At 40.3% G+C, this 56,158-nt stretch carries 62 protein-coding genes, 1 tRNA gene and 2 pseudogenes (1 of these 65 cut by a window edge); 56 read left to right on the plus strand and 9 right to left on the minus strand.

Going from position 1 to position 56,158, the window contains the following annotated elements; all coding sequences use genetic code 11:
* The coding region (locus K4Z77_RS05730; RefSeq protein ID WP_224218742.1) for a helix-turn-helix domain-containing protein at positions 1–785 on the minus strand (785 nt) is incomplete at its 3' end.
* 294 nt (positions 786–1,079) lie between these two features.
* Here K4Z77_RS05730 and rpsB point away from each other — a divergent pair.
* The 4 genes from rpsB (at position 1,080) to K4Z77_RS05750 (ending at position 5,489) form a co-directional block, all read left to right on the plus strand.
* Positions 1,080–1,859 carry a 30S ribosomal protein S2 gene (gene rpsB / locus K4Z77_RS05735; protein WP_000268470.1) on the plus strand — a complete coding sequence of 260 codons (780 nt, stop codon included), beginning with the start codon at positions 1,080–1,082 and terminating at the stop codon, positions 1,857–1,859.
* 78 nt (positions 1,860–1,937) lie between these two features.
* Entirely contained in the window at positions 1,938–2,978 is a 1,041-nt protein-coding gene (tsf, locus tag K4Z77_RS05740; protein WP_064276829.1) for a translation elongation factor Ts, read from the plus strand.
* A 273-nt stretch (positions 2,979–3,251) separates the two neighbouring features.
* A complete protein-coding gene (rpmH, locus tag K4Z77_RS05745) occupies positions 3,252–3,386 on the plus strand; it encodes a 50S ribosomal protein L34 (RefSeq protein WP_000831905.1) in 135 nt (44 codons plus the stop codon).
* A 138-nt stretch (positions 3,387–3,524) separates the two neighbouring features.
* Positions 3,525–5,489, plus strand: coding sequence for a peptide ABC transporter substrate-binding protein (locus K4Z77_RS05750; RefSeq protein WP_224218743.1), 1,965 nt, complete (start codon positions 3,525–3,527; stop codon positions 5,487–5,489).
* A 91-nt stretch (positions 5,490–5,580) separates the two neighbouring features.
* Here K4Z77_RS05750 and K4Z77_RS05755 read toward each other — a convergent pair whose 3' ends face one another.
* Together K4Z77_RS05755 and K4Z77_RS05760 are read right to left on the minus strand one after the other, a co-directional pair.
* Positions 5,581–7,425 (minus strand): APC family permease, encoded by a 1,845-nt coding sequence (locus K4Z77_RS05755; protein ID WP_224218744.1) that lies wholly within the window; start codon positions 7,423–7,425, stop codon positions 5,581–5,583.
* A gap of 299 nt (positions 7,426–7,724) precedes the next feature.
* The gene (locus tag K4Z77_RS05760; RefSeq protein ID WP_101786139.1) at positions 7,725–8,057 is read right to left on the minus strand and encodes a helix-turn-helix domain-containing protein; all 333 of its coding nucleotides are present in this window, start codon (positions 8,055–8,057) and stop codon (positions 7,725–7,727) included.
* A gap of 144 nt (positions 8,058–8,201) precedes the next feature.
* Here K4Z77_RS05760 and K4Z77_RS05765 point away from each other — a divergent pair, with 144 nt between their 5' ends.
* The 19 genes from K4Z77_RS05765 (at position 8,202) to pflA (ending at position 24,022) form a co-directional block, all read left to right on the plus strand.
* Positions 8,202–8,648, plus strand: a complete 447-nt coding sequence (locus K4Z77_RS05765; RefSeq protein ID WP_101786137.1) for a hypothetical protein — start codon at positions 8,202–8,204, stop codon at positions 8,646–8,648.
* A 58-nt stretch (positions 8,649–8,706) separates the two neighbouring features.
* On the plus strand, positions 8,707–9,660 hold the full coding sequence (locus tag K4Z77_RS05770; RefSeq protein WP_101786134.1) for a hypothetical protein: 954 nt from the start codon (positions 8,707–8,709) through the stop codon (positions 9,658–9,660).
* A 192-nt stretch (positions 9,661–9,852) separates the two neighbouring features.
* Positions 9,853–10,266, plus strand: a complete 414-nt coding sequence (locus K4Z77_RS05775; protein ID WP_101786132.1) for a LuxR C-terminal-related transcriptional regulator — start codon at positions 9,853–9,855, stop codon at positions 10,264–10,266.
* A 147-nt stretch (positions 10,267–10,413) separates the two neighbouring features.
* Positions 10,414–10,779, plus strand: a complete 366-nt coding sequence (locus K4Z77_RS05780) for a hypothetical protein (RefSeq protein WP_101786130.1) — start codon at positions 10,414–10,416, stop codon at positions 10,777–10,779.
* A gap of 19 nt (positions 10,780–10,798) precedes the next feature.
* Complete coding sequence (locus tag K4Z77_RS05785) at positions 10,799–11,365, plus strand: hypothetical protein (RefSeq protein WP_101786128.1); 567 nt, start codon at positions 10,799–10,801, stop codon at positions 11,363–11,365.
* A 236-nt stretch (positions 11,366–11,601) separates the two neighbouring features.
* Complete coding sequence (locus K4Z77_RS05790) at positions 11,602–12,453, plus strand: rolling circle replication-associated protein (protein ID WP_101786126.1); 852 nt, start codon at positions 11,602–11,604, stop codon at positions 12,451–12,453.
* 50 nt (positions 12,454–12,503) lie between these two features.
* The gene (locus K4Z77_RS05795) at positions 12,504–12,713 is read left to right on the plus strand and encodes a DNA-binding protein (RefSeq protein ID WP_084917505.1); all 210 of its coding nucleotides are present in this window, start codon (positions 12,504–12,506) and stop codon (positions 12,711–12,713) included.
* A 63-nt stretch (positions 12,714–12,776) separates the two neighbouring features.
* A complete protein-coding gene (locus tag K4Z77_RS05800) occupies positions 12,777–13,916 on the plus strand; it encodes a tyrosine-type recombinase/integrase (protein ID WP_224218745.1) in 1,140 nt (379 codons plus the stop codon).
* 139 nt (positions 13,917–14,055) lie between these two features.
* Complete coding sequence (locus K4Z77_RS05805; RefSeq protein WP_224218775.1) at positions 14,056–14,826, plus strand: TatD family hydrolase; 771 nt, start codon at positions 14,056–14,058, stop codon at positions 14,824–14,826.
* Entirely contained in the window at positions 14,826–15,392 is a 567-nt protein-coding gene (gene rnmV, locus K4Z77_RS05810) for a ribonuclease M5 (protein ID WP_049541055.1), read from the plus strand. Before K4Z77_RS05805 ends, rnmV begins: the two co-directional genes overlap by 1 nt.
* 65 nt (positions 15,393–15,457) lie before the next feature.
* A complete protein-coding gene (gene rsmA / locus K4Z77_RS05815; RefSeq protein ID WP_004255823.1) occupies positions 15,458–16,330 on the plus strand; it encodes a 16S rRNA (adenine(1518)-N(6)/adenine(1519)-N(6))-dimethyltransferase RsmA in 873 nt (290 codons plus the stop codon).
* Position 16,331: 1 nt separating this feature from the next.
* Positions 16,332–17,210 carry a ribosome small subunit-dependent GTPase A gene (rsgA, locus tag K4Z77_RS05820; RefSeq protein ID WP_224218746.1) on the plus strand — a complete coding sequence of 293 codons (879 nt, stop codon included), beginning with the start codon at positions 16,332–16,334 and terminating at the stop codon, positions 17,208–17,210.
* Positions 17,211–17,220: 10 nt separating this feature from the next.
* Positions 17,221–17,877, plus strand: coding sequence for a ribulose-phosphate 3-epimerase (rpe, locus tag K4Z77_RS05825; RefSeq protein WP_224218747.1), 657 nt, complete (start codon positions 17,221–17,223; stop codon positions 17,875–17,877).
* Positions 17,840–18,502, plus strand: a complete 663-nt coding sequence (locus tag K4Z77_RS05830) for a thiamine diphosphokinase (RefSeq protein WP_224218748.1) — start codon at positions 17,840–17,842, stop codon at positions 18,500–18,502. The genes rpe and K4Z77_RS05830 overlap by 38 nt, the downstream gene beginning before the upstream one ends.
* Before the next feature lies 1 nt (position 18,503).
* Positions 18,504–19,760, plus strand: coding sequence for a DNA recombination protein RmuC (locus tag K4Z77_RS05835; protein ID WP_224218749.1), 1,257 nt, complete (start codon positions 18,504–18,506; stop codon positions 19,758–19,760).
* Positions 19,750–20,691: a 3'-5' exoribonuclease YhaM family protein gene (locus tag K4Z77_RS05840; protein ID WP_000703197.1), complete on the plus strand. Its 942-nt coding sequence runs from the start codon at positions 19,750–19,752 to the stop codon at positions 20,689–20,691. Before K4Z77_RS05835 ends, K4Z77_RS05840 begins: the two co-directional genes overlap by 11 nt.
* 266 nt (positions 20,692–20,957) lie before the next feature.
* Entirely contained in the window at positions 20,958–21,785 is an 828-nt protein-coding gene (purR, locus tag K4Z77_RS05845) for a pur operon repressor (protein ID WP_004238844.1), read from the plus strand.
* Between the two features lie 66 nt (positions 21,786–21,851).
* Positions 21,852–23,102 carry a diaminopimelate decarboxylase gene (locus tag K4Z77_RS05850; RefSeq protein ID WP_224218750.1) on the plus strand — a complete coding sequence of 417 codons (1,251 nt, stop codon included), beginning with the start codon at positions 21,852–21,854 and terminating at the stop codon, positions 23,100–23,102.
* Between the two features lie 125 nt (positions 23,103–23,227).
* Complete coding sequence (gene pflA / locus K4Z77_RS05855) at positions 23,228–24,022, plus strand: pyruvate formate-lyase-activating protein (RefSeq protein WP_033683045.1); 795 nt, start codon at positions 23,228–23,230, stop codon at positions 24,020–24,022.
* 180 nt (positions 24,023–24,202) lie between these two features.
* On the opposite strand, the gene yidC is transcribed toward pflA, so the two are convergent.
* Together yidC and K4Z77_RS05865 are read right to left on the minus strand one after the other, a co-directional pair.
* Entirely contained in the window at positions 24,203–25,129 is a 927-nt protein-coding gene (yidC, locus tag K4Z77_RS05860) for a membrane protein insertase YidC (protein ID WP_224218751.1), read from the minus strand.
* 77 nt (positions 25,130–25,206) lie between these two features.
* The gene (locus tag K4Z77_RS05865) at positions 25,207–25,485 is read right to left on the minus strand and encodes an acylphosphatase (protein ID WP_020903085.1); all 279 of its coding nucleotides are present in this window, start codon (positions 25,483–25,485) and stop codon (positions 25,207–25,209) included.
* Between the two features lie 33 nt (positions 25,486–25,518).
* Between K4Z77_RS05865 and K4Z77_RS05870 the strand changes: the two genes are divergently transcribed.
* The 12 genes from K4Z77_RS05870 to K4Z77_RS05925 all read left to right on the plus strand — a co-directional run bounded on the left by K4Z77_RS05870 (position 25,519) and on the right by K4Z77_RS05925 (position 35,423).
* On the plus strand, positions 25,519–26,259 hold the full coding sequence (locus tag K4Z77_RS05870) for a TrmH family RNA methyltransferase (protein WP_224218752.1): 741 nt from the start codon (positions 25,519–25,521) through the stop codon (positions 26,257–26,259).
* A 55-nt stretch (positions 26,260–26,314) separates the two neighbouring features.
* The gene (locus tag K4Z77_RS05875; protein ID WP_224218753.1) at positions 26,315–26,998 is read left to right on the plus strand and encodes a Bax inhibitor-1/YccA family protein; all 684 of its coding nucleotides are present in this window, start codon (positions 26,315–26,317) and stop codon (positions 26,996–26,998) included.
* Between the two features lie 110 nt (positions 26,999–27,108).
* A complete protein-coding gene (asnA, locus tag K4Z77_RS05880) occupies positions 27,109–28,101 on the plus strand; it encodes an aspartate--ammonia ligase (RefSeq protein WP_000748005.1) in 993 nt (330 codons plus the stop codon).
* A gap of 64 nt (positions 28,102–28,165) precedes the next feature.
* A complete protein-coding gene (gene rsmD, locus K4Z77_RS05885) occupies positions 28,166–28,705 on the plus strand; it encodes a 16S rRNA (guanine(966)-N(2))-methyltransferase RsmD (protein ID WP_224218754.1) in 540 nt (179 codons plus the stop codon).
* Positions 28,695–29,183 carry a pantetheine-phosphate adenylyltransferase gene (gene coaD, locus K4Z77_RS05890; RefSeq protein ID WP_224218755.1) on the plus strand — a complete coding sequence of 163 codons (489 nt, stop codon included), beginning with the start codon at positions 28,695–28,697 and terminating at the stop codon, positions 29,181–29,183. Before rsmD ends, coaD begins: the two co-directional genes overlap by 11 nt.
* Positions 29,167–30,204 (plus strand): SepM family pheromone-processing serine protease, encoded by a 1,038-nt coding sequence (locus K4Z77_RS05895; RefSeq protein ID WP_224218756.1) that lies wholly within the window; start codon positions 29,167–29,169, stop codon positions 30,202–30,204. Before coaD ends, K4Z77_RS05895 begins: the two co-directional genes overlap by 17 nt.
* Positions 30,205–30,261: 57 nt before the next feature.
* A complete protein-coding gene (locus K4Z77_RS05900) occupies positions 30,262–30,492 on the plus strand; it encodes a DUF1146 family protein (RefSeq protein ID WP_101782486.1) in 231 nt (76 codons plus the stop codon).
* Between the two features lie 61 nt (positions 30,493–30,553).
* Positions 30,554–31,597, plus strand: coding sequence for an acyltransferase family protein (locus K4Z77_RS05905; protein WP_224218757.1), 1,044 nt, complete (start codon positions 30,554–30,556; stop codon positions 31,595–31,597).
* Between the two features lie 11 nt (positions 31,598–31,608).
* Complete coding sequence (murA, locus tag K4Z77_RS05910) at positions 31,609–32,892, plus strand: UDP-N-acetylglucosamine 1-carboxyvinyltransferase (RefSeq protein WP_224218758.1); 1,284 nt, start codon at positions 31,609–31,611, stop codon at positions 32,890–32,892.
* Positions 32,885–33,073 carry a DNA-directed RNA polymerase subunit beta gene (locus K4Z77_RS05915; RefSeq protein ID WP_049535612.1) on the plus strand — a complete coding sequence of 63 codons (189 nt, stop codon included), beginning with the start codon at positions 32,885–32,887 and terminating at the stop codon, positions 33,071–33,073. The genes murA and K4Z77_RS05915 overlap by 8 nt, the downstream gene beginning before the upstream one ends.
* A 39-nt stretch (positions 33,074–33,112) precedes the next feature.
* On the plus strand, positions 33,113–33,937 hold the full coding sequence (gene endA, locus K4Z77_RS05920) for a DNA-entry nuclease EndA (protein WP_224218759.1): 825 nt from the start codon (positions 33,113–33,115) through the stop codon (positions 33,935–33,937).
* A 154-nt stretch (positions 33,938–34,091) separates the two neighbouring features.
* Positions 34,092–35,423: a hemolysin family protein gene (locus tag K4Z77_RS05925; protein ID WP_224218760.1), complete on the plus strand. Its 1,332-nt coding sequence runs from the start codon at positions 34,092–34,094 to the stop codon at positions 35,421–35,423.
* 195 nt (positions 35,424–35,618) lie between these two features.
* On the opposite strand, the gene K4Z77_RS05930 is transcribed toward K4Z77_RS05925, so the two are convergent.
* Positions 35,619–35,689 (minus strand) — tRNA-Cys (locus tag K4Z77_RS05930).
* Positions 35,690–35,856: 167 nt separating this feature from the next.
* On the opposite strand from K4Z77_RS05930, the gene K4Z77_RS05935 reads away from it, so the two are divergent.
* From K4Z77_RS05935 to K4Z77_RS05955, 5 genes are all read left to right on the plus strand, one after another.
* Positions 35,857–37,845: a peptide ABC transporter substrate-binding protein gene (locus K4Z77_RS05935; protein ID WP_224218761.1), complete on the plus strand. Its 1,989-nt coding sequence runs from the start codon at positions 35,857–35,859 to the stop codon at positions 37,843–37,845.
* Between the two features lie 66 nt (positions 37,846–37,911).
* On the plus strand, positions 37,912–39,408 hold the full coding sequence (locus K4Z77_RS05940; RefSeq protein ID WP_224218762.1) for an ABC transporter permease: 1,497 nt from the start codon (positions 37,912–37,914) through the stop codon (positions 39,406–39,408).
* Complete coding sequence (gene oppC, locus K4Z77_RS05945) at positions 39,408–40,334, plus strand: oligopeptide ABC transporter permease OppC (protein WP_000103691.1); 927 nt, start codon at positions 39,408–39,410, stop codon at positions 40,332–40,334. The genes K4Z77_RS05940 and oppC overlap by 1 nt, the downstream gene beginning before the upstream one ends.
* Before the next feature lie 8 nt (positions 40,335–40,342).
* Positions 40,343–41,410, plus strand: coding sequence for an ABC transporter ATP-binding protein (locus K4Z77_RS05950; protein ID WP_045605536.1), 1,068 nt, complete (start codon positions 40,343–40,345; stop codon positions 41,408–41,410).
* Positions 41,411–41,420: 10 nt separating this feature from the next.
* The gene (locus tag K4Z77_RS05955) at positions 41,421–42,347 is read left to right on the plus strand and encodes an ATP-binding cassette domain-containing protein (protein WP_050971445.1); all 927 of its coding nucleotides are present in this window, start codon (positions 41,421–41,423) and stop codon (positions 42,345–42,347) included.
* A gap of 415 nt (positions 42,348–42,762) precedes the next feature.
* Here K4Z77_RS05955 and K4Z77_RS05960 read toward each other — a convergent pair whose 3' ends face one another.
* Together K4Z77_RS05960 and K4Z77_RS05965 are read right to left on the minus strand one after the other, a co-directional pair.
* A complete protein-coding gene (locus K4Z77_RS05960) occupies positions 42,763–43,641 on the minus strand; it encodes a LysR family transcriptional regulator (RefSeq protein WP_061759325.1) in 879 nt (292 codons plus the stop codon).
* A 127-nt stretch (positions 43,642–43,768) separates the two neighbouring features.
* On the minus strand, positions 43,769–44,119 hold the full coding sequence (locus tag K4Z77_RS05965) for a helix-turn-helix domain-containing protein (RefSeq protein WP_000208712.1): 351 nt from the start codon (positions 44,117–44,119) through the stop codon (positions 43,769–43,771).
* Positions 44,120–44,389: 270 nt separating this feature from the next.
* Here K4Z77_RS05965 and K4Z77_RS05970 point away from each other — a divergent pair, with 270 nt between their 5' ends.
* The 16 genes and pseudogenes from K4Z77_RS05970 to yidD all read left to right on the plus strand — a co-directional run bounded on the left by K4Z77_RS05970 (position 44,390) and on the right by yidD (position 55,903).
* The gene (locus K4Z77_RS05970) at positions 44,390–46,015 is read left to right on the plus strand and encodes a malolactic enzyme (protein ID WP_061759324.1); all 1,626 of its coding nucleotides are present in this window, start codon (positions 44,390–44,392) and stop codon (positions 46,013–46,015) included.
* A 202-nt stretch (positions 46,016–46,217) separates the two neighbouring features.
* Positions 46,218–46,337, plus strand: a pseudogene (locus K4Z77_RS05975) (IS630 family transposase); the annotation flags it as partial.
* A 391-nt stretch (positions 46,338–46,728) separates the two neighbouring features.
* Positions 46,729–47,706 (plus strand): ABC transporter substrate-binding protein, encoded by a 978-nt coding sequence (locus K4Z77_RS05980; protein WP_061759323.1) that lies wholly within the window; start codon positions 46,729–46,731, stop codon positions 47,704–47,706.
* An 11-nt stretch (positions 47,707–47,717) separates the two neighbouring features.
* The gene (locus tag K4Z77_RS05985) at positions 47,718–48,611 is read left to right on the plus strand and encodes an ABC transporter permease (protein ID WP_061759322.1); all 894 of its coding nucleotides are present in this window, start codon (positions 47,718–47,720) and stop codon (positions 48,609–48,611) included.
* Between the two features lie 12 nt (positions 48,612–48,623).
* Positions 48,624–49,427: an ABC transporter ATP-binding protein gene (locus K4Z77_RS05990; protein WP_000157661.1), complete on the plus strand. Its 804-nt coding sequence runs from the start codon at positions 48,624–48,626 to the stop codon at positions 49,425–49,427.
* Between the two features lie 20 nt (positions 49,428–49,447).
* Positions 49,448–49,597, plus strand: a pseudogene (locus K4Z77_RS05995) (alpha-glucosidase C-terminal domain-containing protein); the annotation flags it as partial.
* Between the two features lie 141 nt (positions 49,598–49,738).
* Positions 49,739–49,987: a YneF family protein gene (locus K4Z77_RS06000; RefSeq protein WP_000364990.1), complete on the plus strand. Its 249-nt coding sequence runs from the start codon at positions 49,739–49,741 to the stop codon at positions 49,985–49,987.
* Between the two features lie 200 nt (positions 49,988–50,187).
* Entirely contained in the window at positions 50,188–50,982 is a 795-nt protein-coding gene (gene racE / locus K4Z77_RS06005; protein WP_000370377.1) for a glutamate racemase, read from the plus strand.
* Complete coding sequence (locus K4Z77_RS06010; protein ID WP_070481807.1) at positions 50,979–51,950, plus strand: nucleoside-triphosphate diphosphatase; 972 nt, start codon at positions 50,979–50,981, stop codon at positions 51,948–51,950. The genes racE and K4Z77_RS06010 overlap by 4 nt, the downstream gene beginning before the upstream one ends.
* Positions 51,926–52,447: a metallophosphoesterase gene (locus tag K4Z77_RS06015; protein WP_125852224.1), complete on the plus strand. Its 522-nt coding sequence runs from the start codon at positions 51,926–51,928 to the stop codon at positions 52,445–52,447. Before K4Z77_RS06010 ends, K4Z77_RS06015 begins: the two co-directional genes overlap by 25 nt.
* Complete coding sequence (cbpB, locus tag K4Z77_RS06020; protein ID WP_224218763.1) at positions 52,444–52,905, plus strand: cyclic-di-AMP-binding protein CbpB; 462 nt, start codon at positions 52,444–52,446, stop codon at positions 52,903–52,905. Before K4Z77_RS06015 ends, cbpB begins: the two co-directional genes overlap by 4 nt.
* Entirely contained in the window at positions 52,902–53,636 is a 735-nt protein-coding gene (gene xerD, locus K4Z77_RS06025; RefSeq protein ID WP_281461374.1) for a site-specific tyrosine recombinase XerD, read from the plus strand. Before cbpB ends, xerD begins: the two co-directional genes overlap by 4 nt.
* A complete protein-coding gene (locus K4Z77_RS06030; protein WP_224218765.1) occupies positions 53,636–54,364 on the plus strand; it encodes a segregation/condensation protein A in 729 nt (242 codons plus the stop codon). The genes xerD and K4Z77_RS06030 overlap by 1 nt, the downstream gene beginning before the upstream one ends.
* An 18-nt stretch (positions 54,365–54,382) precedes the next feature.
* Positions 54,383–54,952, plus strand: coding sequence for an SMC-Scp complex subunit ScpB (scpB, locus tag K4Z77_RS06035; RefSeq protein WP_224218766.1), 570 nt, complete (start codon positions 54,383–54,385; stop codon positions 54,950–54,952).
* On the plus strand, positions 54,939–55,661 hold the full coding sequence (locus tag K4Z77_RS06040) for a pseudouridine synthase (RefSeq protein ID WP_001222228.1): 723 nt from the start codon (positions 54,939–54,941) through the stop codon (positions 55,659–55,661). Before scpB ends, K4Z77_RS06040 begins: the two co-directional genes overlap by 14 nt.
* A complete protein-coding gene (yidD, locus tag K4Z77_RS06045; protein ID WP_224218767.1) occupies positions 55,661–55,903 on the plus strand; it encodes a membrane protein insertion efficiency factor YidD in 243 nt (80 codons plus the stop codon). The genes K4Z77_RS06040 and yidD overlap by 1 nt, the downstream gene beginning before the upstream one ends.
* A gap of 103 nt (positions 55,904–56,006) precedes the next feature.
* Here the strand turns inward: yidD and K4Z77_RS06050 are convergent, their stop codons facing one another.
* On the minus strand, positions 56,007–56,158 hold the 3' portion of the coding sequence (locus tag K4Z77_RS06050; RefSeq protein WP_224218768.1) for a siderophore ABC transporter substrate-binding protein. The gene runs 814 nt beyond the window's last position; the window shows 152 of its 966 coding nt (coding positions 815–966); the start codon falls outside the window, past its right edge — the gene reads right to left on this strand; it ends in the stop codon at positions 56,007–56,009.

Raw genomic sequence — 56,158 nt, forward strand, 5'->3', positions numbered from 1 at the left:
AAGAAATCTTTATCCGCTTGGTGAAGAGTGTTCTTGATATCATAGAGATGTTTGGTAACCTCAAGGGCGGTTTTATTATCCAGTAGTCTAGCGAAGATAAAGTTACAGAAAGAGAGATTGAAGGTGAGTAGGACTTTACCTCCCATCCTGCCCATAACGGTGTCCATTTCCAGCCAAGAATTCAGTTGCTTAAGAGCCAAATAATTTAGGAAATCCTCGTAGGAACGGCCTTTTTTGGCTTCTTTAGGGATGGAGGGTAGCTTACTTTTTCTTCTTTCTTTAAATTTAACGGCTCTGGCTAGGTCAATAGGAGCGATAGATAGGTATCCTTTTCGGATGTGTCGATAGACAGTTGAGGAGCTGACATCAAGGTTGTGAGTTTTGAGGATATGATAGATGTGTTGTCCCTTTTTAACACCATCAGAAATGATTTTATCCATGTCCCAGAAGGTCTTGGAATTGAGAGGAGTTCCTTCACGAGCTTCTACAAGAGTTTGTTCGTATTGTTTTTGAGCTTGTTTAGCGAGGTATAAGATTTTCTGATAGCCACAATTCTGTCTTCTTTTAGGGCATCCATTACAGACAAAGGGAGCCTTATCGAGTAAAGGGCAAGGAAGGTTATGGCATGTAGACTCTCGGACTTGTCTGTTTCGTTTGACTTCTTTGGAAACAGTAGTCGGGTCTTTTAGAATGGATTGTCCAATAGCTTTGAAGGTTTCACCGCGCTCTAAGCCTAATTGGATATCATTACGGTCTGAGAGGGTAAGGTGTTTATGTTTTGTCATAGTAGATCTCATTTCTAACTCAAACGTCTCACACTTAATTCCACCATAAAAATCCGTTTTAGACTAATTTCCACTTTGGTCAGGTGAGTGGAAGTTACTTTGAGAAGTTACCCCGTGATAATCTCTATTAAAAATTATATCAAAATAGCTTGAAAATATTGAAAAAGTATGGTAAAATGAAACTTGTCGTGTGAACGATAATACTCATTCTTGATGAATTGTGAAGCAGTTGCCCTTGGGTCGTTTTGCGAGTTGAAGTCAAGAAGAGGAAAAAAACAAAAAGGAGAAATACTCATGGCAGTAATTTCAATGAAACAACTTCTTGAGGCTGGTGTACACTTTGGTCACCAAACTCGTCGCTGGAACCCTAAGATGGCTAAATACATCTTTACAGAGCGTAACGGAATCCACGTTATCGACTTGCAACAAACTGTAAAATACGCTGATCAAGCATACGACTTCATGCGTGATGCAGCAGCTAACGATGCAGTTGTATTGTTTGTTGGTACTAAGAAACAAGCGGCTGATGCAGTTGCTGAAGAAGCAGTACGCTCAGGTCAATACTTCATCAACCACCGTTGGTTGGGTGGAACTCTTACAAATTGGGGAACAATCCAAAAACGTATCGCTCGTTTGAAAGAAATTAAACGTATGGAAGAAGATGGAACTTTCGAAGTTCTTCCTAAGAAAGAAGTTGCACTTCTTAATAAACAACGTGCACGTCTTGAAAAATTCTTGGGTGGTATCGAAGACATGCCTCGTATCCCAGATGTTATGTACGTAGTTGACCCACATAAAGAGCAAATCGCTGTTAAAGAAGCTAAGAAATTGGGAATCCCAGTTGTAGCGATGGTTGACACAAATACTGATCCAGATGATATCGATGTAATCATCCCAGCTAACGATGACGCTATCCGCGCTGTTAAATTGATTACAGCTAAATTGGCTGACGCTATTATCGAAGGACGTCAAGGTGAAGATGCAGTAGCAGTTGAAGCAGAATTTGTAGCTTCAGAAACTCAAGCAGATTCAATTGAAGAAATCGTTGAAGTTGTAGAAGGCGACAACGCTTAATTCATATAAATAGTAATTACCTAGGAGGGCGGGGCTTAGCCCGGCTCTCCTATTTTTAAAAAATATAGGAGAATCAAAATGGCAGAAATTACAGCTAAACTTGTAAAAGAGTTGCGTGAAAAATCTGGTGCTGGTGTTATGGACGCTAAAAAAGCGCTTGTAGAAACAGACGGTGACATCGAAAAAGCGATTGAATTGCTTCGTGAAAAAGGTATGGCTAAGGCAGCTAAGAAAGCTGACCGTGTTGCTGCAGAAGGTTTGACTGGTGTTTATGTTAACGGTAATGTTGCAGCAGTTATTGAAGTAAATGCTGAAACTGACTTCGTTGCGAAAAATGCTCAATTCGTTGAATTGGTAAATACTACAGCTAAAGTCATTGCTGAAGGAAAACCTGCTAATAATGAAGAAGCACTTGCTTTGACAATGCCTTCAGGTGAAACTCTTGAAGCTGCATACGTATCTGCAACAGCAACTATCGGAGAAAAGATCTCATTCCGTCGCTTTGCATTGATTGAAAAAACAGACGCACAACACTTTGGAGCATACCAACATAATGGTGGCCGTATCGGTGTTATTTCTGTAATCGAAGGTGGAGACGAAGCACTTGCTAAACAAATTTCAATGCACATCGCTGCTATGAAACCAACAGTTCTTTCATACAAAGAATTGGATGAGCAATTTGTTAAAGATGAGTTGGCTCAATTGAACCACGTAATCGACCAAGACAACGAAAGCCGTGCAATGGTTAACAAACCAGCTCTTCCACACTTGAAGTATGGATCAAAAGCACAATTGACTGATGAAGTAATCGCTCAAGCTGAAGCTGATATCAAAGCTGAGTTAGCTGCAGAAGGAAAACCAGAAAAAATCTGGGACAAAATTATCCCAGGTAAAATGGATCGCTTCATGCTTGACAACACTAAAGTTGACCAAGCTTACACACTTCTTGCACAAGTTTACATCATGGATGATAGCAAGACAGTTGAAGCATACCTTGAATCAGTTAACGCTTCAGTAGTTGAGTTCGCTCGCTTTGAAGTTGGTGAAGGTATCGAAAAAGCTGCAAACGACTTTGAAGCTGAAGTTGCAGCTACAATGGCAGCAGCCTTGAATAACTAATTATAGAAAGGAAGTAAATTTGCCAATGTCATTAAGTTAGTGATCTAACTACTTGAATAGGAGGTGTGATTGAGATCATCAAAGTGATTCTCTATCCTATCTTCTATTTTTTTGCATAACAAATAAAGGTTTTTNCATTCGAAAAAGCTGGAAACATTTGCCTAGAGCTATTGACAAAAGTGAAAGAATCAGATAGAATAGTAAAGTATGTTTAGTAACTGATCACTTTATAGCCGGCTAAACGAATACAAAATCTATGAGGAGGTATTCATCGTGAAACGTACTTATCAACCAAGTAAACTTCGTCGTGCGCGCAAACACGGATTCCGTAACCGTATGTCAACTAAAAACGGTCGTCGCGTATTGGCAGCTCGTCGTCGTAAAGGACGCAAAGTTTTGGCTGCATAATCCAAACGAACCATAACAAAAATCAGTAGGAACTCGAGTCTACTGATTTTTATTTTTGTAAAAAAGTTCAAAAAGACTTTATATTTTTGCTCAAATGGTGTATAATATTTCACATACTGTAAAAAATGGAGAATAATCATGAAGAAATCAAAAGTTATGCTTTTTGGAGCTATGGCTTTGACAGCAGGTCTAGCTCTAGCGGCATGTGGGTCATCCCAATCAAGCAATGCAGATAAGACATACTCTTATATCTTTGTCAGTAACCCTGATACCTTGGATTACATTACCTCTACACGAGACTCTACATCTAGTATCACAACCAACTTGATTGATGGTTTGTTGGAAAATGACCAGTATGGCAATCTCATTCCCTCTATGGCTGAGTCATGGACAGTGTCAAAAGATGGCTTGACTTACACTTATAAGATCCGTCAGGGAGCTAAATGGTACACTTCTGAAGGAGAAGAGTATGCAGATGTAACGGCTCATGACTTTGTGACAGGTCTCAAGTATGCGGCTGATAAAAAGGCTGAAAACTTGTACTTGGTACAAGACTCTATCAAGGGTCTGGCAGACTATGTTGAAGGACAATCATCCGATTTTGGAACTGTTGGTGTTAAGGCAGTGGATGATTACACTCTACAATACACTCTCAACCAACCTGAGACTTATTGGAACTCTAAAACAACAGCAAGTATCCTTAATCCTGTAAATGAAGCCTTCTTGAAGTCTAAGGGAGATGACTTTGGAAGTGTGACACCATCAAGTATCTTGTCAAATGGTCCGTACTTGTTTAAATCTTTCTCATCAAAATCTTTGATTGAGTTTGATAAAAACCCTAATTACTGGGATAAGGATAATGTTAAAATTGAGAAAGTGAAACTCTCTTTCTTTGACGGTTCTGACCAAGACAGCATTGCTAGAGGTTTCTTGGATGGTAACTATACAGATGGCCGTATCTTCCCAACAAGTTCAGTCTTTGCTGAACTCAAGAAGGGCAATGAGGACAAGATTACCTACACACCACAAAACTCAGTTACTTTCTATTATCTTTTCAACGTCAATCGTCAAAGCTACAAGCAGACTATGAAACAGTCTGATAAGGAAAAGACAGATTCACGCGCAGCTATGCAGAATAAAGATTTCCGTCAGGCTATCAACTTTGCCTTTGACCGTCATGCTTATGCAGCACAGACAAATGGTGAAGATGGAGCAGACCGTATCTTGCGTAACACGGTTACACCAAGTAACTTTGTCCAAGTTGGCGATAAGAACTTTGGTGACATTGTCAATGAGAAAATTGTCAACTACGGTAAAGATTGGGCAAATATCAACCTAAACGATGGTAAGCAAGCCTTCTTGAACCCTGACAAGGCCAAAGAGAAGTTTGCTAAGGCCAAAGAAAGTCTGCAAGCACAGGGAGTAACCTTCCCAATTCATTTGGATATGCCAGTTGACCAGACTGCTAAATTAGATGTGCAACAGGCTGGTTCCTTCAAGCAAACAGTAGAAACCACTCTTGGTAAGGAGAATGTAGTCATCGATGTTATCCAACTTTCTCCAGATGAAAAAGACCAAGCAACCTACTTTGCAGATACAGCAGAACAAAAAGACTACGATATCGACATTTCAGGATGGGGTGGAGACTACTCAGATCCGAAGACTTATCTAGCTATCCTTGATCCAGAGACAGGTTCTCAGTTGAAAAACATGGGCTTGTCTGAAGGAAAAGACAAGGAAGTCAAGGATAAGATTGGTCTTTCTGACTATAAGAAACTCTTGGATCAGGCAGATGCGGAAATCACAGATACTCAAGCTCGCTATGAAAAATACGCTGAAGCCCAAGCTTGGTTGACAGATAGTGCCCTCTTCCTACCAGTTCAAAGTGGCGGAGCCAACCCAATCTTCCGTAAGACTGTACCGTTTACAGGCCCATTCTCATTTGTTGGTCATAAAGGAAATGCGGACAACTACAAATATGTTGAATTGCAAAAAGAGCCAGTAACTGCTAAACAGTACCAAGAACTCTACGAAAAATGGCTGAAAGAAAAAGCTGAGTCAAATAAAAAAGCTCAGGAAGATTTAGCTAACCACATTCAATAATATTCCTAGTCATGCTTTTCAGTTAAGCATAGTGGCTGGATTCAGAAAAAGGCTCTACCAGACGCTTCTTGGTTCTGGTAGGGCCTTTTATTTATTCTTTTAAGTGATAGGAGTAGCTAGCGACAACGACATCTTGGTGCCAACGGAGGGCGTATTTGAGTTTGAGGCTCATTTGATTGTGTAGGATATTTTGCCAAGGTTTATTAGGGATAAACTGGGGTACCAGGACAGTGACTGTATAGTTCTTTTTCTGGGCATCCTCAGAGATCCGTTTGACATACTTAACAGTAGGGGTGATGATGTCGCGGTAGCTGGTTTTGATATTTTTCAGAGTAATGGTTGGGAAGTAATCGGCAAATTCTTGGAGAATTTCTTGATCTTTTTCTGCTGTTTCCTTAGTAGAAATGTGCATGGCTAAGACTTCATCACCAATACTTTGAGCGTAGTTAATGGCTCCAACACTTACACGGGTGACATTCCCTACTAGGACGAGAACTAGATTTCCATCGTAGGTACGTTTTTCGATGCCTTCATATAGTCGTAGTTGTTGGGCCACTTTTTGGTAATGACTGTGAATCGCCAAGAAGAGTAGGGTGAGTACGAGAATAATCGGGAAGAAAGGCCAGATATCACTGAGACGGAAAAAGAGCAGGATCAACACGATAGCGTAGCAAATGATAGCTCCAAGGATATTGGCAAGGGCAGGTTTTAAGAAATTTGCCCCTTTTTCTTTTTTCCAATGGCGAATCATCCCAGTCTGAGAAAGGGCAAAGGGAACGAAGACCCCGATAGTATAAAGAGGAATCAAACGTTCGGTATTGCCATTAAAAATGAGAAGAAGAATCATAGCACCAAAAGCCAGAGTTAAAATTCCATTAGAGTAGCCTAGGCGATCTCCTTTTTCCATAAAGAGATGGGGCATGTATTTGTTTTTAGCCATATTGTAAGCCAGCATAGGAAAGGCTGAGAAGCCGGTATTTGCAGCTACGGCCAAAATCAAGGCTGTGGAGAATTGGAAGATATAATAGCCAAGGTGGCCTAAGAAGGAAGTACCAAGGATACCTTGAGCCATCTGTGAAAGAATAGTTTCTCCGTGTTGAGGCATGATCCCCATCCAGTAGTTTAGGAAGGTGATACCAGCAAAAAGAAAACCTAAAATCAGTGACATAATGGTCAAGGTCTGAGCTGCATTCTTTTCTTTTGGAGCCTTGAAAAAGGGAACGGCATTTGAAATAGCTTCAACCCCTGTTAGAGAGGCAGAGCCGCTGGTGAAGGCTCTTAGAATGAGAACGATAGACAGACTCGGTACAGCATGCCCAATAGGAGAAGTCGCCTGATAGCTGAGAGTACCTGTCATTAGTTGAAAGATTCCATAGAGTAAGAGAAAGACAGTACTGATGATAAAGAGATAGACAGGAATCATCAGTGAACTGGCAGATTCTTTCAACCCCCGTAAGTTCAAGAGCATGAGCAAGCAAACTAGAAAAATGGAGATATGGAGGTTGTAAGGGTGAAGGGCAGGGAGGGCTGCTGTGATAGCGTCAGCTCCAGATGATACAGATACCGCCACAGTCAGCATGTAGTCAACCAGCAGACTACCTCCAGCAATCAAGCCTAGCTCGGGCGATAGATTTTCTCGAGTAACCATATAGGCCCCTCCCCCTTGAGGGTAGGCGTGGATGATTTGACGGTAGGAAACAGTCAGACTGGCTAGGAGTAGGAGGACAAAAAGGCCGATAGGAAGGCTCCACCATATAGCAAGTGGAGAGAGACTAGCCAAGACGAGGACTACTTGCTCAGGCCCATAGGCAATGGAAGATAGAGCGTCGCTTGATAACATGGCTAAGGCCTGCATTTTTCCCAGCAGACCTCCCTCGCCTTCTGTTAAGGACTTAAGAGGACGGCCTATAAAGGTCTGTTTTAATTTTGTAAACATGGTATTTTCCTTTTCTGAAAATTTCAATAAGTGCTATTATACTGCTTTGGGAAAATAGCGTCAAGAGACGACGATGGATTTTAGAATATTTTGTACAGATGAGGAGAGAGGGCAGTTTTTTGGTATAATAGAAGATAGAAAACGAGGTTAGAAGAGATGATTTTTGATACACATACTTAGAGTGTTTGGAGTACAGTTTAAGGACACATGACATTATAGAGACACAAATTAACCATAAAACTAACCAAAGGAAAGATAAAGTAGCATACAAAAAGAGGAATTCATTGAGAGTTCCTCTTTTAATCTATATTTTTGACAATTTCATTGAACAAAGAAATGATTTTTAATTTTTTTGTGTGTGATAAATCTGAGATGTTGTCAATCAATGTAGTGATGGGGACGGAATTATTTGAAAGTGGGAAATTAAAGAAGTCTTCTACGGTCATGCCTAAAGCTGTAAGAACCTTTTCAAGTGTGTGTATTTTAAAATCGTATTTCATATTCTCTATGTTTTGTATTGCCTTAACACCTAGTCCGGCTTGATTAGATAATTGTTCTTGGCTAAGATTCTGTTCTTTTCGACATTCTCTTATACGCTCTGCTATGTATTTTTGTAATTGATTAGCTTCCATCCGTAATTTCCTCTTTTGTACTATTCTACTATCCTTTATATGATTTTTTAAGTACAATTAACTATCTAAAAAAACAATATAGTATAGCGTAATGTACCTTTTTGTGTTAAAATAGATAAAAAACAATACAATTGGAGTAGTAATATGACAGAAGAAATAGCTGTGTATAAATTACAAGAATGGGATATGGGAAATGGTGAGAAGAAATATTCTCAGCTAGGTAACTTAGAAGCTCACTATCATTTTGCAAAAAATAATGGTGGAAAAGTTTTATTTACGACAAAATCGAAGTTGTACCAGAGAAATGTTGATTATGTGTTACTAATATTACCAAATGGAGAATACGGATTTCTTTCTAAAATTATTGAAAAAGGGACATATCCTAAACTGCCAGAAGATTCCTCGTATATGGTTCCAACAGAGTGGAGAAATATAAATGAAAAAGTAGAAAAACAGTCCAATTTTAATTGGATTGCCTTGGAAGTTGTTTCAAATATCATTGAAGATATTGAGAATATACCTGAGATGCCTAGTCCACAGTACATGAAAAAAGAGGAATTTCAAAAATATCTAAATAGCATAGATTATTAAGAAATAAACTCAGGTTTTGCTAATAGAATGGATACTAAAATCAAGGAGGATAAGATATATGAGAAAGAAGAAAAACGAAGAAGGTAAAAAGGATAATAAGAATGGCAAGAAAACTAAAAAATTTAGTTTAGTGAAAGTCATATTACTTACGATTGTTATATTGGGAATCTTTGCTGCTGCAGGTATAAGTATATCTAATTATTTTTCCGAAAATTCATCAAGTGATAATTTATTTGATAAGAAGTGGGGTTCAGTAGGGCTTAAAACTAGTGTTTGGGAATTTTCAGGTTCAGAAAAATTAAAAATTGATTATATGCTAAAAAATAATGAAGTATTTAATTATGATGTAACTATTCATGATTCATATTCTGATTTTAAAAATATCACAAAAACTAAACTTTCGGAAGAAGATATCGTCAAATCATTTAAGAAAAATTTCGAGATATTAAAAAATAGTGATATCAAAAAAGAAGATTTGAAGTTTATTTCATTACTTGATAATAAAGACCAAGAACGTTACGGAAGAATCCTGTATAAGATAGATCAACATAAGATGGTATATCTTGATATAATTGGTGAGAATACATCTGTACCATATGAGTTAGTACCATTAGTAAACACAAAAATTAGCGGAACTTATCGTGTTACGAAGGTTTATGGAACTAAAGGCTCTGTGGAAGAAGATCAAAAAAATATAGATAGATTACCTAATATTAAATTTTCAAGTGATAGAATTATTGTAGGAGATAAGGTGATTTATTTAACTTCATATGAGTCATTTACTAATACTGTTAAGGATTTGAAAACAAAAGAACAAATTATCGCAATCATGGAAAGTAGAGGATATAAGATAAAGGATACAGAAAAAATATATGTTGATTTAGATAGAGTGCAATTCTATATCCCGGTTGAAAATGGTAAGAAAGTATTCATAGGATTTTTGAAGAATGATACCTCAAATAAAGAAAATAACGCAGTAATGGAACTAGAAAAAGTAGAACTAAAAGAATAATTGAATAAAAAAGACAAATAGCATATAGATTTGGCTCTAAAAAATAGCAGTTATACGATTTTGTATAACTGCTATTTTTTTTATACATCTGACTGTTTCTATCTAAAATGACTACTAAGTTTTTTCCACTGGCGATAGCGTGAAGAGACAAACTCTGTATAGTTGGTAAACCCTAGCAGGAGGTACCAACATATGGTAGATTTAAAAAAAGTAGAACAACGTAGAGAAGAAGCGATTCAAAGAGCTATACTTACTGACGATTGGAAAAAGGTAGATAACTTATTAAACCAGTCTTATGAGAATTTATGTAGAAAAGATAGATCGTACGGTCTGTGTAGTTTAGACAGTAGTTCAATTGCTAAAGGTTCTTTATTAGATACGATAGCAGATTATAATGATCCATTGTCGCTCTTAATTAAAAAAGAAGAAATTGCTATTATAAAGGATGCTATTGAGAAGATATTGAGTGAAAGAGATAGAGAAATTCTACATGGAGTGGTTGAAGGTAGATCGTACTCAAGTCTTGCAAAAGAAGTTGGACTTAGTGACAAAACTGTCAAAAAACACTATGAGCGCATTATAGATACTCTACGAAAAGAATTATAAATTTAAAATTTCATCCGAATTCTGGTGAAATTTCTCCTTATAGATAAGGAGGTGTAATTTTAAATGTTGTTATCTGTAATCGTCACAGTGTTTATTTAATTAAAAGTAGATGATTTACTTTTAAATTTAGAAAATAGGTTTTAAGTTATGGCACTTAAAAATTTATCACATTTCACAGAGTTCAATGCTCAGTTGTTTCTTTCTCACAAAGAGTTACGCTTTATTTCCGCTACAAGGTGGATAGAAAGAAGTGAGACTGGTCCAGAAATTGAAAAAGGAATAAAGGTTTCACTTCTCATTTACAAAGATAATAGTGAATACCAGAACGAAAAAACTAATCTCGGAGAGCAACTTACTGTAAAAGTTCCACATGCATCGTTGAAGGATTATGACTCGTTTCAACCAATGCTCACAGCAGTAGAAATTGTAGGCATTGAGAAGGCAGTTGTGTACGGAGAGTATCGTAATCAGCTTAGTTTGACTGCAAAAGTCAATGAAGTCGTCGAACTATAAGACTATAAAGGAGATCAATATGCCATCGTTTATCGAGGAAATACCTACGAAGGTTTTTGAAGGTATTAAGGAAGTTTATCACCTATGTAGTAGAAAACTTCAGGAGTACCAGAGGAAAGTCCAAGTTGAAGAAAAGCAAAAAAACTGGGATAGATTTATAGTTACTACGCAAAACGCACTCGTAGAATTAGTGAAAGAAAATATTCAAGAAAATCAGTTTGTTTATACACTAGCTCCGATTTATGAGGATCAGGAAGTTGATCAAATTGATGGAAGCAAGTCAATTCAGAGAGTGCATGTAGCAGATGAAAGAGTTCCTATATGTGCAATTGATAACTATGGGATTCGAGAATTTGGAGCAAGATGTGTAGTTTTCCGGTTTCAAGTGTTTGGAGAGATAGATTCAGATGTTCTATTAAGAATAAAGGATACTTGGATCTTTTATTTGCACAAATATGCTCTTCATGGTCTTGCTGATCTATATGTAAAGCATGGGTTACGCTATCTAGTATTCATCATATGTAATGAATCAGATAAACGAACGATTAAAGGGGCGTTGTTCAAATTGAAACATCCGTGGTCTTAGATGGTTAAATTCTTTATGCCGTGAAAGTTGTTGATAATAGGCTAAGATAGATTAGACTGGTTGGGGCGGTGCGGTCGAACTTTGTTCGCCGTGCCGACACAATCAGTTTTATAATCTTAGGGTCCCTATTGTCAATAAATCATGGAATAAATCTGAATTTAATCATCAATAGTGCGACGCCTTAACTTGATAAGCGTCATACAAAAGCACAAAACATATTTTTATAGGTATAAAACATGGAACGAATAGAACTTGGTAAAATTGTAAAAAGTTACGTGTATGGTAATACGCTTGAAATGACAACCGCTAACGGTCAACAAGAACAAACTATCAAAGTGATAGAAGGCAAGCGTTACGTAAATCTTGAGACTGGAGAAATTCATGAAATGGATACTTCTGGTAGTACACGACTTGATAATTTGAAGTCTACTAAACAGACTATGAAAAAAATACGCCGCCTAGTGGCTCACAATTTTACGGGAGGTATCAACCAGCTATGGATAACATTGACTTATAGAAAACATGTAACAAATCCTCAAGAAGTCTATCACGATTTCAAGTCATTTATTCGTCGTTTTAGAAAAAAATACGGTCATGTTGAGTACATTACGGTAATCGAACCACAAGCAAGTGCAAGATGGCACCTACATGTTCTAATGAAGAATGATACTACTTTATCAGTTCCTAATGATATATTAGCTAATATTTGGGGGAAAGGGTTTACCAAGACCAAGCGCTTGAGAAGGGCAGATAAAGTTGGGAACTATTTGATAGCCTACCTATCAAATTTACAAATCGGAGACGAAAGCTCAGATAAGAAATCAACAGTAAAAGGGGCACGCTTATATATGTATCCAAAAGGGATTCGTATTTATCGTACCAGTAGAGGAATTGAAAAGCCTTTGGAAATTACAACAACAAAGGGTGAGCTTATGGAAACTTATAAGATTAACAGTCCTCCGACATTTTCTCGTACCACAAAACATGAAACTCCTTATGGTGTGAAAGAATATACAACGGAGTTTTACGATAACATAAAAAGCCTGTCAGATACTTTTAGCGAGGCAACTGACAAGCTAAGTAGGTGATAAAAGAAATTGTCTCTTATCATCCCTATTATATCAAAATAGGAGAATTTATGGAAAATATATATAAAAGTAAGAGAGGGATTGCGGAATTATTTGATATTCCACTAAAAACCCTAAACAATGATCTAACAGAGATGCGACGAAATAAAAAATTCCAAGGATACATTTTAAAGCCTTCTCATAAGAGGGTCTATATAGATGTTGAAGGCTATAAGGAATTTTTGCAGTATAAACAAAAGAAATATGAGGAAGCTATGTAGTTATGTTATAATTAAGCTATGCTACATAGCTTTCCTTTGCTTTAAAAAGTACAAGGAGAAAAAATGTTTTTTAAAGAATTGGATAATGGGAAATACCGTTATTATGAAAAATTCTATCATGAACGAGAGGAAAAGTGGAAACAAGTCTCTGTGACTCTAAAATCAAAATCTAGAGTTTCTCAAGCAGAAGCAAAACGTCGTTTAGCGCTAAAAATTGAAAAAATCCTAACCGCGCCTACAAAAGAGGAAGTTGAAAAGAAACAACTAGAAGAAAAAAATTTTAGTCAACTATTGGATGAGTGGAAAACGATTCGTTCCAGTGAGATAAAATCTTCTAGTTATCGAAGTGAGATGAAAAGTTTAGAACTTTTCATGGAAACAGTAGGAAATTTGAGAATATCAGATTATACTACTCAGCTAGTTCAAACATATCTAATGAATTTGAATGTTCAAAATTCAACGAGAAAAAATCGAAAGATATATTTGAATGGTCTCTTTAATTATGCTGTAAAGGTCGGATATATTTCTGATTCTCCAGTTAAAGGGGTGGTAATTCCGAAGCAGAAAGCGGACTATGAGAAGTTGCAAAAAGCTAAGGATAATTTCATTAGTAGAGAGGAACTAGGACAGGTTTTATCGTATTGTGAAAGTCACAATAAAGATAAGCGTTATGCTTTGGCAATGGAATTTATCTTTTTAACTGGTCTTCGTTTCGCAGAATTTATAGGGGTTCGCTATCAAGATGTAAACTTCAAAGCGAATCTTTTAACAATTGATCATACTATAGATTATGTTGCTCATGGATATGATGAGAGAATCTTACAGACAACGAAAACAGTAGGTTCTGTAAGGACGATAGTACTAAGTGAACGTTGCTTGGAAATTATCGAGTACTTTCGTAGTAACTGTTTTGATGAGGAGTTCATCTTTGTGACTGAGCAGGGTAACATTATGAGACAGCCTTTGTTATATAGATTTATCAAAAATATTTGTGAAGCAGTGTTAGGTGGACACAGATCCTATAATATTCACATGCTTAGACATTCGCATATTAGTTTGTTGGCTGAACTAGGAATACCCATAAAGGCTATTATGGAGCGAGTTGGACATAGAGATGAATCTATCACTTTAAAGATCTATAGTCATGTAACAAAAAATATACAGGATGAATTGAGAGAGAAACTTAATCAAATTCATCTGTAGATGCTAACCATAGAACTAACCAAGCACTAACCAAAGTGAATAGAAACTAGAGGAAATATAGGGAAGTATAGAAGAGAGAAAGTCTTTTCTTTTGGTAGTTAAAGAACATTGAGGAAAGAGAAGGAAATATAGTTTGGATATTTTTGATACACATACACACTTGAATGTAGAAGAATTTGCAGGTCGTGAGGCAGAAGAAATTGCCTTGGCTGCGGAGATGGGTGTGACACAGATGAATATTGTTGGTTTTGATGAACCAACGATTGAACGTGCTTTGGAGTTGGTGGATGAATATGATCAACTTTATGCGACAATAGGTTGGCATCCGACAGAGGCAGGGACTTATACGGAGGAAGTCGAGGCTTACTTGTTGGATAAGTTAAAACATCCCAAGATTGTTGCCTTGGGTGAGATTGGTTTGGACTACCATTGGATGACAGCGCCCAAAGAAGTGCAGGAGCAGGTTTTTCGCCGTCAGATTCAGTTATCTAAGGACTTGGATTTACCTTTTGTGGTCCATACCCGTGATGCGCTGGAAGATACCTATGAGATTATCAAGAGCGAGGGAGTTGGTCCTCGTGGTGGCATCATGCATTCTTTCTCAGGAACTCTTGAATGGGCAGAGAAGCTTGTCGAGCTTGGTATGACTATTTCCTTTTCAGGAGTGGTGACTTTTAAGAAGGTAACCGATATCCAAGAGGCGGCTAGAGAACTTCCTTTGGACAAGATTTTGGTGGAAACGGATGCGCCTTATTTGGCTCCTGTTCCTAAACGTGGTCGCGAAAACAAAACAGCCTATACTCGCTATGTAGTAGATTTTATCGCGGATCTGCGTGGCATGACGACAGAAGAGCTGGCGGCAGCAACGACTGCAAATGCAGAGCGCATTTTTGGATTGGACAGTAAGTAATGAAAGAGAAAATTTCCCAAGTTATCGTGGTTGAAGGTCGCGACGATACGGCCAATCTTAAACGTTATTTCGAGGTAGAGACTTATGAGACTCGAGGTTCTGCCATCAATGACCAGGATATAGAGCGGATTCAGCGTATACACCAACGCCATGGAGTCATTGTCTTTACAGACCCAGATTTTAATGGGGAGCGGATTCGGCGCATGATTATGACGGCTATTCCAACAGTTCAACATGCCTTCCTCAAACGAGATGAAGCTGTTCCTAAATCCAAGACCAAGGGGCGGTCTCTAGGGATTGAGCATGCCAGCTATGAAGACCTGAAAACGGCTCTAGCTCAGGTGACAGAACAATTTGAACATGAGAGCCAGTTTGACATCAGTCGTAGCGACTTGATTCGCCTTGGTTTTCTAGCAGGGGCAGATAGCCGTAAGCGACGAGAATATCTAGGAGAGGCTCTCCGAATTGGCTATTCCAACGGCAAGCAACTCCTCAAACGCCTAGAGTTGTTCGGGGTCACCTTGGCAGAAGTGGAGGAAGCTATGAAATCTTATGAGAACAGCTAAGCAGACCCCAAAATACAAGGGGAATGTGTTACAATAGTAGTAACAGATAATAGAAAAGAGAATAGATGAGAATTGCAGATTATAGCGTGACCAAGGCAGTGCTGGAGCGTCACGGTTTTACCTTTAAAAAGTCCTTCGGGCAAAATTTCCTGACGGATACCAATATCCTTCAAAAAATCGTGGATACGGCTGAAATTGATGACCAGGTCAATGTTATCGAAATCGGGCCAGGTATTGGTGCCTTGACAGAATTTTTGGCTGAGCGTGCAGCTCAAGTCATGGCCTTTGAGATTGATCATCGTTTGGTGCCAATTTTGGCAGATACCCTGCGTGATTTTGATAATGTAACAGTGGTCAATGAGGACATTCTCAAGGTTGATTTGGCACAGCATATCCAAAATTTTAAAAATCCTGACCTGCCAATCAAGGTAGTAGCTAACTTGCCTTACTATATCACGACGCCTATTCTCATGCACTTGATAGAGAGTGGCATTCCTTTTAGTGAGTTTGTGGTCATGATGCAAAAAGAAGTGGCGGATCGTATCTCAGCCCAACCTAACACCAAGGCTTACGGTAGCTTGTCGATTGCGGTTCAGTATTACATGACAGCCAAGGTTGCCTTTATCGTGCCGCGTACGGTCTTTGTACCAGCGCCAAATGTGGACTCAGCCATTTTAAAAATGGTGCGTCGTCCAGAGCCAGCCGTAGCAGTGGAAGACGAGAATTTCTTCTTTAAGGTTTCCAAGGCTAGTTTCACCCATCGTCGCAAGACCTTGTGGAACAATTTGACAGGTTACTTTGGCAAGACTGAAGAAGTCAAGGATAAATTGACCAAGGCCTTGGACCAAGCAGGTTTGTCACCGAGTGTTCGTGGGGAAGCTCTTAGCTTGGCAGAATTTGCCAGTCTAGCAGACGCACTTAAAGGGCAAGGACTCTAAGATGCAGGGACAAATCATTAAAGCCTTGGCAGGGTTCTACTATGTGGAGAGTGAGGGTCAGGTATATCAAACACGGGCGCGTGGGAATTTCCGTAAAAAAGGCCATACCCCCTACGTTGGGGATTGGGTAGATTTTTCTGCGGAGGAAAATTCAGAAGGCTATATTCTCAAGATTCACGAACGGAAAAACAGTCTGGTCCGTCCGCCTATTGTCAATATTGACCAAGCTGTGGTAATCATGTCCATCAAGGAACCTGATTTTAACAGCAACTTGCTGGATCGGTTCTTGGTTCTTTTGGAGCACAAGGGCATTCATCCCATCGTTTATATTTCCAAAATGGATTTGTTGGAAGATAGAGGAGAATTAGATTTTTATCAGCAGACCTATGGTGACATTGGCTATGACTTTGTGACCAGTAAAGAGGAACTCCTGCCCTTGTTGACAGGAAAGGTTACGGTCTTTATGGGCCAGACGGGTGTTGGGAAATCAACTCTTCTCAATAAAATCGCACCAGACCTCAATCTTGAAACAGGAGAAATCTCAGACAGTCTAGGTCGCGGGCGCCATACTACTCGAGCTGTTAGTTTTTACAACCTCAATGGGGGTAAAATTGCAGACACGCCAGGATTTTCATCCTTGGACTATGAAGTATCAACGGCGGAAGACCTTAATCAGGCCTTTCCAGAGATTGCTACTGTCAGTCGAGACTGCAAATTCCGTACTTGTACCCATACCCATGAGCCGTCTTGCGCAGTCAAGCCGGCTGTAGAAGAGTGTATCATTGCGTCCTTCCGTTTTGACAACTACCTGCAATTCCTCAGTGAGATTGAAAATCGCAGAGAAACCTATAAAAAAGTCAGCAAAAAAATTCCAAAATAAGGAGAAACCTATGTCTCAATACAAGATTGCTCCGTCAATTCTGGCATCAGATTATGCCAACTTTGAACGTGAAATCAAACGTCTAGAAGCAACTGGGGCAGAATACGCCCATATCGATATTATGGATGGTCATTTTGTACCGCAAATCAGTTTTGGTGCAGGTGTGGTCGAGAGTCTGCGTCCTCATAGCAAGATGGTCTTTGACTGCCACTTGATGGTGGCGAATCCTGAACACCACTTAGAAGATTTTGCGCGCGCAGGTGCAGATATCATCAGTATCCATGTAGAAGCAACACCCCATATTCATGGCGCCCTCCAAAAAATTCGTTCTCTAGGGGTCAAACCTTCAGTCGTTATCAATCCTGGCACACCAGTTGAAGCCATCAAGCACGTCCTTCATCTAGTTGACCAAGTCTTAGTCATGACAGTGAACCCAGGCTTTGGTGGGCAAGCCTTTCTACCAGAGACCATGGATAAGGTCCGTGAGTTGGTTGCACTTCGTGAGGAAAAAGGTTTGAACTTTGAGATTGAAGTGGATGGTGGGATTGATGATAAAACTATTGCCCAAGCTAAAGAAGCTGGTGCGACCGTTTTTGTAGCAGGTTCCTATGTCTTTAAGGGAGATGTCAATGAGCGAGTACAAACTCTCAGAAAACAACTGGACTAGGGTTGCTGTTTTTGCAGGAGGAGACCGCGGTCATTATCGGACGGACTTTGATAGCTTTGTCGGTGTGGATCGAGGCTCGCTCTGGGTCTTGGAGGAAAAACTACCTCTTGCTCTAGCAGTCGGAGATTTTGATTCTGTGACGGAAGAAGAGCGACAGGTGATTCAAAAACGTGCCCAGCATTTTGTCCAAGCCCGACCAGAAAAGGATGATACAGATCTGGAATTGGCTCTCTTAACCATCTTTGAGAAAAATCCTCAGGCTCAGGTCACTATTTTCGGTGCTTTGGGTGGCCGTATTGATCACATGCTGGCCAATGTTTTTCTTCCTAGCAATCCCAAGTTGGCGCCTTATATGCGCCAGATAGCGATTGAAGATAGGCAAAACTTGATTGCCTATTGTCCAGAAGGAACTAGTCAGCTACATCCCCGTTCAGACTACGACTATCTAGCCTTTATGCCAGTTCGGGATAGCCAGCTGACCATTCTTGGAGCCAAGTATGAGTTGACAGAGGAAAATTTTTTCTTTAAAAAAGTGTACGCTTCTAACGAATATATAGATAGGGAAGTTTCGGTGACTTGCCCAGATGGCTATGTGGTCGTGCTGCATAGCAAGGACAGGAGGTAGGATGGAAAGTTTACTTGTTCTATTATTGATTGCCAATCTGGCTGGCCTCTTTCTGATTTGGCAGAGGCAGGATAAGCAGGAGAAACATCTCAGTAAGAGCTTGGAGGATCAGGCAGATCATTTGTCAGATCAGTTGGATTACCGCTTTGAACAAGCTAGGCAAGCCAGCCAGTTGGATCAAAAAGATCTGGAAGTAGCTGTTAGCGACCGCTTGCAAGAAGTTCGAATCGAGTTGCACCAAGGTCTGACTCAGGTCCGTCAAGAAATGACAGATAATCTCTTGCAAACTAGAGACAAGACTGATCAACGGCTTCAAGCCCTGCAGGAATCCAATGAGCAACGTTTGGAACAAATGCGCCAGACAGTCGAGGAAAAACTAGAAAAGACCTTGCAGACACGCTTACAGGCTTCCTTTGAGACAGTTTCCAAGCAACTAGAGTCGGTCAATCGTGGTCTTGGAGAAATGCAGACAGTTGCCCGCGATGTCGGAGCCCTCAACAAGGTTCTCTCTGGAACTAAGACGCGAGGAATTCTGGGTGAATTGCAACTGGGGCAAATCATCGAAGATATTATGACACCTGCCCAGTACGAACGAGAATATGCAACGGTTGAAAACTCTAGTGAACGAGTGGAGTATGCCATCAAGTTGCCCGGACAAGGCGATCAGGAATACGTCTACCTACCAATTGACTCTAAGTTTCCACTGGCAGATTATTACCGTCTAGAAGAAGCCTATGAAACAGGTGACAAGGACGAGATCGAACGCTGTCGTAAGTCGCTCCTAGCCAGCGTCAAACGCTTTGCCAAGGATATCAAGAGCAAGTACATAGCACCACCTCGGACGACCAATTTTGGAGTCTTGTTTGTGCCAACAGAAGGTCTCTACTCAGAAATTGTTCGCAATCCGGTCTTCTTTGATGATTTGAGGCGGGAGGAGCAGATTATTGTCGCAGGACCAAGTACCCTATCAGCCCTGCTTAACTCTCTATCAGTTGGCTTCAAGACTCTCAATATCCAAAAGAGTGCCGACCATATCAGTAAGACCCTTGCCAGTGTAAAGACTGAGTTTGGCAAGTTTGGTGGTATTCTGGTCAAGGCACAAAAACATCTCCAACATGCCTCTGGCAATATTGATGAATTATTAAACCGTCGTACCATAGCTATCGAGCGGACGCTCCGTCACATTGAGTTGTCAGAAGGTGAGCCTGCGCTTGATCTACTCCATTTCCAAGAAAATGAGGAAGAATATGAAGATTAGTCACATGAAAAAAGATGAGCTGTTTGAAGGCTTTTACCTAATCAAGTCAGCTGACCTGAGGCAAACTCGAGCTGGGAAAAACTACCTAGCCTTTACCTTCCAAGATGATAGTGGTGAGATTGAAGGGAAACTCTGGGATGCCCAACCTCATAACGTTGAGGCCTTTACCGCAGGTAAGGTTGTCCACATGAAAGGACGCCGAGAAGTTTATAACAACACCCCTCAAGTCAATCAAATTACCCTTCGCCTGCCTCAACCTGGCGAACCCAATGACCCAGCTGATTTCAAGGTCAAGTCGCCAGTTGATGTCAAGGAAATCCGTGACTACATGTCGCAAATGATTTTTAAAATTGAAAATCCTGTTTGGCAACGGATTGTTCGAAAGCTTTACACCAAGTATGATAAGGAATTTTACTCCTATCCCGCTGCCAAGACTAATCACCATGCCTTTGAAACGGGTTTGGCCTATCATACGGCAACCATGGTGCGTTTGGCAGATGCCATTAGCGAAATCTATCCTCAGCTCAATAAGAGCCTGCTTTATGCGGGGATTATGCTGCATGACTTGGCTAAAGTTATCGAGTTGACGGGACCAGACCAGACTGAGTATACAGTACGAGGTAATCTTCTTGGACATATCGCTCTAATTGATAGCGAAATTACCAAGACAGTTATGGAACTCGGTATTGATGATACCAAGGAAGAAGTCGTTCTGCTTCGTCACGTCATCCTTAGTCACCACGGCTTACTTGAGTATGGAAGTCCAGTCCGTCCACGCATTATGGAAGCAGAGATTATCCATATGATTGATAATCTGGATGCAAGCATGATGATGATGTCAACAGCTCTGGCTTTGGTGGATAAGGGAGAGATGACCAATAAAATCTTCGCTATGGACAATCGTTCCTTCTATAAACCAGATTTAGATTAATAATTTAAGAAAAATGAGCATTTTTTAGGACAAGAATGTTCGTTTTTTTATGTGAATATGGTATAATAAGTAAAAGACAAAAATGAATACTATTCGAAAATCTCTTCAAACTAGGGTAACATCGCCTTGTCGTATGTATATATGTAGGTATATTACAGACTTTGTCAGTTCTATCGACAATCTCAAAACAGTGTTTTGAATCGTCAGCGACCAGCTTTCTAGTTTGCTTTTTGATTTTTTGAATAAAAATGGAATAGGAAATAGAAATGAAATTAAGAAGAAGTGATCGGATGGTTGTCATTTCCAACTATTTGATTAATAATCCTTATAAACTGACTAGTCTCAATACTTTTGCTGAAAAGTATGAATCTGCTAAATCATCCATCTCAGAAGATATAGTCATTATCAAACGCGCCTTTGAGGAAATCGAAATCGGTCATATTCAGACTGTGACTGGGGCTGGTGGAGGTGTCATCTTCACACCATCAATCTCAAGCCATGATGCCAAGGAAATGGTTGAGGACTTGCGTGCTAAGTTATCAGAAAGTGACCGTATCTTGCCAGGTGGCTACATCTACCTGTCTGATTTGCTTAGCACACCAGCTATCTTGAAAAATATTGGACGTATTATTGCCAAGAGCTTTATGGATCAAAAAATTGACGCGGTTATGACAGTAGCGACTAAGGGTGTTCCACTTGCAAATGCAGTTGCCAATGTCCTCAATGTTCCTTTTGTCATTGTACGCCGTGACCTGAAAATTACCGAAGGTTCAACAGTCAGCGTCAACTATGTATCCGGTTCAAGTGGTGACCGTATTGAGAAAATGTTCCTTTCAAAACGCAGTCTCAAGGCAGGCAGCCGTGTCTTGATTGTAGATGACTTCTTGAAAGGCGGAGGAACGGTCAACGGGATGATTAGTCTCTTGCGTGAGTTTGATTCAGAATTGGCAGGTGTAGCGGTCTTTGCGGACAATGCCCAAGAAGAACGTGAAAAGCAGTTTGACTACAAGTCACTCTTGAAGGTAACCAATATTGATGTCAAGAACCAAGCCATCGATGTTGAGGTTGGCAATATCTTTGACGAAGATAAATAAGAGATAGAACTAAAGGTTGGAACGATTGTCCCAGCCTTTCTTTGCAAATAGAATAGAAGGAAGCTTATGAAAACACCATTTATCAATAAAGAAGACTTAGAAGAGATTGTTGCCGAGTTCCCAACTCCCTTTCACTTGTATGATGAGAAGGGAATTCGTGAGAAGGCAAGAGCTGTCAACCAAGCCTTTTCGTGGAACAAGGGTTTTAAGGAATATTTTGCAGTTAAGGCTACTCCAACCCCAGCTATCTTGAAAATTCTTCAAGAGGAAGGCTGTGGTGTGGACTGCTCTAGTTATGTAGAGCTTTTAATGAGCCATAAACTGGATTTTCCAGGTTCTGAGATTATGTTCTCTTCAAACAATACGCCAGATAAGGAATATGCCTATGCGCGTGAATTGGGTGCGACCATTAACTTGGATGCCTTTGAAGATATTGAACATCTAGAGCGTGCAGCAGGCATTCCAGAAATCATCTCTTGTCGTTACAATCCTGGCGGTGTTTTTGAACTGGGGACAGACATTATGGACAATCCTGGAGAAGCCAAGTTTGGGATGACTAAGGACCAGCTTTTTGAAGCCTTTGCTATCTTGAAGGAAAAAGGAGCTAAGACCTTTGGAATTCATTCTTTCCTAGCATCCAATACCGTGACCCATCTCTACTATCCAGAGTTAGCGCGTCAGCTCTTTGAATTGGCTGTTGAAATCAAGGAAAAGTTGGGCATTTCTCTAGACTTTATCAATCTTTCTGGTGGTATTGGTGTTAACTATCGTCCAGACCAGGAACCAAATGACATCGCCTTGATTGGTGAGGGAGTTCGTAAGGTGTATGAAGAAGTTCTTACGCCAGCTGGTCTTGGTGAGGTCAAGATTTTCACAGAATTGGGTCGCTTTATGTTAGCCCCTCATGGAGCTCTCGTCACAAGAGTCACTCATAAGAAGAAAACTTACCGTACCTATCTAGGTGTGGATGCATCAGCAGTCAACCTCATGCGTCCGGCTATGTATGGAGCCTATCACCATATCACCAATCTGACTCACCCAGATGGACCAGCTGAAGTAGTAGACGTGGTCGGTTCACTCTGCGAAAACAATGATAAATTTGCAGTGAATCGCGAGTTACCTCATACAGAAATCGGTGATTTGCTGATGATTCATGATACAGGTGCCCACGGTTTTTCAATGGGCTACCAGTACAACGCCAAACTTCGTTCTGCGGAAATCCTCTATACCGAAGAAGGTAAAGCCCGTCAAATCCGCCGTGCAGAGCGCCCTGAGGACTATTTTGCAACCTTGTATGGCTTTGATTTTGAAGAATAAAATGATAAGTAATTGAAAATGAAATTGAAAAACAGATTGCTTTCTAAAAAATAGGCAAAAATCTTGTTTTTCCTTCAAGTCATGATATAATAAAACTATAAAACGTTTTCAAGGAAGGTAACGATATGTCTGAAGAAACAATTGATTATGGACAAGTGACAGGAATGGTGCATTCGACAGAAAGCTTTGGGTCAGTAGATGGGCCTGGTATTCGCTTTATTGTCTTTTTGCAGGGCTGTCACATGCGTTGCCAGTATTGCCACAATCCAGACACATGGGCTATGGAGTCCAATAAATCACGTGAACGGACAGTAGATGATGTCTTGGCAGAGGCTTTGCGCTACCGCGGTTTCTGGGGAAATAAGGGTGGTATTACAGTCAGTGGGGGAGAAGCCCTCTTGCAGATTGATTTCTTGATTGCCCTCTTCACCAAGGCTAAAGAACAAGGAATCCACTGTACCTTGGATACCTGTGCCCTTCCATTCCGTAATAAACCACGTTACCTTGAAAAGTTTGACAAGCTCATGGCTGTCACTGACTTGGTTCTCTTGGATATCAAGGAAATCAACGAAGAACAGCATAAGATTGTTACTAGCCAAACCAATAAAAACATCCTGGCCTGTGCCCAGTATCTATCAGATATTGGAAAACCTGTCTGGATTCGCCACGTGCTAGTTCCAGGATTGACAGACAGAGATGATGACCTGATTGAACTTGGGAAGTTCGTCAAGACCCTCAAAAATGTTGATAAGTTTGAAATTCTACCTTATCACACCATGGGTGAGTTCAAATGGCGTGAATTGGGAATCCCATACTCACTCGAAGGAGTCAAACCACCAACAGCAGACCGTGTTAAGAATGCCAAGAAACTCATGGATACGGAAAGTTATCAAGACTATATGAAACGTGTACATGGATAATAAAGAAGCCTGATGGAAACATCGGGCTTTTGATACTCAATGAAAATCAAAGAGCAAACTAGGAAGCTAGCCGCAGGCTGTACTTGAGTACGGCAAGGCGAAGCTGACGTGGTTTGAAGAGATTTTCGAAGAGTATGACTTGCAAAAAAGACTTAGCAAACTAGCTAAGCCTTTTTCTTCTTATCTCGAACGTTGTTTTCCAGCGTTGCGATTTTTGTGTTTTTTCTTGCTTGTGATAGCAGTTGGTTGTTCAGGGGTAACGTCTTTTCGTCCACTTGGTGTAGAGAAAGCACGTGCTTTTGGTGGGTTCTTGGCTAGTTCTTCACGGACTTTTTTGCGAAGTTTTGGACGAACGATATAGTTGACGATAAACTGTTGGAGAATCATCATGAAACCACCGACAACCCAGTAAAGTGTGACACTGGCTGGTGAGATGAGGGAGAAGCCGACGATCATGACTGGGCTCACGTAAGCCATTTTCTTGATTTGATCTCTTTGCGTTTCATCTTCTACTCCGTGAAGTGAAAGGAGCGATTGAAGATAGTAAAGGACACCAGCGCAGGCAGCCAAAATCATACTTGGAGAACCTAGAGGAATGCCTAGGTAGCTTGCTTGAGCAACCCCCTCAGTATGTTGGGCAGCAAAGTAGATTGCAGAGAAGAAAGGCATTTGAAGGAGGATAGGGAAGCATCCTACACCACCAAACATGCTGATGCCGTGCTCTTTTTGAGCGGCAAAGAGGGCTTGTTGAGCTTCTAGTTTTTCTTCTTGAGTAGTTGCTTCTTTGAGACGTGTTTGGTGTGGTTCAAGGACGTGCTTGAGGGCGTTCATCTTTTCAGAGTGAAGCGTTGCCTTCCATGATTGGTAGATACCAAGTGGCAAGATAATCAAGCGTACGATAATGGTTACGATAATGATAGCGACACCAAAGCCTAGACCTTTATCAGTAGCGAAGTACTTGATAGCTTCAGCCATAGGCGCTCCGATAGTATTCCAAATCAATCCTGTAGGTTGTCCTGTTGCTTTATCGACGCTAACACAGCCAGTCAAAACAAGCAACATAGCCACTCCCATAGCCGAGAGTGCAAAACGTTTAATAGATTTCACTGTTTTTATTCCTTCTTTAAAAATTATACCTTTCTATTCTACTGTTTTTTTACAAAATATACAATAGTTCTAGAGACCTAATTTGCGATTTTAAAGTCAGGGTAGGGAGGAAAGTTGCTCAGTTGGACATCTAAGTAGCTGACTTTTGAAAAAGGTGTGGGTCCTTTTCGGATTTCTTGGATAAATTTTGCCATGATAGCAGATGAGTCTGCTTGGGCTAAGATTTCCACTGTGCCATCGTCGTTATTCCATACCCGACCTGTGATGCCACCAATTTCAAGTGCCAAGCTGTAAACACCCCAACGAAAGCCGACTCCCTGTACCCTACCTTGGGCAATCATTCTAACCTTTTGCATACCAACCCCCTTTGATTGTGTTATAATATTTCTATGACTATTATAACCTCAAAAGCCAATTCTGTGGTAAAAAATGCCAAGAAATTACACCAAAAAAAATACCGCAAGTCTGCCTATTTGATTGAAGGTTGGCACTTGTTTGAAGAAGCTGTTCAAGCTGGAGTGACGATTGAGAAAATCTTTGCCCTAGAAAATTACCGAGATCAGTTAGCTACTTTTCCGCAAACTGTCTGGGTGTCAGAGGATATTTTGCTAGATTTGGCGGATTCTCAGACTCCACAGGGCATTGTTGCGGTGGTTCAAAAAGAAGAAGTAGGACAAGCTGATTTGAGTCAGGGCAAGTTCTTGTTTTTGGAAGATGTGCAAGATCCTGGTAATGTGGGAACCATCATTCGGACTGCGGATGCCGCAGGTTTTACTGGAGTGATTGTTTCAGATAAATCGGCAGATATCTACAGTCTCAAGACCCTACGTTCCATGCAAGGAAGTCATTTCCATCTGCCCATTTACCGAATGTCTAGTCAAAGGCTTCTCGAGGAAGCTAAGGAGGCAGCTATCCCAGTGCTGGCAACAACCCTATCTAAAGATTCTGTTGATTACAGAGAACTGCCTCCTATAGAAAATTTTGTACTAGTCATGGGAAATGAGGGGCAAGGAATTAGTCCCCTCATGGCTGAAAGTGCAAATCAGTTGGTCCACATTAGCATGAAGGGGCAGGCAGAGAGTCTCAATGTTGCGGTTGCAGCCGGTATTTTAATCTTCCATTTAAGCTAATTTTAACTTTTTTTGTTATAATCAAGGAAAGATGTTCATAGAAAAGGGGAAAAGGATGAATCACACTATTATACATGACCGTGTAGGTCTCAATCAATTTTACGCTAAGGTTTATGCCTTTGTTGGTCTGGGAATCGGCCTATCTGCTTTGGTATCAGGCCTTATGTTGACGGCCTTTCAGTCTCAGTTGGTTTACTTTTTGATGCAGGGGCGTCTCTGGTTGACCATTGCTACTTTTGCGGAGTTGGCCTTGGTTTTCGTTGCCAGTAGTATGGCTTCGAGAAATAGTCCAGCTGCTCTTCCAGTATTTTTACTTTACTCCGTTTTAAACGGCTTTACCCTTAGTTTTGTGGTAGCCTTCTATACTCCGGGTACAGTTTTATCTGCCTTTGTATCGAGCGCCCTTCTCTTCTTTGTCATGGCGGCAGTTGGTATCTTCACCAAGAAAGACTTGAGTGGGATTGGTCGAGCAATGATGGCGGCTCTTATCGGTTTGATTATTGCTATGGTAGTCAATATTTTCTTGGCTAGTGGCTTCTTTGATTATATGATTAGCGTAGCCATGGTTTTGGTTTTCTCAGGGTTGATTGCTTGGGATAACCAAAAGATTCGCCTTGCTTATGAGCAATCACAAGGTCGTGTAGCGACAGGTTGGGTTGTGTCAATGGCTCTCAGTATCTATCTTGATTTTATCAATCTCTTCCTAAGTATTTTACGTATCTTCGGTCGTAATGACTAAAGGGGCTATGAAATCAGTGTTTTGAGTGACACTGATTTTTTTAAATTTTCTCTTTTCTTTTCTTGGAAATAGGTGTATAATACGTTTATTAAATTTTTGAGGAGTAGCCTATGAAGAAAAGTTTTATCCACCAACAAGAAGAAATTTCCTTTGTTAAAAACACTTTTACCCAGTATTTGAAAGATAAGTTAGAAGTTGTCGAAGTTCAAGGCCCTATCTTGAGTAGGGTTGGCGACGGGATGCAGGACAACTTATCAGGTGTTGAGAATGCCGTATCGGTTAAGGTTCTCCAAATCCCTGATGCTACTTATGAAGTGGTGCACTCCCTTGCTAAATGGAAACGCCATACTTTGGCTCGTTTTGGTTTCGGTGAGGGTGAAGGTCTTTTCGTCCACATGAAGGCCCTTCGTCCAGACGAAGATTCGCTGGATGCGACCCACTCTGTTTATGTTGACCAGTGGGACTGGGAGAAGGTTATCCCAAATGGTAAGCGTAACATCGCTTATCTAAAAGAAACAGTTGAGAAGATTTACAAGGCTATTCGCCTGACTGAGCTAGCTGTTGAAGCCCGCTATGACATCGAATCAATCTTGCCAAAACAAATCACCTTTATCCATACAGAGGAGTTGGTAGAACGCTACCCAGACTTGACACCAAAAGAGCGTGAAAATGCTATCTGTAAAGAATTTGGAGCCGTCTTTTTGATTGGTATCGGTGGCGAGTTGCCAGATGGTAAACCGCACGATGGACGTGCACCAGACTATGATGACTGGACAAGCGAGTCTGAGAATGGCTACAAGGGTCTGAATGGCGATATTCTTGTTTGGAATGAGTCTCTGGGTGGAGCCTTTGAGTTGTCTTCTATGGGAATCCGTGTCGATGAAGAAACTCTTAGACGTCAGGTAGAAATCACCGGTGATGAAGACCGTTTAGAATTGGAATGGCACAAGGCTTTGTTGAATGGCCTATTCCCATTGACAATCGGTGGAGGAATTGGACAATCTCGGATGGCTATGTTCTTACTTCGTAAAAAACATATCGGAGAAGTGCAAACAAGTGTTTGGCCTCAAGAAGTCCGCGATACTTACGAAAATATTTTGTAGAGAATCGAACCGCAAGGTTCGGTTTTCTTTCTCTTTTCGCCTATAATTTGGTATAATAAACGGTATGAAAATCGTATCAGGAATCTATGGGGGACGTCCCCTCAAGACACTAGAAGGCAAGACGACAAGACCAACTTCGGATAAGGTTAGGGGAGCTATTTTTAACATGATTGGTCCCTACTTTGAAGGGGGACGAGTCTTGGACCTGTATGCAGGTAGTGGTGGTTTATCTATCGAGGCAGTATCGCGTGGCATGTCCAGCGCTGTTTTGGTGGAGCGAGACCGTAAGGCTCAGGCTATCGTGGCTGAAAATATTCAGATGACCAAGGAAGTTGGAAAATTTCAACTCCTCAAGATGGATGCAGAAAGGGCATTGGAACAGGTATCTGGGGGATTTGACCTCATTTTCTTAGACCCTCCTTATGCCAAGGAACAAATCGTAGCAGATATTGAAAAAATGGCTGAGAGAGAGCTTTTTTCTGAAGATGTCATGGTCGTGTGTGAGACGGATAAGGCCGTTGAACTTCCAGAAGAAATTGCCTGTCTTGGCATCTGGAAGGAAAAGATTTATGGAATTAGTAAGGTGACAGTCTATGTCAGATAAGATTGGCTTATTCACAGGCTCGTTTGATCCGATGACAAATGGGCATCTGGATATGATTGAACGGGCGAGCAAACTTTTTGATAAGCTCTATGTCGGTATTTTTTTTAATCCCCACAAACAAGGATTTCTCCCTCTTGAAAATCGTAAACGGGGACTAGAAAAGGCTTTGAAGCATTTGGAAAATGTTGAAGTCGTGTCTTCTCATGATGAATTGGTGGTTGATGTAGCAAAAAGACAGGGGGCTACTTGTCTAGTGCGTGGTTTGAGAAATGCGTCGGATTTGCAATATGAAGCCAGTTTTGATTACTACAACCATCAACTGTCTCCTGATATAGAGACCATTTATTTACATAGCCGACCTGAACATCTCTATATCAGTTCATCAGGCGTTAGAGAGCTTTTGAAGTTTGGTCAGGATATTGCCTGCTATGTTCCCGAGAGTATTTTGGAGGAAATAAGAAATGAAAAAAAAGATTAGATGGCCCTTATACGTCATTGCGGCCTTGATTGTGACTTTCTTGGCATTTGTAGTGCCCTTGCCCTACTATATAGAGGTTCCAGGTGGTTCAGAAGATATTCGCCAAGTCCTTAAAGTAAATGACACAGAAGATAAGGAAGCTGGTGCCTATCAATTCGTTACAGTTGGTGTCCAACACGCAACTTTAGCTCATATGGTTTATGCTTGGTTGACGCCTTTTACAGATATTCGTAGTGCCCAGGAGACTACAGGTGGTTCTTCCGATGTTGAATTTATGCGAATTAATCAATTCTACATGCAGACATCGCAAAATATGGCCAAGTATCAAGGACTAAAAACAGCTGGTAAAGATATCGAACTCAAATACCTTGGGGTTTATGTCTTAACTGTGACAGATAATTCGACTTTTAAAGGGATTCTTAACATCTCTGATACAGTCACAGCAGTCAATGATCAGACCTTCGACAGTTCCAAAGACTTGATTGATTACGTCAATTCTCAAAAATTAGGGGACTCCGTCAAGGTTACCTATGAAGAGGATGGGCAAACCAAGTCTGCAGAAGGTAAGATTATCACCTTGGAAAATGGCAAAAATGGGATTGGAATCGGTTTGATTGACCGTACGGAAGTAACCAGTGATGTTCCAATTCGCTTTTCAACAGCTGGTATTGGCGGTCCAAGTGCAGGTCTCATGTTTAGTCTGGCCATCTATACCCAAATAGCTGACCCAGGTCTTCGTAATGGTCGTATTGTTGCCGGCACAGGTACCATTGACCGTGATGGTAATGTGGGGGATATTGGAGGTATTGATAAAAAAGTTGTAGCTTCGGCTAGAGAAGGTGCCGCGATTTTCTTTGCCCCTGATAACCCTGTTAGCGAAGAAGAACAAAAGGCGCATCCGGACGCGAAAAACAACTACCAAACAGCCCTGGAAGCAGCCAAAACAATTAAGACAGATATGAAAATCGTGCCAGTTAAAACCCTACAAGATGCAATTGATTACTTGAAAAACAATCCTTAGATTTTAAGTGAAGTTTCCAAACTAGCGCACAAACAGAGAAGATGGTATAATAGTCAAATGGTTCAATTATTATTCACTCTAAGCAGTCACATGCTCTTTATTTATGTGAGTTTTTACCTTTTAAAGGATCTTGTTAGATGGGAAAAGGTTTTAAAAGTAACAGCTGAGAATACAGGAAAAGTTCGTTTACTAGTAGCTTTTTTCAGTATTGTAATGGGCTATATCATGAGTTCTTTCTTTATCAGCCTATATCAGTTGTGGCAAGAAGCGCTTAGAGGATTATTATAATTTGCGTGTTTAAGAAATTGCTTTCAAGATATTATTAAACTTATAGGGAGAGATAGAATTCATGGATATTGTAATCTTATTATTGATAACGCTATTAATTTATTTGTTACCTCAAAATAAGGAATATCTAAATGTTAAATCTACATTGGGGCTTAGAGGGTTTCTAGCTATAGGAATAATATTTCATCATTTGTCACAATGGATTACATCTGGTGATGAATTTTCTAATTTTTCCTATATGGGAACTTATATCGTTTCTATTTTCTTCTTTTTATCAGCCTATGGATTGTATTTTCAGAACGAAAATAAGAAGAACTATCTAGATAATTTTTTAGTTAAGAGACTTTCTAGAATTCTAGTTCCATTTTTTTCTATATCTTTGATTTATATGTTTTACAGATTTGTAAACGGTCAATTAATGGATTTAGATTTTTTTGCTAATTTATTTAAAAAAGGAAGTACAATTATTTATAATGGATGGTTTGTCGATATTATAATTTTAATGTATATATTTTTTTATATATCATTTAAGTTTTTCAAAAATAAGTTTATTTGTATTGTTATCAATACAGTATTCATAATTGGTTATATTGGTTTAGCTATAAAATTAGGTTACGGTTTTTGGTGGTATAATAGTGTTTTCCCCTTTGTTGTTGGCTTAATATGGGCTAAGAATCAAGAGAAAATTGATAGAGTTTTAGATAGACATTATTTTATCATACTTGTTTTAGTAACTGTGTTACTCTTTATTTCACATCAATACGATATTTTGCTGAGGTATGTACATTTAGAAGATAGTTATAGTTACGCGTTAGCTGCTAATTTAGATAATATTATTTTTACAATCTACTTTATTATTGTTTTTTTGAAAAAAATAAATTTTTCAAATATATATTTGATTTTAATAGGTAGTATATCATTTGAATTATATATGATACATGGATTAGTTATTTCTATGCTAGGAAAAACACTTGTGTCATCCAGAATAAATGATGTGATATTTACATTTTTTGTGCTGGTCCTTAGTCTAATTTTAGCTTGGATTATTAATAAATTAGTTAATAGAATTACAAAGAAAGTAAGTCTATTACAAAATCAAGAGTAAAGGAAATAAGTATGGAAAAAATTGTGGTTCAAGGTGGCGATAATCGTCTGGTAGGAAGTGTTACGATCGAAGGAGCAAAGAATGCAGTCTTGCCCTTGTTGGCAGCGACTATTCTAGCAAGTGAAGGAAAGACCGTCTTGCAGAATGTTCCGATTTTGTCAGATGTTTTCACTATGAATCAGGTGGTTCGTGGTTTGAATGCCAAGGTGGATTTTAATGAAGAAGCCCATCTTGTTGAGGTGGACGCGACTGGCGATATCACTGAGGAAGCTCCTTACAAGTATGTCAGCAAGATGCGTGCATCTATCGTTGTCTTGGGACCAATTCTTGCCCGTGTAGGTCATGCCAAGGTATCCATGCCAGGTGGTTGTACGATTGGTAGCCGTCCTATTGATCTTCATTTGAAAGGTCTAGAAGCTATGGGGGCTAAGATTAGTCAGATAGCTGGTTATATCGAAGCCAAGGCTGATCGCTTACATGGAGCTCATATCTACATGGACTTCCCAAGTGTTGGTGCTACGCAGAACTTGATGATGGCAGCGACTCTAGCTGATGGGGTGACAGTGATTGAAAATGCTGCGCGTGAGCCTGAGATTGTTGACCTAGCCATTCTCCTCAATGAAATGGGAGCTAAGGTTAAGGGTGCTGGTACAGAGACCATTACCATTACCGGTGTTGAGAAACTTCATGGTACGACTCACAATGTAGTGCAAGATCGTATCGAAGCAGGAACCTTTATGGTAGCTGCTGCCATGACTGGTGGTGATGTCTTGATTCGAGACGCTGTCTGGGAGCACAACCGTCCCTTGATTGCCAAATTGCTTGAAATGGGAGTGGAAGTGACAGAGGAAACTGAAGGAATTCGAGTTCGTTCTCAACTAGAAAATCTAAAAGCTGTTCATGTGAAAACCCTGCCCCACCCAGGATTTCCAACAGATATGCAGGCTCAATTTACAGCCTTGATGACTGTCGCAAAAGGCGAATCAACTATGGTGGAGACAGTTTTCGAAAATCGTTTCCAACATCTAGAAGAAATGCGCCGCATGGGCTTGCACTCGGAGATTATCCGTGATACAGCTCGTATTGTTGGTGGACAAGCTTTGCAGGGGGCAGAAGTTCTTTCAACTGACCTTCGTGCCAGCGCAGCCTTGATTTTGACAGGTTTGGTAGCGCAAGGAGAAACTGTAGTTGGTAAATTGGTTCACTTGGATAGAGGTTACTACCGTTTCCATGAGAAGTTGGCGCAGCTAGGTGCTAAGATTCAGCGGATTGAGGCAAGTGATGAAGATGAATAAGAAATCAGGCTACGTAGTCAAACGTTTACTTTTAGTCATTCTGGTACTGATTTTAGGCGTTCTAGCCCTAGGAATCGGTCTAATGGTGGGTTATGGAATCTTGGGCAAGGGTCAAGATCCATGGGCTATCCTGTCTCCAGCAAAATGGCAGGAATTGATTCATAAATTTACAGGAAATTAGGCTGGGAGACCAGCCTTTTTATAAAGAATAAGGAGAAATATGAACAAAAAAACAAGACAGACACTAATCGGACTGCTAGTGTTATTGCTTTTATCTGCAGGGAGCTACTATATCAAGCAGATGCAGTCGACAGCTAATAGTCCCAAAACCAAGCTTAGTCAGAAAAAACAAGCGTCTGAAGCTCCTAGTCAAGAATTGGCAGAGAGTGTCTTAACAGACGCAGTCAAGAGTCAAATAAAAGGGAGTCTGGAGTGGAATGGCTCAGGTGCTTTTATCGTCAATGGCAATAAAACAAATCTAGATGCCAAGGTTTCAAGTAAGCCCTACGCTGACAATAAAACAAAGACAGTGGGTAAGGAAACGGTACCAACCGTAGCTAATGCGCTCTTGTCTAAGGCTACTCGTCAGTACAAGAATCGTGAAGAAACTGGGAATGGTTCGACTTCATGGACTCCTCCAGGCTGGCATCAGGTTAAGAATCTAAAGGGTACTTATACCCATGCGGTCGATAGAGGTCACTTGTTAGGCTATGCCTTAATCGGTGGCTTGGATGGTTTTGATGCCTCGACTAGCAATCCTAAAAACATTGCTGTTCAAACAGCCTGGGCAAATCAGGCGCAAGCCGAGGATTCGACTGGTCAAAACTACTATGAAAGCATGGTACGTAAGGCCTTGGATAAAAACAAGCGTGTCCGTTACCGTGTAACCCTTTACTACGCTTCAAACGAGGATTTAGTTCCTTCAGCTTCACAGATTGAAGCCAAGTCTTCAGACGGAGAATTGGAATTTAATGTCCTAGTTCCCAATGTTCAAAAAGGGCTTCGACTGGATTACCGAACTGGAGAAGTGACTGTTACTCAGTAAAATACAAAATAAACTCCTATGTCACTTGAAGATGTAGGAGTTCTTTTTTGGACAATTTAAGTAGAACTAGAATAGACACTGAGAAAAAATAATATGTACTGAGCTAATTTTTGTGATATAATAGAGGGTAAGATACTATTTTAGGAGAAGAACTATGGAAGACCCAAGTAGTCAGAATTTGTTGCTACAATTTGTTTTATTGTTTATCTTGACGGTGTTAAATGCCTTTTTCTCAGCCACAGAAATGGCCATGGTGTCACTTAACCGTGCGCGGGTTGAACAAAAGGCAGAAGAAGGAGATAGACGCTATATTCGTCTGCTGAAGGTATTAGAAAATCCTAACCACTTTTTATCAACCATTCAAGTAGGGATTACCCTGATTACGATCTTATCAGGGGCGAGTTTGGTAGAAACTCTAGGACGAGAAATTGCATCTTGGCTTGGAAATGGCGAAACAGCTTATGCCGTTGCAAGTTTTCTGTCTTTAGCATTTTTGACTTATATTTCCATCGTTTTTGGGGAATTGTATCCTAAGAGAATCGCTCTTAATCTAAAGGATGCCTTGGCGATTCGTACAGCGCCAGTTATTATTGGATTGGGGAAACTAGTTAGTCCCTTTGTTTGGCTCTTATCTGCATCTACAAATCTCTTGAGTCGCTTGACTCCGATGACCTTTGACGATGCTGATGAAAAAATGACCCGTGATGAAATTGAGTACATGCTGACAAATAGTGAAGAAACACTAGATGCTGACGAAATTGAAATGTTACAAGGGATTTTTTCACTGGACGAATTAATGGCCAGAGAGGTCATGGTTCCTCGAACGGATGCCTTTATGGTGGATATTCAGGATGATAGTCAAGCCATTATCCAAAGTATTTTAAAACAAAATTATTCTCGTATCCCTGTCTATGATGGGGATAAGGACAATGTGATTGGGATTATTCACACCAAGAGTCTCCTTAAGGCGGGCTTTGTGGACGGTTTTGACAATATTGTTTGGAAGAAAATCTTACAAGATCCACTTTTTGTTCCTGAAACTATTTTTGTGGATGACTTGTTAAAAGAACTGCGCAATACCCAAAGACAAATGGCAATCTTGCTGGATGAATACGGTGGGATGGCTGGTTTGGTGACACTTGAAGACCTCTTAGAGGAAATCGTTGGGGAAATCGATGACGAAACAGATAAGGCTGAAATCGAAGTTCATCAAATTGGAGAAGATACTTATATCGTTCAAGGTACAATGAATCTCAATGATTTTAATGACTACTTTGATGTCGAACTGGCAAGTGATGACGTTGATACCATCGCTGGTTATTATTTGACAGGAATTGGGAGTATTCCAACGACTGAGAAACTCAGCTATGAATTGGTCAGCCAAAACAAACAGCTTATCCTAACCAATGATAAAGTGAAAAATGGACGTGTTACCAAGGTAAAAGTCCAGATCACAGAAGTCGAAATAGAAGAAGAAACAGAGTAAATTAGAGGCTTTTGTCATCATGAGTGACAAAGCTTTTTTCAGTTGTTTTAAAAGGGAATAGTATCCTCGAAAAACTCAGCCCCAACCTTGCCCCAAAAGTTTTTTAAAGTTATACGTATTTATTCTAGGAAAAAGAAAAAAGCCCTTTAAATTGGGCTTTCTGTCTTGATAAATTCCGATAAATTCGGTATTGAAAGGCGGTAGACGGATTTGAACCGACGATCAAGCTTTTGCAGAGCCGTGCCTTACCACTTGGCTATACCGCCTTAACGTTTATTATTATACCTTGAAAATGATTTTCAGTCAATAGCTTTTTCAGATTTTTTGTGTCAATAAGCCTAAATATTCTGAAAATTCGTTTACTTTTCTTGAAATATCTTGAAATATATGGTATAGTTGATAATAACCTATACTTTATAAGAGGAGTAAAGAAATGAAAAAAAGTCAAGTGCTTGCTGTAGCGGGGGCTACCTTATTAGCGTCAGGAGTTCTAGCTGCGTGTTCAAACACTAGTTCAAATAATGCTAAACTAGCAAAAGATTACCAATATGTTTATCAAACAGATCCAGAAACTTTGGATTATATCGTCAGCAATATCGATTCAACATCATTCGTCACAACAAATGCTGTAGATGGTTTGTTGGCTAATGATAAATATGGTAACCTGGTTCCTTCTATTGCTGAATCATGGACAGTTTCAAAAGATGGTTTGACTTATACCTATAAAATCCGTAAGGATGCTAAATGGGTGACAGCAGAGGGAGAAGAATACGCTCCTGTCACTGCTAAAGACTTCGTTACTGGTTTGAAACATGCGGTAGATGGAAAATCAAAAGGACTTTCAATCGTTAGCTCTTCTATTAAGGGATTAGAAGCCTATATCAAGGGTGAAACAAGCGATTTTTCAACCGTTGGAGTAAAAGCACTTGATGATCAAACACTAGAATATACCTTGAACCAGCCAGAAACTTTCTGGAATGACAAGACAACTAGTGGAGTTTTGATGCCGATTAATGAAGAATTCTTAACTTCAAAAGGGGAAGGTTTTGGTGCCCCAACAGATGCTAACTCTATTCTTTATAACGGTCCATTTGTCTTAAAATCTGTAACTCCTAAATCATCTATCGAGATGGCTAAAAATGACGCATACTGGGATAAAGAAAATGTAAAAATTGAGAACGTTAAGTTCACTTTCTGGGACGGTAAGGATCAAGATGTAATTGCCAAAGGTTTTTCTGATGGTCAATATAGCAAAGCTCGTATCTTCCCTACAAGTTCGACATATGAAAAATATGCAGCTGACTTCAAAGATAACATTTACTTTAACGAACCAGGTGCGGGTGTTGCAACTGTCAGCTTGAACTATGGTCGTACAACTTATAACCACACTGCCAAAACAAGTGATGCCCAAAAGACATCTACTAAGAAAGCCTTGTTGAACAAGGAATTCCGTCAAGCCTTGAACTTTGCGGTAGATCGCAGTTCTTATTCGGCTCAAACAAATGGTACTGATGGAGCTGCAGTAGCCATCCGTAATACATTCGCACCATATAATCTTCAAGTTGGTAAGAAAACATTTGGTGAATTGGTACAAGATAGCTTGGCTAAGACAAATTCTTCTACTTGGTCAAACGTGTCTCTAGCAGATTCTCAAAATGGACTTTACAATGAAGAAAAAGCTAAAGAAGTCTTTGCTAAAGCTAAATCAAGCTTGCAAGCTGAAGGTGTTGAATTCCCAATCCACTTGGATGCCTTGGTTATCCAAGAATCAACAGCGGTTGTAAACCGTGTTCAATCATTGAAACAATCAATTGAAAAAGTATTGGGTTCAGATAATGTTGTTGTAGACTTACAACAAATGACTCAAGCAGAAGCTTTACCAATTTCATTTAGCGCTCCAACAGCTAAAGAACAAGACTGGGATATCCATACATTGCTAGGATGGAACCCTGACTATCAAGATCCTTCTACTTTCTTGGATCAATTCGTCCTTAAGGGAGGAAGTACTCGTCTTTACCTTGGTATTGACCAAAACACAGATGCATCAGTAGTAAGCAAACTTGGTTTAGCTGACTATGGAAAATTACTTGATGACGCAAACAGCGAAAACCAAGATGTTCAAAAACGTTATGAAAAATACGCGGTAGCACAAGCTTGGTTGACTGACAATGCTTTGACAATTCCAGTAATGGCTTCTCCTAAAGAAACAGCCGTTTCATATGTTTCAAAAGTTCTACCATTTAGCTCTTCATATTCTGTAGCCGGCCTTAAAGGTGAAAATTCAGGATACTTGAAGTACACTGAAGTTGGTGAAAAAGCAATCACTAAAGAAGAGTATGAAAAAGCTCGTGAAAAATGGTTGAAAGAAAAGACTGAGTCAAACGAGAAAGCTCAAAAAGAATTGGCAAGTCATGTGAAGTAAATAATTTTCAATAGAACTTTCTCTCCATGAGGAGAAGGTTCTTTTGGGATTTTTAAAGGAAATGATATGAAAAAATATATTTTTATGCGTGTTTTGCGGTCATTGGTTTCTATCTTCTTAGTAACAACCTTGACTTACACGATTATCTATACAATGGTTCCTCGAAAATTGATTTTCAAACAGGATACCAACTATAACAAGATTGCGACAACTGCTGATAAACGTGATAACTATGAGAATACTGTTTATGAGCGTATGGGCTATATCGAGTACTACGATACCAAAGAGTTGCAAGAAAAAGCTAGCCAGATGGATGCCTCTGTAACTGTTGAAGCTAATGACACCAACAAGGCTATCTACGAAAAATACATCAAACAAATCGGTCATGGTTGGACCTTGGGAGAATTTACTGAAAGTGGCCAATTTTACGCTACTCGTGAAATCCCAATTTTTGAACGTGTTTTCCACTTCTATGCGAACTTGATTGACATTGACCATACTAATAAAATTCAAGACCCTGAAAATCCAGACTTGAAACGTTACCTTCGTTTCGAAAATGATCCAGCTATCGGATGGTCATTGGTCGGTTCAGGAACAAAACACAAATATCTCTTGTACTTCAACAGTCAGTTCCCATTTGTGCATCAAAACTTTGTGAACATTAATTTAGGTGACTCTTATCCAACCTATGCTAATAGCCCTGTTTTACAGGTTATTACTCAAGGGCAAGGGCAAACAAAAACATCTCAAGTTCAGTTCCCAACAGGTAAGAAAACTTCTTCTGTAAATATTTACTCAAGAACCTACAAATCACCTAGTCAGGCTGACTCTCGTGAAGTAGCCAACTACGGAAAAGATGATCCTTATACAGCTACGGAAAGTAACTACCAATATCCTTCTATGATTGCTAGTTCTGCTGTCGTTGGATTGATTGGTTTGCTGATTTCTTATGCGATTGCCGTGCCACTTGGTTCAGCTATGGCTCGCTTCAAGAACACTTGGATTGATAGCTTCTCAACAGGTGCTTTGACCTTCTTGATGGCTCTTCCAACAATTGCCTTGGTTTATATCGTTCGTTTGGCTGGTTCTTCAATCGGTTTGCCAGATTCATTCCCTATCTTGGGTGCTGGAGATTGGCGTTCGTATGTTTTACCAGCAGTGATCCTTGGTTTGTTGGGTGCTCCTGGTACAGCGATTTGGATTCGTCGTTACATGATTGACTTACAATCACAAGACTTTGTACGTTTTGCTCGTGCAAAAGGTTTGTCTGAAAAAGAAATTTCAAATAAACACATCTTTAAAAATGCCATGGTTCCGCTGGTTTCAGGAATTCCTGGTGCCGTTATCGGGGTTATCGGTGGTGCAACCCTTACTGAAACAGTCTTTGCCTTCCCAGGTATGGGTAAAATGTTGATTGACTCTGTAAAAGCATCTAATAACTCTATGGTCGTTGGTCTTGTCTTCATCTTTACATGTATTTCTATCTTCTCCCTTCTTTTAGGAGATATTTGGATGACGATTATTGACCCACGTATTAAATTGACTGAGAAAGGAGGCAAATAATGTCTACAATCGATAAAGAAAAATTTCAGTTTGTAAAACGTGACGATTTTGCCTCTGAAGCCATTGATGCGCCAGCTTATTCATACTGGGGTTCAGTGTTTAGACAATTTATGAAGAAAAAATCAACTGTAGTCATGTTGGGAATTTTGGTGGCTATCATTTTGATGAGTTTCATCTACCCAATGTTTTCTAAGTTTGATTTCAATGATGTCAGCAAGGTAAACGACTTTAGTGCTCGTTATATCAAGCCAAATGCTGAGCATTGGTTCGGTACAGACAGTAATGGTAAATCTCTCTTTGACGGTGTCTGGTTCGGAGCTCGTAACTCTATCCTCATTTCTGTGATTGCGACAGTGATTAACTTAGTTATCGGTGTCTTTGTCGGTGGTATTTGGGGAATTTCAAAATCAGTAGACCGTGTGATGATGGAAGTTTACAACGTCATCTCAAATATCCCATCTCTTTTGATTGTCATTGTCTTGACTTACTCAATCGGAGCTGGATTCTGGAATCTGATTTTTGCCATGAGTGTAACAACATGGATTGGGATTGCCTTCATGATCCGTGTGCAAATCTTGCGTTATCGTGACTTGGAATACAACTTGGCGTCACGTACTTTGGGAACGCCAACATTGAAGATTGTTGCCAAAAATATCATGCCTCAATTGGTATCTGTTATTGTGACAACGATGACTCAAATGCTTCCAAGCTTTATCTCATACGAAGCTTTCTTGTCTTTCTTCGGTCTTGGATTACCGATTACAGTGCCAAGTTTGGGTCGTTTGATTTCAGATTATTCACAAAACGTAACAACCAATGCTTACTTGTTCTGGATTCCATTGACAACTCTTGTCTTGGTATCCTTGTCCCTTTTCGTAGTTGGTCAAAACTTAGCGGATGCTAGTGATCCACGTACACATAGATAGGAGTAGAAATGACAAAAGAAAAAAATGTAATTTTGACTGCTCGCGATATTGTCGTGGAATTTGACGTTCGTGACAAAGTATTGACAGCCATTCGCGGCGTTTCCCTTGAACTAGTTGAAGGGGAAGTATTAGCCTTGGTAGGTGAGTCAGGATCAGGGAAATCTGTTTTGACAAAGACTTTCACAGGTATGCTTGAAGAAAATGGTCGTATTGCTCAAGGAAGTATTGACTACCGTGGTCAGGATTTGACATCTCTATCTTCTCACAAGGATTGGGAACAAATTCGTGGTGCTAAGATTGCGACAATCTTCCAAGACCCAATGACTAGTTTGGACCCAATTAAAACAATTGGTAGTCAGATTACAGAAGTTATTGTGAAACACCAAGGAAAAACAGCTAAAGAAGCGAAAGAATTGGCCATTGACTACATGAATAAGGTTGGGATTCCAGACGCAGATAGACGTTTTGATGAATACCCCTTCCAATATTCTGGAGGAATGCGTCAACGTATCGTTATTGCTATTGCCCTTGCCTGCCGACCTGATGTCTTGATCTGTGATGAGCCAACGACTGCCTTGGATGTAACCATCCAAGCACAGATTATTGATTTGCTGAAATCTTTACAAAACGAGTACCATTTCACAACAATCTTTATCACCCACGACCTTGGTGTGGTAGCAAGTATTGCGGATAAGGTAGCGGTGATGTATGCAGGAGAAATCGTTGAGTATGGAACTGTTGAGGAAGTCTTCTATGACCCTCGCCATCCATATACATGGAGTCTCTTGTCAAGTTTGCCTCAGCTTGCTGATGATAAAGGGGATCTTTACTCAATCCCAGGAACACCTCCGTCACTTTATACTGACCTGAAAGGGGATGCTTTTGCCTTGCGTTCTGACTATGCAATGCAGATTGACTTCGAACAAAAAGCTCCTCAATTCTCAGTATCAGAGACGCATTGGGCTAAAACTTGGCTTCTTCATGAGGATGCTCCAAAAGTAGAAAAACCAGCTGTGATTGCAAATCTCCATGATAAGATTCGTGAAAAAATGGGATTTGCCCATCTGGCAGACTAGGAGGAAGGAAATGTCTGAAAAATTAGTAGAAATCAAAGATTTAGAAATTTCCTTCGGTGAAGGAAGTAAGAAGTTTGTTGCGGTTAAAAATGCTAACTTCTTTATCAACAAGGGAGAAACTTTCTCGCTTGTAGGTGAATCAGGAAGTGGGAAAACAACTATTGGTCGTGCCATCATCGGTCTAAATGATACAAGTAATGGAGATATCATTTTTGATGGTCAAAAGATTAATGGTAAGAAATCGCGTGAACAAGCTGCGGAATTGATTCGTCGAATCCAGATGATTTTCCAAGACCCTGCCGCAAGTTTGAATGAACGTGCGACTGTTGATTATATTATTTCTGAGGGTCTTTACAATCACCGTTTGTTTAAGGATGAAGAAGAACGTAAAGAGAAGGTTCAAAATATTATCCGTGAAGTAGGTCTTCTTGCTGAGCACTTGACTCGTTACCCTCATGAGTTCTCAGGTGGTCAACGTCAACGTATCGGTATTGCCCGTGCCTTGGTGATGCAGCCAGACTTTGTTATTGCGGATGAGCCCATTTCAGCCTTGGACGTTTCTGTGCGTGCCCAAGTCTTGAACTTGCTCAAAAAATTCCAAAAAGAACTTGGTTTGACCTATCTCTTTATCGCCCATGACTTGTCGGTTGTTCGTTTTATTTCAGATCGTATCGCAGTTATTTATAAGGGTGTTATTGTAGAGGTTGCTGAAACAGAAGAATTGTTTAACAATCCAATTCATCCATATACTCAAGCCTTGCTTTCAGCGGTACCAATTCCAGATCCAATCTTGGAACGTAAGAAGGTCTTGAAGGTTTATGACCCAAGTCAACACGACTATGAGACTGATAAGCCGTCTATGGTTGAAATCCGCCCAGGTCACTATATTTGGGCTAACCAAGCCGAATTGGCACGTTATCAAAAAGGACTAAACTAAGAATGGTTTTATAATTTCCATGTCAATTTTTATGGAAATTATAAACCTTTTTTTGTTGAATTGATTTGAAAAAACTTTGAAATTATCCTGAAAGAATTTTCGAAAGAAATAGAATTCTTAGAAAATCATTGAATTATAGTGAGATGAAATAAAATCTGAACAACTTTATTAGGAAAGTCAAATTAATTTCTAGAAAAGTTTTAGAAGTCAAAGTGTACTATTCTAGTTTCAATCTACTATAGTCTAATACTCTTCGAAAATCTCTTCAAACCACGTCAGCTCTATCTACCACCTTAAAACAGTGTTTTGAGCAACCTGAGGCTAGCTTCCTAGTTTTCTTTTTGATTTTCATTGAGTATAATATCTACAATGTAAAAAACTCTAGCTATCAGTTCATTGATAGTTAGAGTTTTTTCTATTCATATGATTTAAGGAGTTTAAATAAGGCTTCTATTTCTGATGACGGTGTAGCTGATTTAAGGTAAGCGTAGTAAACTGTAAAAGTTATCTTATCCTTCGGTATAAGAGGGATTTTTATTAAATCATCATCTTCATCAGAAAGTGCGATATCAGCCAGTAAACTAAGGCCAATCCCTTTCTTTAAAAGTTCTTTAAGAATGACAATGTCATCAGTCTTAAAGAATATTTCTGCCTTGTTTTGATGCTTCTGATTAAGCGTTTCAAAAGCTTTCAGGTGAACAAAGTGTTCGTCTAAGAGTATAAAGGATTGATCTACTAATTCTTCAAAAGCGAGGGAAGGAACAGTGGCAAAAGGATGGTTCTTAGATAAAACGACATACAGTTCTTTATGAAATAGCTCGTGTGTCTCTATTGAAGGATAATTGAGAGGTTCAATCAAACCGAGTAGGCTTGCATTAAGGTCTCCCTTAAGGAGAAGGTTTAATAACTCTACGGAGCCACCGCGGATAGGGCGTATCTTTTTTAAAAAATCGAATTTATCTTTTTCGTTTAAGGCAGCAAAGAGATACTGAATGATAATAGGAGGGAATCCTACAGTAGAGTATTGTGCCAAGGAGCGATTAATTTCTTTGCGAGTAGAAATGACCTCAGGTAAAATCAGTTCTGTATGCTTTAGAAGGATTTGTCCTTGAGGAGTTAGCTTGAAGGAACGATGCGAGGGGTCATGGTGAATCAATTTGCAGTTAAAGGATTCCTCTAAGCGCTTGATAGCATAAGAAATAGATGGTTGGCTGACTTTATGTTGTTTTGCTACTTCTGTATAGGATTGAAGCTGGCAGAGGTCATAGAAATATTGTAGATCTTTTAAATTCATATGGGTTCACTTTCATTAGTTGGAGAAGGAAAATAAGTGGAAAACAGCAGATAAATAATTTTTATCCGTATCCTATAATTTGACTATACGAGTATTCACCAGTTAAAATGTAAGTGAGTCAGGGATCTCAAAGGTTATCTAAGATACTCTCAAAAATGACCAACATTTTTTCTCGTTTATCAATTGGGAGCTGTTTAATCTTCATGTTGATTCTTTTGAGTGAAAGATTGTCACTCTTATCAGAGGTTGATTCAAGGCTATCAAAATTGAAAAATTCCTCTGGGGTCATTTCTAGGGCGTCAATCACTTTTTCAAGACTGTGAATGGTCAGATTCACATTTTGGTTTTCAAGTTGATTGATATACTTAAGCCCGAGTCCTGCTTGTTCCGAAAGTTCTTCCTGGCTCATTTTATTCTGTGTTCGAAAATATTTCACTTTTTGGGAAATATATTGTTGTAAATAGTTTTTAGTTGTCATATAAATAGAATACAAGTTTTATATGACAAAAAAACACCTTAAAAAATACAAAGTATTACATAACATACCTATATGATATTTATTTTAATTAGGATTGTCAATTTGTATGATTGGTTTATTTTACTCGAAACTTTTAGTAAAGAGAGATCATCGAGAGTTTGATGAGTTCAGAAATTTATAACATATTATACAATTGTATTATTTAAACAACAACGTTTTACAAACAATTCGTTTCATGTGGTATAATATAAGTAAAAAGGAGGTTGCACTATGACTGCACATGATATTTTAAACAACCCTTTCCTTAATAAAGGTACTGCCTTTACCTTAGAGGAGCGAAAGGAACTAGGTCTTATTGGTTTACTGCCACCGTATGTTCAAACGATTGAAGAGCAAGCGGCGCAAACTTATGCACAAATGCAAACAAAAGCCAATGATTTGGAAAAACGTCTTTTCCTAATGGAAATTTTTAATACCAACCGGACTCTTTTCTATTACCTCTTTTCTCAACATTTGGAGGAATTCAATCCAATTGTATACGATCCAACCATTGCAGATACCATTGAAGGCTATAGTGATCTCTTTGTAGATCCACAATATGCGGGATATCTTGATATCAATCATCCTGAAAATATTGAAGCCACTTTGAAAAATGCTGCTGGGGATCGCGAGATTCGTCTCATTGTTGTAACAGATGCAGAAGGAATCCTTGGAATCGGTGACTGGGGAACAAATGGTGTCGATATTTCTGTCGGGAAATTGATGGTCTACACGGGTGCTGCTGGAATCGATCCTTCTATGGTCCTTCCTTTAGTTATTGATGCAGGGACTAACCGTGAAGAACTTCGTAACAATCCTAATTACTTAGGAAATCGTCACGAACGGGTTCGCGGAGATCGTTACTACGACTTCATTGACCAATTTGTTCAAACAGCAGAACGTCTCTTTCCTAAACTCTACCTTCACTGGGAAGATTTCGGCCGCTCGAATGCTGCCAATATTCTTGAAAAATACCGGAAGCAAATTCCAACTTTTAATGATGATATTCAAGGTACAGGAATCGTTACCTTAGGTGGTATCTTTGGTTCATTGGATATTAGTGGTGAAAAATTAACAGATCAAGTTTATCTCTGCTATGGTGGTGGTACTGCAGGTGCAGGAATTGCCTCTCGTGTTCTTCGTGAAATGGTGAGTGAAGGTCTTTCTGAAGAAGAAGCCTATAAACGTTTCTTTATGGTTGATAAGCAGGGTCTTCTCTTTGATGACATGGATGACCTAACCCCTGAACAAAAACCGTTTGCTAAGAAACGTGCTGACTTTAGTAACGCAGACAAGTTGACTGACCTGCTTGAAGTAGTGAAGACTGTGAAGCCAACCATTCTTGTAGGAACTTCGACTCAGCCTAATACCTTCACTAAAGAAATAGTAGAGGCTATGTGTGAAAACACAGAACGTCCAATGATCTTCCCTTTGTCAAATCCAACTAAATTGGCAGAAGCTAGCGCCAAAGATTTGATTGAATGGTCAGATGGCAAAGCTTTTGTCGCAACAGGAATTCCTGCTGATACGGTTTCTTATAAAGGTGTAGACTATGTGATTGGTCAAGCAAATAATGCCCTGATTTACCCAGGTCTTGGTCTAGGTATGCTGGCTTCTGAAGCAAGTCTTTTGACTGATGAAATGATTGGAGCAGCGGCGCATTCATTGAGTGGTATTGTCAATCCAGGCCAACCAGGAGCTCCTGTCTTGCCACCATTCAAGTATGTAGCAGATGTTTCTATTAAAGTAGCAGAAGCAGTCGCTAAAAAAGCACAAGAGCAAGGTCTTGCACGCGCTAAGGAAACAGATATGGCCAAAGCAGTTCGTGATTTGAAGTGGTATCCAGAGTATAAATAATTCATTTCTGTTGCCTATCCTCGGGATACTTGGCTTATTTTGGATATGTTAGCAATCTACAGAGTTGATAACCGAAAAGTAAAGAGATTGTCGTATTGACTATTGGTTTTAAACAATATAAAATAACTGTCGATTTTTTGTCCGACTGCCAAGAGTCAGTTTAATACTATACTAAAATCAAAACGCATTATATAATAGTGATATGAAATCAACCAAAGAAGAAATACAAGCCATCAAAACACTTTTAAAAGACTTTAGTACAACTAAATACCATAAAAGTCTTCAAATCGTTCTATTTTGTCTAATGGGCAAATCTTTGAAATTATCCTAAAAGAATTGAAAGAATTATGAAAGAATTTTCGAAAAATTTTAAAAAATTCTGAAATATTCTTGACAGCTGATGAAAAAGGTGTTAAGATAGGAAACATCAAAAAAGAAAGCAGAAAAAGAAATGAATAAGAGACAAGCTGTAACGATGAATCAAAACTTTTACTTTAGCTACTTTAGATAGTGTTTGTAGACATGTCACCATGGATGCAAACAGTTCAAGCAATTTGTTTGTATCTATGTGGCTAAGATTTTTGATTGTGGTCCATATAGATGAATATCTAAATGGACTAGCAAAGTTATAACTTGTTAGATTATTTCAAGCATCCGTTTAGATAGTATCTAGGCGGTTTTTTGTTTTATCTTTTCTGAGAAGGAGTTTCATTATGAAAGTTGTTCGAAAATTACTAGCACCCCTCTTGGTAGTGGGGATCCTCTTGACCTCTCTGATCAGTTTGCATCAGTTGAAGGCAGATAAGAAAAAAGATGTTTTTCGTATCGGTATTTCGCAGTTTATTACCCACCAGTCCTTAGATGCTACTAGAGAAGGATTTGTGGATGAACTGGCCAAGCAAGGCTATATTGAGGGGGAAAATATTGAGATTGATTTGCAAAATGCCCAGGGAGAACAACGAAATCTTAAAACGATTTCCCAGCAACTAGCAGAATCTAGTGATGTCGTTCTAGCTATCGCAACGCCTTCTGCTCAGAGCTTGGCCAATACAACGCAAACGACACCGGTTATCTTTTCAGCGGTAACAGATCCTGTCAGTGCCAAGTTGGTTGAGTCAAGAGAGCATCCTGGGGGCAATGTAACTGGGACAAGCGACCAGTCATCAGATGCCATTTCAACCCAAATCAATTTGATAAAGAAAGTGTTGCCAAAAGCTAAAACGATTGGAATTCTCTATACTCAGAGCGAGCCAAACTCAGTTGTTCAAAAGGATGAAGCTAAGCGTCTTTTGGAAGAAAAAGGCTTTACCGTTGTTGAAAAAACAATCTTGGACAGTAACAACGTCAAGGCTGCTGCAGAAAGCTTGATGGCAGAGGTGGATATGGTTTTTGTACCAACGGATAATATCATTTCATCAACCATGGAAACAGTCAAGCAGGTTTCTATTAAGCACAAGGTTCCAGTATTTGGTGGTTCAACAGAAATGGTTGCGGTTGGTGGCTTGTATAACTACGGTACCAATTATGAAGAATTGGGACGCCAGACAGCTCGCATGCTGGTTCGTGTTTTAAAAGGTGAGAAGCCAGAAAATATAGCAGTTGAGTTGCCTGAAAAACTGGAATTGCATACCAATCAAGAAATGGCAGATGCATTGGGAATTGATATTAGCAAGTTAGAAAGCAAGGAATAAGGAGATTTAAGATGAATTTTGTGTTATCTAGTTTATCAGAAGGTCTGCTATGGTCGATTATGGCGATTGGGGTCTACTTGACTTTCCGTATTTTGGATATTGCGGATATGACTGCTGAAGGAGCCTTTCCTATGGGGGCGGCTGTCGTTGTATCACAGATACAGGCAGGGACAAATCCTTGGATTGCGACCTTACTTGCTTTTCTGGCAGGTATGGTAGCAGGTCTAGTATCAGGAATGCTCCACACCAAGATGAAAATTCCAGCTCTCTTGACAGGGATTGTGACCTTGACAGGGCTTTATTCCATCAATATTAAAATCATGGGAAGCGTGCCTAATCTTTCCTTGGGAGATTCTGCAACCGTCTTTAAACAATTGGCAAGCTTAGGGCTGTCAAATGAAGAAGCTGTTTTCTTATTTAGTTCGGCCTGTCTCTTACTTGTTTGTTTGGTCTTGACTCTTTTGATGAAAACAGAGATTGGATTGGTCTTGCGTTCGACTGGGGACAATATTCCTATGAGTGAGGCTAATGGGGTCAATGTAGACACCATGAAGATTGTTGGTTATATGATTTCAAATGGTTTGATTGCCCTATGTGGTTCCTTGTTCGCTCAAAATGATGGATTTTCAGATGTGACTTCTGGGACAGGAACCATCGTTGTTGGTTTGAGTGCAGTCATTATTGCGGAAGTCTTGATACACGACTTGACCATTGGAGACCGCTTGTTATCCATCGGAATTGGTGCTATTGTTTACCGTTTGATTATTTTAAATATCTATGAAATTCCAAATCTAGATCAAAATCTGGTACGTCTCTTTAATGCAATTTTGCTAGCCGTGGTTTTATTTGCACCAGAATTGCAAAAGAGATTAAAGATTCGTGGTTTGAAACTGAGAAATGAATAGGAGGAGAAAGTTATGGCAAGTTTGTTAACACTTGAAAATATTCACAAGACATTTGAAGCAGGGACGGTCAATGAGAACCATGTCCTCAAAGGATTAGATTTAGAGGTTGAAGAGGGAGATTTTATCTCTGTGATTGGTGGAAATGGCGCAGGCAAATCCACTTTGATGAATATCTTGGCTGGCAATCTATCGGTGGACGAAGGGGACCTTTTATTGGCAGGCAAATCCATTAAAAATCTGAGTGTAAGAAAGAGAGCCAAGGATATCGCTCGTGTTTTTCAAGATCCTAAGATGGGAACAGCTTCTCGTTTGACGATTGAGGAGAATATGGCTATTGCCTTGAGACGCGGGCAGAAGAGAGGGCTTGGTTGGGGCGTGAAGGAGAAGGATAGAATCCAGTTCCAAGAGGCCTTGAAGGAGTTGAATATTGGCCTTGAAAACCGCTTAAAAGTAGATACTCAATATCTCTCAGGAGGACAAAGACAGGCTTTGACCCTAGTCATGGCAGCTCTGGTGAAACCCAAACTTTTGCTTTTGGATGAACATACTGCGGCACTTGACCCGAAAACGAGTCAAATGGTGATGGACTTGACGCAAAAGATTGTGGAACACCATCAGTTGACGACTTTGATGATTACCCACGATATGAACCATGCGATTGAGTATGGTAATCGTCTCATTATGCTCTATCAAGGCAAGATAGTGGTGGATGTCAAGGGAGAAGAGAAGAAGCATCTGACGGTTGAAGATCTCATGCATCTCTTCCAGAAAAATAGTGGCCAAAGTCTGGTCAGTGATGAATTAGTTTTGGGATAAAGAAAAAGGCTGAGATGTGGCTCAATAATTTTTATGGCACAGAAGTGGAGATTGACTTACCTATAGCCTACCAAAATGGACAAATTTTGATTTCAAACTATGAAGATGCAGAAGTGTCTGAAAAAATTCTACTCAAACCGTATCAAACACTAGCTATTTATGTAAATTAAACTCAGTAAGGAGCCCTCTTTTGCAGAAAAGCAGGGTTCTTTTTGCTGTCTATTCCCTCTCTGAAAGCGTAAAACAAACTAGTCAGGGTGGCTAGTTTGTGGTATAATGAAAGAGACTCAAAAAGAAACAGGAGAAATATGATGGATTTACTTTTAGCAATTGTATTGATTGTGCTAGCTTTTCTAGGAGGAGCTCTTGGAGGGATGTACTTGGTTCGTAAGCAAATCGAAAAAGAATTCGCTGACAACCCACGTTTGAATGCTGAAGCAGTTCGTACTCTTTTGAGTGCAAATGGTCAAAAACCAAGCGAAGCTAAGGTACAACAAGTTTACCACCAAATCATCCGCCAACAAAAGGCAGCCCTTGCTAACAATAAAAAGAAAAAATAAATAAGGAAAAGTCTGGGATGAAAGTTCCAGACTTCTCACTATGTTGGCTAAGGGTTTAGGGATGAGACTTTTTCCTTGCATTCTATTGATATTTGATTATGATTAAGAGAGATAGTTGTTGATGAAGCTGTCATTCAGTTCATAAGGAACGGTAATCATAATGAACTATCAATCAGAAAAAAGACTAGAAAGAAGACTGTATGGATAATCGACCAATTGGTTTTTTGGATTCGGGTGTTGGGGGCTTGACCGTTGTGCGTGAGCTCATGCGCCAGCTTCCCCATGAAGAAATCGTCTATATTGGAGATTCGGCGCGGGCGCCCTATGGTCCCCGTCCTGCTGAGCAAATTCGTGAATATACTTGGCAGTTGGTCAACTTTCTCTTGACCAAGGATGTCAAAATGATTGTCATTGCTTGTAATACTGCGACTGCGGTCGTCTGGGAAGAAATCAAGGCTCAACTAGACATTCCTGTCTTGGGTGTGATTTTACCAGGAGCTTCGGCAGCCATCAAGTCTAGCCAAGGTGGGAAAATCGGGGTCATTGGAACGCCCATGACGGTACAATCAGACATTTATCGTCAGAAAATTCATGATCTGGATCCAGACTTACAGGTGGAGAGTTTGGCCTGTCCCAAGTTTGCCCCCTTGGTGGAGTCTGGTGCCCTGTCAACCAGTGTCACCAAGAAAGTAGTCTATGAGACCCTGCGTCCCTTGGTTGGAAAGGTGGATAGCCTGATTTTGGGTTGCACCCATTATCCACTGCTCAGACCTATTATTCAAAATGTCATGGGACCAAAAGTTCAGCTCATCGATAGTGGAGCAGAGTGCGTACGGGATATCTCAGTCTTACTTAATTATTTTGAAATCAATCGTGGTCGCGATGCCGGACCACTCCATCACCGTTTTTACACAACAGCCAGCAGCCAAAGTTTTGCACAAATTGGTGAAGAATGGCTGGAAAAAGAGATTTATGTGGAGCATGTAGAATTATGACAAATAAAATTTATGAATATAAGGATGACCAGGACTGGTATGTTGGGTCCTATGGTATTTTTGGTGGCGTCCGGACGTTGACGGATGATGACTTGGATTTTCCTCTATTGGAGTTTGCCCAAAGATTTCGAGATGAGGATCGAGGTTTTCCTGTTTCTGTTACTGTTTTACGCTATGGTTCTCTCTACCGTTTATTGTCTTTTGTGGTAGATATCCTCAACCAAGAAATGGGACGAAATGTGGAAGTTATCCAACGTCAAGGGGCTCTGCTCTTGGTTGAAAATGGGCAACTCTTGTATGTGGAATTGCCCAAAGAAGGGGTTGATGTTCATGATTTCTTTGAGACAAGCAAGGTCAGAGAAACCTTATTGATTGCGACTCGTAACGAAGGCAAGACCAAGGAATTCCGAGCTATATTTGACAAGCTAGGCTACGATGTGGAAAATCTTAATGACTATCCTGACCTACCGGAAGTAGCAGAAACAGGCATGACCTTTGAAGAAAATGCCCGCCTCAAGGCAGAAACTATTTCTCAATTAACGGGCAAGATGGTTCTGGCAGATGACTCAGGTCTCAAAGTCGATGTCCTTGGTGGCTTGCCAGGTGTCTGGTCAGCTCGTTTCGCAGGAGTGGGAGCTACTGACCGTGAAAACAATGCCAAGCTCTTGCACGAATTGGCCATGGTCTTTGAACTCAAGGACCGCTCGGCTCAATTCCATACAACCCTAGTCGTGGCCAGTCCAAACAAGGAAAGCTTGGTTGTTGAAGCAGACTGGCCAGGCTACATTAACTTTGAACCTAAGGGTGAAAATGGCTTCGGCTATGATCCTCTCTTCCTTGTAGGAGAGACAGGCAAGTCATCAGCTGAATTAACCCTTGAAGAAAAAAATAGTCAATCTCACCGTGCCTTAGCCGTTAAGAAACTTTTGGAGGTATTTCCATCATGGCAAAGCAAACCATCATTGTAATGAGCGATTCTCATGGCGATAGCTTGATTGTGGAAGAAATCCGTGATCGCTATGTAGGCAAAGTTGATGCCGTTTTTCATAACGGCGATTCTGAACTGCGTCCTGATTCTCCCCTTTGGGAAGGCATCCGTGTTGTTAAAGGGAACATGGACTTCTACGCCGGCTACCCAGAACGTTTGGTGACTGAGCTTGGTTCGACCAAGATTATCCAAACCCATGGACACCTGTTTGACATCAATTTCAACTTTCAAAAGTTGGACTACTGGGCTCAGGAAGAAAAAGCCGATATCTGCCTCTATGGTCACTTGCATGTGCCAAATGCTTGGATGGAAGGAAAGACTCTTTTTCTAAATCCAGGTTCCATCAGTCAACCACGTGGGACTATCAGAGAATGTCTCTATGCTCGTGTGGAGATTGATGACAGTTATTTTAAAGTGGACTTTTTGACACGAGACCACGAGGTGTATCCGAGCTTGTCCAAGGAGTTTAGCCGATGATTGCCAAGGAGTTTGAGACTTTCTTGTTGGGGCAGGAAGAAACTTTTTTGACCCCTGCTGAAAATCTAGCCGTGTTGATTGATACCCACAATGCAGATCACGCGACCCTCTTGCTCAGTCAGATGACCTATACCCGTGTTCCCGTTGTGACAGATGAAAAACAGTTTGTTGGGACGATTGGGCTCAGAGATATTATGGCTTATCAGATGGAGCATGACTTGAGTCAAGAAATCATGGCAGATACGGATATCGTTCATATGACCAAAACGGACGTAGCGGTCGTCTCGCCTGATTTTACCATTACGGAGGTCTTGCACAAGCTGGTAGATGAGTCATTCTTGCCGGTTGTGGATGCGTCTGGTATTTTCCAAGGAATCATCACGCGCAAGTCTATCCTCAAGGCAGTGAATGCCCTCTTGCATGACTTTAGTAAGGAATATGAGATTCGATGCCGATGAGAGACAGGATTTCAGCCTTTTTAGAGGAAAAGCAGGGCTTGTCTGTCAATTCAAAGCAGTCCTATAAGTATGATCTGGAGCAATTTTTAGACATTGTGGGTAATCGGATTTCTGAGACCAGTCTCAAGATTTACCAGGCCCAGCTAGCCAATCTAAAAATCAGCGCCCAGAAGCGAAAGATTTCGGCCTGTAACCAATTTCTCTACTTTCTCTATCAAAAAGGAGAAGTGGACAGCTTTTACCGTCTGGAATTAGCTAAACAAGCTGAAAAGAAGACCGAGAAGCCAGAACTGTTAGACCTAGACTCTTTTTGGCAGGAAAGCGACGTTCCAGAGGGGCGTTTACTGGCTCTACTTATCTTGGAAATGGGGCTCTTGCCGAGTGAGATTTTGGCTCTCAAGGTTGAGGATATCAATCTGGATTTTCAGGTGTTGAGAATCAAGAAGGCTTCCCAACAGAGGATTGTTACCATTCCCACGACCTTGCTTTCAGAATTGGAACCCTTGATGGGCCAGACCTACCTCTTTGAAAGGGGAGGGAAAGCCTATTCTCGTCAGTGGGCCTTTCGTCAGCTGGAGTCCTTTGTCAAGGAGAAAGGTTTTCCAGCCTTATCGGCCCAAGCCTTACGTGAACAGTTCATTCTCAGACAAATAGAAAACAAGGTCGATTTGTACGAAATTGCAAAAAAATTAGGATTAAAAACAGTCCTGACCTTAGAAAAATATAGATAATGGATATTAAATTAAAAGATTTTGAAGGGCCCCTGGACTTGCTCTTGCACCTGGTTTCTAAGTACCAGATGGATATCTACGATGTGCCCATTACGGAAATCATCGAACAGTATCTAGCTTATGTCTCAACCCTGCAGGCCATGCGTCTGGAAGTGACGGGCGAGTACATGGTCATGGCCAGTCAGCTCATGCTGATTAAGAGCCGCAAGCTCTTGCCAAAGGTGGCAGAAGTGACAGATTTGGAAGATGACCTAGAGCAGGATCTTCTCTCTCAAATTGAAGAATACCGCAAGTTCAAGCTCTTGGGGGAGCACTTGGAAGCCAAGCACCAAGAAAGGGCCCAGTATTATTCCAAAGCGCCGACAGAGTTGATTTACGAAGATGCGGAGCTTGTTCATGACAAGACGACTATTGACCTCTTTTTGGCTTTTTCAAATATCCTAGCCAAGAAAAAAGAGGAGTTTGCACAGAATCACACGACTATCTTGCGGGATGAGTATAAGATTGAGGACATGATGGTTATCGTGAAAGAGTCCTTGACTGTACGAGATCAATTGCGCTTGCAGGATTTGTTCAAGGAAGCCCAGAATGTCCAAGAGGTCATTACCCTCTTTTTGGCAACCCTAGAGTTAATCAAAACCCAGGAGCTGATCCTCGTGCAAGAGGAGAGTTTCGGAGATATCTATCTCATGGAAAAGAAGGAAGAAAGTCAAGTGGCCCAAAGCTAGACTTGATAGAGAGGAAAGATGAGTACTTTAGCAAAAATAGAAGCGCTCTTGTTTGTAGCGGGTGAAGATGGGATTAGAGTCCGCCAGTTAGCTGAACTCCTCTCTCTGCCACCGACAGGCATCCAACAGAGTTTAGAAAAATTAGCCCAGAAGTATGAAAAGGACCCAGATTCCAGTTTGGCTCTGATTGAGACAGGGGGCGCTTATAGATTGGTGACCAAGCCTCAATTTGTAGAGATTTTGAAGGAATACTCTAAGGCACCTATCAACCAGAGTTTATCTCGGGCTGCCCTTGAGACCTTGTCCATCATTGCCTACAAACAGCCCATCACACGGATAGAGATTGATGCCATCCGTGGGGTCAACTCGAGTGGGGCCTTGGCAAAGTTGCAGGCCTTTGACTTGATACGAGAAGACGGGAAAAAAGAAGTGTTGGGTCGCCCCAACCTCTATGTGACTACAGATTATTTCCTAGATTACATGGGGATAAACAATTTGGAAGAATTACCAGTGATTGATGAGCTTGAGATTCAAGCCCAAGAAAGCCAATTATTTGGTGAAAGGATAGAAGAAGATGAGAATCAATAAGTATATTGCCCACGCAGGTGTGGCCAGTAGAAGAAAAGCAGAAGAGTTGATCAAGCAAGGTTTGGTGACGGTTAATGGCCAAGTGGTACGTGAACTAGCAACCACTATCAAGTCAGGCGACAAGGTCGAAGTTGAAGGTCAACCTATCTACAACGAAGAAAAGGTCTATTATCTGCTTAACAAACCACGCGGTGTCATTTCCAGCGTGACAGATGACAAGGGCCGCAAGACGGTTGTCGACCTCTTGCCTAATGTCAAAGAACGCATTTATCCAGTTGGACGTTTGGACTGGGATACATCAGGAGTCTTGATTTTGACCAATGATGGGGATTTTACGGATGAGATGATTCACCCTCGTAATGAGATTGACAAGGTTTATGTCGCGCGTGTTAAAGGTGTGGCCAATAAGGATAATCTCCGTCCCTTGACCCGTGGACTTGAGATTGATGGTAAGAAAACCAAGCCGGCTGTCTATGAGATTCTCAAAGTGGATCCAGTCAAAAACCGCTCTGTGGTGCAGTTGACTATCCATGAAGGGCGTAACCACCAGGTTAAAAAGATGTTTGAAGCTGTCGGCCTTCAAGTAGATAAACTGTCTCGTACACGTTTCGGACATCTAGACTTGACAGGGCTCCGTCCAGGAGAATCCCGTCGTCTTAATAAAAAAGAAATCAGCCAACTACACACCATGGCTGTAACCAAGAAATAATGAAACGAATTTTAATAGCGCCTGTGCGCTTTTACCAACGGTTTATCTCACCAGCCTTTCCACCCTCTTGTCGCTTTGAGCCGACTTGTTCAAACTATATGATTCAGGCTATTGAAAAATATGGCTTCAAGGGTGTTTTGATGGGTTTTGCTCGAATTTTACGTTGCCATCCCTGGTCGAAAACAGGTAAGGACCCTGTCCCAGACCACTTTTCCCTTAAACGAAATCGAGAAGAAAAATGAGGCTAGGTAAACAGATTTTAAAATGATAAAAACGCATCCTATCAGGTTTGAGCTCGATAGGATGCGTTTTATCATGTAAAGATGTGATTGAGTTTAAAGTAGCTTATTTCAAGGCTTTTTGTGCGTCTTCAATCATGAGTTTTGTTGATTCAAGTCCGCCTCCGCTTAGATACCAGAGATCTGGTGTTAGTTGGATAATCTTACCGTTTTTAGCGGCAGGAGTTTCAGCGATGAGGGCATTTTCTAGGACGCCGT

The sequence above is a fragment of the Streptococcus mitis subsp. hohhotensis genome, from assembly GCF_020089495.2.
In the GTDB taxonomy this organism is placed as follows: Bacteria; Bacillota; Bacilli; order Lactobacillales; family Streptococcaceae; genus Streptococcus; species Streptococcus hohhotensis.

What these genes read in the sequence shown, in the direction of transcription:
- rpsB (WP_000268470.1), top strand. Translation starts at nt 1,080, where the DNA reads ATGGCAGTAATTTCAATGAAACAACTTCTTGAGGCTGGTGTACACTTT.
- tsf (WP_064276829.1), top strand. Translation starts at nt 1,938, where the DNA reads ATGGCAGAAATTACAGCTAAACTTGTAAAAGAGTTGCGTGAAAAATCT.
- K4Z77_RS05750 (WP_224218743.1), top strand. Translation starts at nt 3,525, where the DNA reads ATGAAGAAATCAAAAGTTATGCTTTTTGGAGCTATGGCTTTGACAGCA.
- K4Z77_RS05755 (WP_224218744.1), bottom strand. Translation starts at nt 7,425, where the DNA reads ATGTTTACAAAATTAAAACAGACCTTTATAGGCCGTCCTCTTAAGTCC.
- K4Z77_RS05760 (WP_101786139.1), bottom strand. Translation starts at nt 8,057, where the DNA reads ATGGAAGCTAATCAATTACAAAAATACATAGCAGAGCGTATAAGAGAA.
- K4Z77_RS05765 (WP_101786137.1), top strand. Translation starts at nt 8,202, where the DNA reads ATGACAGAAGAAATAGCTGTGTATAAATTACAAGAATGGGATATGGGA.
- K4Z77_RS05770 (WP_101786134.1), top strand. Translation starts at nt 8,707, where the DNA reads ATGAGAAAGAAGAAAAACGAAGAAGGTAAAAAGGATAATAAGAATGGC.
- K4Z77_RS05775 (WP_101786132.1), top strand. Translation starts at nt 9,853, where the DNA reads ATGGTAGATTTAAAAAAAGTAGAACAACGTAGAGAAGAAGCGATTCAA.
- K4Z77_RS05780 (WP_101786130.1), top strand. Translation starts at nt 10,414, where the DNA reads ATGGCACTTAAAAATTTATCACATTTCACAGAGTTCAATGCTCAGTTG.
- K4Z77_RS05785 (WP_101786128.1), top strand. Translation starts at nt 10,799, where the DNA reads ATGCCATCGTTTATCGAGGAAATACCTACGAAGGTTTTTGAAGGTATT.
- K4Z77_RS05790 (WP_101786126.1), top strand. Translation starts at nt 11,602, where the DNA reads ATGGAACGAATAGAACTTGGTAAAATTGTAAAAAGTTACGTGTATGGT.
- K4Z77_RS05795 (WP_084917505.1), top strand. Translation starts at nt 12,504, where the DNA reads ATGGAAAATATATATAAAAGTAAGAGAGGGATTGCGGAATTATTTGAT.
- K4Z77_RS05800 (WP_224218745.1), top strand. Translation starts at nt 12,777, where the DNA reads ATGTTTTTTAAAGAATTGGATAATGGGAAATACCGTTATTATGAAAAA.
- rnmV (WP_049541055.1), top strand. Translation starts at nt 14,826, where the DNA reads ATGAAAGAGAAAATTTCCCAAGTTATCGTGGTTGAAGGTCGCGACGAT.
- rsmA (WP_004255823.1), top strand. Translation starts at nt 15,458, where the DNA reads ATGAGAATTGCAGATTATAGCGTGACCAAGGCAGTGCTGGAGCGTCAC.
- rsgA (WP_224218746.1), top strand. Translation starts at nt 16,332, where the DNA reads ATGCAGGGACAAATCATTAAAGCCTTGGCAGGGTTCTACTATGTGGAG.
- rpe (WP_224218747.1), top strand. Translation starts at nt 17,221, where the DNA reads ATGTCTCAATACAAGATTGCTCCGTCAATTCTGGCATCAGATTATGCC.
- K4Z77_RS05830 (WP_224218748.1), top strand. Translation starts at nt 17,840, where the DNA reads ATGAGCGAGTACAAACTCTCAGAAAACAACTGGACTAGGGTTGCTGTT.
- K4Z77_RS05835 (WP_224218749.1), top strand. Translation starts at nt 18,504, where the DNA reads ATGGAAAGTTTACTTGTTCTATTATTGATTGCCAATCTGGCTGGCCTC.
- K4Z77_RS05840 (WP_000703197.1), top strand. Translation starts at nt 19,750, where the DNA reads ATGAAGATTAGTCACATGAAAAAAGATGAGCTGTTTGAAGGCTTTTAC.
- purR (WP_004238844.1), top strand. Translation starts at nt 20,958, where the DNA reads ATGAAATTAAGAAGAAGTGATCGGATGGTTGTCATTTCCAACTATTTG.
- K4Z77_RS05850 (WP_224218750.1), top strand. Translation starts at nt 21,852, where the DNA reads ATGAAAACACCATTTATCAATAAAGAAGACTTAGAAGAGATTGTTGCC.
- pflA (WP_033683045.1), top strand. Translation starts at nt 23,228, where the DNA reads ATGTCTGAAGAAACAATTGATTATGGACAAGTGACAGGAATGGTGCAT.
- K4Z77_RS05865 (WP_020903085.1), bottom strand. Translation starts at nt 25,485, where the DNA reads ATGCAAAAGGTTAGAATGATTGCCCAAGGTAGGGTACAGGGAGTCGGC.
- K4Z77_RS05870 (WP_224218752.1), top strand. Translation starts at nt 25,519, where the DNA reads ATGACTATTATAACCTCAAAAGCCAATTCTGTGGTAAAAAATGCCAAG.
- K4Z77_RS05875 (WP_224218753.1), top strand. Translation starts at nt 26,315, where the DNA reads ATGAATCACACTATTATACATGACCGTGTAGGTCTCAATCAATTTTAC.
- asnA (WP_000748005.1), top strand. Translation starts at nt 27,109, where the DNA reads ATGAAGAAAAGTTTTATCCACCAACAAGAAGAAATTTCCTTTGTTAAA.
- rsmD (WP_224218754.1), top strand. Translation starts at nt 28,166, where the DNA reads ATGAAAATCGTATCAGGAATCTATGGGGGACGTCCCCTCAAGACACTA.
- coaD (WP_224218755.1), top strand. Translation starts at nt 28,695, where the DNA reads ATGTCAGATAAGATTGGCTTATTCACAGGCTCGTTTGATCCGATGACA.
- K4Z77_RS05895 (WP_224218756.1), top strand. Translation starts at nt 29,167, where the DNA reads ATGAAAAAAAAGATTAGATGGCCCTTATACGTCATTGCGGCCTTGATT.
- K4Z77_RS05900 (WP_101782486.1), top strand. Translation starts at nt 30,262, where the DNA reads ATGGTTCAATTATTATTCACTCTAAGCAGTCACATGCTCTTTATTTAT.
- K4Z77_RS05905 (WP_224218757.1), top strand. Translation starts at nt 30,554, where the DNA reads ATGGATATTGTAATCTTATTATTGATAACGCTATTAATTTATTTGTTA.
- murA (WP_224218758.1), top strand. Translation starts at nt 31,609, where the DNA reads ATGGAAAAAATTGTGGTTCAAGGTGGCGATAATCGTCTGGTAGGAAGT.
- K4Z77_RS05915 (WP_049535612.1), top strand. Translation starts at nt 32,885, where the DNA reads ATGAATAAGAAATCAGGCTACGTAGTCAAACGTTTACTTTTAGTCATT.
- endA (WP_224218759.1), top strand. Translation starts at nt 33,113, where the DNA reads ATGAACAAAAAAACAAGACAGACACTAATCGGACTGCTAGTGTTATTG.
- K4Z77_RS05925 (WP_224218760.1), top strand. Translation starts at nt 34,092, where the DNA reads ATGGAAGACCCAAGTAGTCAGAATTTGTTGCTACAATTTGTTTTATTG.
- K4Z77_RS05935 (WP_224218761.1), top strand. Translation starts at nt 35,857, where the DNA reads ATGAAAAAAAGTCAAGTGCTTGCTGTAGCGGGGGCTACCTTATTAGCG.
- K4Z77_RS05940 (WP_224218762.1), top strand. Translation starts at nt 37,912, where the DNA reads ATGAAAAAATATATTTTTATGCGTGTTTTGCGGTCATTGGTTTCTATC.
- oppC (WP_000103691.1), top strand. Translation starts at nt 39,408, where the DNA reads ATGTCTACAATCGATAAAGAAAAATTTCAGTTTGTAAAACGTGACGAT.
- K4Z77_RS05950 (WP_045605536.1), top strand. Translation starts at nt 40,343, where the DNA reads ATGACAAAAGAAAAAAATGTAATTTTGACTGCTCGCGATATTGTCGTG.
- K4Z77_RS05955 (WP_050971445.1), top strand. Translation starts at nt 41,421, where the DNA reads ATGTCTGAAAAATTAGTAGAAATCAAAGATTTAGAAATTTCCTTCGGT.
- K4Z77_RS05960 (WP_061759325.1), bottom strand. Translation starts at nt 43,641, where the DNA reads ATGAATTTAAAAGATCTACAATATTTCTATGACCTCTGCCAGCTTCAA.
- K4Z77_RS05965 (WP_000208712.1), bottom strand. Translation starts at nt 44,119, where the DNA reads ATGACAACTAAAAACTATTTACAACAATATATTTCCCAAAAAGTGAAA.
- K4Z77_RS05970 (WP_061759324.1), top strand. Translation starts at nt 44,390, where the DNA reads ATGACTGCACATGATATTTTAAACAACCCTTTCCTTAATAAAGGTACT.
- K4Z77_RS05980 (WP_061759323.1), top strand. Translation starts at nt 46,729, where the DNA reads ATGAAAGTTGTTCGAAAATTACTAGCACCCCTCTTGGTAGTGGGGATC.
- K4Z77_RS05985 (WP_061759322.1), top strand. Translation starts at nt 47,718, where the DNA reads ATGAATTTTGTGTTATCTAGTTTATCAGAAGGTCTGCTATGGTCGATT.
- K4Z77_RS05990 (WP_000157661.1), top strand. Translation starts at nt 48,624, where the DNA reads ATGGCAAGTTTGTTAACACTTGAAAATATTCACAAGACATTTGAAGCA.
- K4Z77_RS06000 (WP_000364990.1), top strand. Translation starts at nt 49,739, where the DNA reads ATGGATTTACTTTTAGCAATTGTATTGATTGTGCTAGCTTTTCTAGGA.
- racE (WP_000370377.1), top strand. Translation starts at nt 50,188, where the DNA reads ATGGATAATCGACCAATTGGTTTTTTGGATTCGGGTGTTGGGGGCTTG.
- K4Z77_RS06010 (WP_070481807.1), top strand. Translation starts at nt 50,979, where the DNA reads ATGACAAATAAAATTTATGAATATAAGGATGACCAGGACTGGTATGTT.
- K4Z77_RS06015 (WP_125852224.1), top strand. Translation starts at nt 51,926, where the DNA reads ATGGCAAAGCAAACCATCATTGTAATGAGCGATTCTCATGGCGATAGC.
- cbpB (WP_224218763.1), top strand. Translation starts at nt 52,444, where the DNA reads ATGATTGCCAAGGAGTTTGAGACTTTCTTGTTGGGGCAGGAAGAAACT.
- xerD (WP_281461374.1), top strand. Translation starts at nt 52,902, where the DNA reads ATGAGAGACAGGATTTCAGCCTTTTTAGAGGAAAAGCAGGGCTTGTCT.
- K4Z77_RS06030 (WP_224218765.1), top strand. Translation starts at nt 53,636, where the DNA reads ATGGATATTAAATTAAAAGATTTTGAAGGGCCCCTGGACTTGCTCTTG.
- scpB (WP_224218766.1), top strand. Translation starts at nt 54,383, where the DNA reads ATGAGTACTTTAGCAAAAATAGAAGCGCTCTTGTTTGTAGCGGGTGAA.
- K4Z77_RS06040 (WP_001222228.1), top strand. Translation starts at nt 54,939, where the DNA reads ATGAGAATCAATAAGTATATTGCCCACGCAGGTGTGGCCAGTAGAAGA.
- yidD (WP_224218767.1), top strand. Translation starts at nt 55,661, where the DNA reads ATGAAACGAATTTTAATAGCGCCTGTGCGCTTTTACCAACGGTTTATC.